This window comes from Allobosea sp. OK403 (assembly GCF_900113835.1).
Lineage (GTDB): Bacteria > Pseudomonadota > Alphaproteobacteria > Rhizobiales > Beijerinckiaceae > Allobosea.
The window spans coordinates 168,993-224,956 of record NZ_FOQV01000003.1 but is presented as its reverse complement, the minus strand read 5'-3'; the positions used below and the strand labels follow the sequence as shown (position 1 = coordinate 224,956).

The window sequence follows — 55,964 nt, the reverse complement described above, 5'->3', positions numbered from 1 at the left end:
CGCCAAGGGTGAGCTCGAGGTCGAGCGCATCATGGGGCGCATCGCGGCCAAGAGCATCGCGGCCTCCTCCGTGGCCTTCTTCGTGGGGGCCGGGGCCTATAAGCATCATGTCCCGGCGACGGTGGACCACCTGATCCAGCGCTCGGAATTCCTGACCAGCTATACGCCCTACCAGCCCGAGATCGCGCAGGGCACGCTGCAATATCTCTTCGAGTTCCAGACCCAGGTCGCGGCGCTCACCGGCATGGAGGTCGCCAACGCCTCGATGTATGACGGCTCGACCGGCACCGGCGAAGCCGTGCTGATGGCTCACCGCGTCACCAAGCGCCGCAAGGCCCTGCTGTCGGGCGGCCTGCACCCGCATTACGCCGAGGTGGTGAAGACGCTCTCCGAGATGGCGAGTGACGAGGTCGTGGCGCTGAAGCCCGATGTCGCGGCCACTGAGGACATCCTCGCCCAGATCGACGACGAGACCTCCTGCGTCGTCGTGCAATCGCCCGACGTCTTCGGAAATCTGCGCGACCTCGCCCCGATCGCCGCGAAGGCGCAGGCCCATGGCGCCTTGCTGATCGCGGTCGTGACCGAGGTGGTTTCGCTGGGCGCGATCACCTCGCCTGGCGAGATGGGGGCCGACATCGTCGTCGGCGAAGGCCAGTCGATCGGCAACGCGTTGAATTTCGGCGGCCCCTATGTCGGGCTCTTCGCCGCCAAGTCGAAATATGTCCGGCAGATGCCGGGCCGGCTCTGCGGCGAGACGGTGGACGCCGACGGCCAGCGCGGCTTCGTGCTGACGCTTTCGACCCGAGAGCAGCATATCCGCCGGGACAAGGCGACCTCGAACATCTGCACCAATTCCGGCCTCTGCGTGCTCGCCTTCACCATCCACATGACGCTGCTCGGCCAGGCCGGGCTGTCGCGGTTGGCCGAGGTCAACCACGCCAACGCGGTCAAGCTCGCCGATATGCTTGCCGGGCTGAAGGGCGTCACGGTGCTGAACGAGAGCTTCTTCAACGAGTTCACCGTGAAGCTCTCCAAGCCGGCCGCCGAGGTGGTCGAGGCGCTGGCCGAAAAGGGCGTGCTCGCCGGCGTGCCGGTCTCGCGGCTGTTGCCGGGAGCAGGGCTCGACGATCTGCTGATCGTGGCGAACACCGAAGTGAATACGGATGACGATCGTGACGCCTTCGTCGCGCGGCTGCGCGAGGTTCTCTGACGTTTAGAGGTTTTCGGACGTTTAACGGAAGGAACGGCTCTTCATGTCCCTGCACGCCATCATCGCCCGCCGCCAGCGCGCGCTCATAGCCTCGTGGGTGCGCAGCCCGCTTGTGCAGGTGCAGGTCGAGTCGCCGGGCGCCCTGCCGGGGCTGGTCTTCATCTCGGATGCCGGCGAGGCCGGCATGGCCAGCGGAGTCGGCCGGCGCGATGAACGCAATGTCGCGATGGTGACCAGGGCCGGTGATCCCGATACGCAGGCGAGCTGTTGGGTCGCGGCGCGTTATTCCGGTTATCGCTCCGCCTATCTGGCGTTCATTCGCGAAGCCTATGGCGTCAGGGCGACATCCGCCGAGCTTGCCGGCTTCGATGTCGACCATCTGCTCAACCGCGCCAGAAGCCCGCAGGATTCGACCTTCATCCGCATCGAGGCGATTCCGGCGGCCGCCAATCAGGATTGGGGCCGGCTGTTCGAGAAGGCTGCCTCGGATCCGCGCTTCTACGCCAACCAGCAGCGCGAGCGGCGCACCATGAGCTGGGTGATCTGCGCCAAGCTCGCCGGCCAGGCGCCACCAAATGGTCCCGGCGATCAGGCCGGGATCAATCGCCTCGTACAGTATTTCGTTTCGATCGGGCTCGACGCGGCGGAAGCGCGCGACGGCCTCAACTCGATGCTCTCATTCGCCTACAAGTTTCGCTGATCGGACATAAACACCATGCTCAATCGTCAGGGACGTCCCACCCAGGCCGGCGAGGCTGCCAGCGAGCAGCACGCCACCTTCACCGGCAACAAGGCTCTGCAGCAGATCGAGCCGCTGATCTTCGAGATCGGCCATCACGAGACGACGGGCGTCGATATCGATGCGCCCGCGCCGTTCAAGTCGCGCCTGGGCAAGCATGCGCGCAAGGACGGCATCGGCCTGCCCGGTCTCTCCGAGCCCGAGGCGATGCGCCATTATGTCCGCCTCAGCCAGAAGAATTACGGCATCGACACCGGGCTCTTCCCGCTCGGCTCCTGCACGATGAAGCACAATGCCCGCCTGAACGAGAAGATGGCGCGGCTGCCGGGCTTCTCCGACGTGCACCCGCTCCAGCCGGTCTCGACCGTGCCTGGCGCGCTCGACGTGATGCTGCAGCTCTCGCACTATCTGATGACGCTGACCGGCATGCCGGCGGTGGCGCTCTCACCGAAGGCCGGCGCGCATGGCGAGGCCTGCGGCATGATGGCGATCAAGGCTGCCATTGCCGCCAAGGGCGAGGGCGCGACCCGCAATGTCGTGCTCGTGCCGGAATCGGCGCATGGCACCAATCCGGCGACTGCGGCCCTGATCGGCTTCTCCGTGAAGTCGGTGCCGGCCCGTCCGGACGGCACCGTCGCAGTCGAGGACGTCAAGGCGCTGCTCGGGCCCGAGATCGCCGCGATCATGCTGACCAACCCCAACACCTGCGGCATCTTCGAGCCGCAGATCGTCGAGATCGCCGCCGCGATGCATGAGGCCGGCGCCTATTTCTACTGCGATGGCGCCAACTTCAACGCCATCGTCGGCAAGGCCAAGCCCGGCGATCTCGGCGTCGACGCCATGCACATCAACCTGCACAAGACCTTTTCAACGCCCCATGGCGGCGGCGGGCCGGGTGCGGGGCCGGTCGTGCTGTCGCAGCGGCTTGCGCCTTATGCACCGGTGCCGTTCATCCATATCGAGAGCGGCAAGCCGCGCCTGATCGAGAACAAGGACGACGCGCCTGCCGGCAACCAGCCCTTCGGCCGCATGACAGCCTTCCATGGCCAGATGGGCATGTATGTCCGCGCGCTCGCCTACATGCTCAGCCACGGTTCGGACGGCATGAAGCAGGCCTCCGAGGACGCGGTGCTGAACGCCAACTACATCCGCGCCGGCCTGTCCGACCTGATGTCGCTGCCCTTCCCTGACCACCCCTCGATGCATGAGGCTTTGTTCGACGACGAATGGCTCAAGGGCACCGGCGTCTCGACGCTCGATTTCGCCAAGGCGATGATCGACGAGGGCTATCACCCGATGACGGTGTACTTCCCGCTCGTCGTGCATGGCGCGATGCTGATCGAGCCGACAGAGTCGGAATCGAAGGCCTCGCTCGACCTCTTCATCGCGACGCTGCGCGACCTCGCCATGGCCGCGCAGGGCAACGACAAGACGCGCTTCACGGCAGCGCCCCATCACGCCCCGATCCGCCGCCTCGACGAAACCCGCGCGGCGCGCCAGCCGGTGCTGAAATGGGTCAAGCCGCAGCCGATCGCCGAAGCGGCCGAATAGCCCTTGTCATCGCGAGGATTCTGGCGACGAAGCAATCCAGGGGCCGCCGGGCGACCCTTGGGTTGCCTGGCTTGGCGCGCAAGGGCGGTCTCGCCCTGAAATGTTCCGATACGTAATTCTCTACCCGGCCTTAAGGCTTCCTTGACCATATAGGAGGGAAGCTTCCGAGGTGCGCCTTCGGCGCATTGTGGGACACTTCCATGGCCGTGCGTTTCGTCAAGATTTCCGTCGCCGCTGCTTTCGCCCTTTTCCTGGGGGCGGCAGGCGCGCGCGCCGAGCAGCCGAGCTACGGCCCCAACACCTATGACCGCACGCTCGAGGCGCTGATCGCGCATGAGGACATCGCCAATCGCGGCGGCTGGCCCAAGGTGCCGGGCTCGGCTTCGAACCTGAAGCCCGATGCGCAAGGGCCCGATGTCACGATCCTGAAGCAGCGATTGATGCTGAGCGGGGATCTGGCTCCGGAAGCGCTGCCGGGCGATGTCTATGACGCGGCCGTCGTCGCCGCGGTGAAGCGCTTCCAGCTTCGCCATGGCCTGTCGGATCTCGGCACGATCGGCCGGCTGACGCTGAAGGCGATGAACGTGCCGGTCGAGGTGCGCCTGAACCAGCTGACCGCCACGCTGGAGCGGTTGAAGAGCAACGGCTTCACCTTTGCCGGGCGCTATGTCGTGGTCAACATCCCCGGCGCCAGCGTCGAGGCGGTGGAGAATGGCGTCGTCCAGCGCCGGCATCTTGCCGTGGTCGGGCGGTCGGACCGGCCCTCGCCGGTGCTGCAGGCCAACATCACCTCGGTGAACCTCAACCCCTACTGGACGGTGCCGACCTCGATCGTGAAGGCCGACATCATCCCCCATATGCGGCAGGATCCGGGCTTCATCACCAAGTCGAACATGAAGCTGCTGGGCGCCGAGAACAAGGAAATCGACCCCGCGAGCGTGAACTGGGCAAGCCTGAAGTCGCCCTATTTCACCGTGCGACAGGAGCCGGGGCCGACGAACTCGCTGGGTCAGCTCAAGATTGATATGCCAAATTCCGAGGCGGTCTACATGCACGACACGCCGAAGAAGACGCTGTTTCGCAACGATGTACGCTTCAACTCGTCGGGCTGCGCCCGTATCGAGGGCGTTCGCGACCTCGCCGCCTGGCTGCTCGAAGGCACGGAATGGACGCAACCGGCGATCGAGGCCGAGATCGCCAAGAACGAGCGCAAGAACATTCCCCTGAAGAAATCGGTGCCGGTCGCCTGGGTCTATCTCACCGGCTGGCAGTCGGGCGATGGGCTCGTCCAGTTCCGTGAGGACATCTACGGCCTCGACACGCCGCAGGGCATCGCCACCTCGACGATCGTGGCGCGCAAGCCCAAGCCTAAGACGCCGCCTCTGGTTCCCGCCCAGAAGCTCGAAGCCAAGCCTGCTGGCGCTGTGCCGGCCAAGCCCGTCGCAGCGAAGCCGGCTCCCGCGACGACGGCGACCGCCGTCAACTGAGGGGCTTCGACATGCCGTCTTGGTTTGGAAACACGCCGTCATCCCGGGCGTAGCGAAGCGTAGACCCGGGATCCATTCCTGAGCCTCGACAAGCGGCGCTCGGGAATGGATCCCGGATCAGCGCCGCTGGCGCGGCTTGTCCGGGATGACTGCCTTCTGATTCCACTTGAGCGTAGCCGATGCTCTAAGGCGCGGCCAGGATCGCCATCACGGCGCTGATCGCCTGCTGGCGCGCCTCCGGATTCGTGCCGATCGTGACCTTGCCGTCCGGGCGCTGCGAGAAGGCGGCGTTGCGCTCGCGCAGCGGCAGGTCGGGATGGTCGAAATCGTGATAGGCACCGGCAAAGCCGGCGAACTGCGCGCCGCCGCGCTGCGCCAATTCCTGGCAGGGGGCGGCCGGGGTCCAGTCGTCGGCGAGCCCCTGCAGGATCGTGGTCGGCACCTTGGCGCTCCAGCCGCGCTGCAAGATCACGCGGCAGCCCGGATAGAAGGCGATCACCTTGCGAAACCCGCCAGCGCCGGCTGCAGCGGCGTCGCCAGCGACGCGCAGCACCGTTGAGCCGCCATTCGACCAGCCGATCAGGCTGGGGCGCCCGGCCGCGACGAAGGGCTGCTGCGCCAGCCAGTCGCTGGCACCGAAGGCATCCTTGGTGCGGCCGGCAGGGGTCAGTGCGCGGTCGCGATCATTGCAGAGCGAGGATAATCCGCGCGGGCGAAAACTGTCGGGCAGCAGCACGGCGTAGCCGGCAGCGTTGAGGCGCTGGCTCCAGTCGGTCTCGCGCGCATTCATTCTGCCGGAGCGCGTCCAGAGGCCGGCGCAGCCATGCATGGCGACGACGGTCGGGAAGGGCCCTGCGCCGGCCGGCTTGGCGAGCCAGCCCGTCAGGAGGGTGCCGTCGCGCGAGGGGAAGTTGACCTGCTCCATCGCGAATGCCGAGCCGGTGAGGCCCAGGCTGGCAGGACCAACGAGGAGAGTGCTGGCGAGAAGAGTGGTCCGAAGCAGCGGCATCATGGAACGGAAGCCTCCTGAAGGCCCAAGGCGGGCGGGCCAAAGAAAAACGCCGCGATCCCAGGGGATCGCGGCGTCGATTTGATGGCGGGCCGAGATGAACTCAGTTCAGCTTGGCCTTGACCTCTTGCAGGCCGGTCGAGAAGGCGGCCTCGCCGGCCTTTCCGGCCATCTGTCCACGCAGGATGGCCTCGGCAGCGCGGGTCGCGGCCTCGGCGGCGGCGGCGCGAACCTCGGCCTCCGCCTGGATCTCGGCCTGAGCGATCTTGTCCTCCGCCGATTTGGTGCGGCGGGTGACGAACTCGTTCAGCTTGGCCTCCGCCTCGGAAGCGAGACGCTTGGCCTCGTCATTGGCCGCGGCGATGATGCTGGCGGCCTCCGCTTCGGCGGCCTTGCGCTTGGCTTCGTACTCGGCAAGCAGCTTTTCGGCGTCCTGCCGCAAGCGGCGGGCCTCGGCCAGTTCACGGGCGACCATCTCGCCGCGCGAATCGAGCGCGGCGGTGATTTTCTTGTGCACGCCGAATTTGGCGAGCAGGCCCAGGAAGATGACGAGGGCGACGCCGACCCAGAAGGTATCCATCTGATCTCTCCTCAGCCCTGCGCCAGGGCCTGATCGACCGCGTCGGACGCCTCAGCCGTGCTGGGAGCCTGACCCGTCAACTTGGTCACGATCGCAACCGCGACTTCGCTGCCGAGGCCGCGGACATTGGACATCGCCTTCGACTTGGTGCTGGCGATGGCGGCTTCCGCCTTGTCGAGCTTGGCGGTGAGTTCGGCCTCGACCGAGCGGCGACGCTCATCCGACGCCTTGGTGCCGGCGTCGCGGGAAGCCTGCGCGATCGACTGCGCGTTCTTGCGGGCCTCGGTGAGGGCTTTCTCATAGGCCTGGGAGGTTTCCTCGGCCTTCGCCTGCATCCGTGCAGCCTGGTCGAGATCGCGCGAGATCGTGCCCGCCCGCTCTTCCAGGATGGCGCCGACGCGCGGCAGAGCGACCCTCGACATCAGCCAGTAGAGGGCTCCAAACGTGATCGCCAGCCAGAAGAGCTGTCCGGCGAAGGTCCTGGCATCGAAGGGCGGGAAGGAGGCCTTGGCGCCGTGCTCTGCCGCGGCCTGGGCCGCACCGGCCGCGAGCAGGGCAGCGGAAGCCACCAGTCCTCGTCCGAAGACAGTTGCAGAACGAAACGGCATGGCAATGCCTTTCAGCCGGAAGAGCAGTGATGCCGGCACTCCGGCGCCGCGAGACGCGCCGGAGTTCGACAAGGCGACGTAAGATGCGTGCGTCAGAGCACGAACATCAGGACGAGCGCGACGACGAAGCAGAAGATGCCGAGACCTTCCGCGAGCGCCGCGCCGATGAAGGCGCGACCGAACTGGCCGTCGGCGGCCGAAGGGTTGCGCAGCGCGCCCGAGAGGAAGTTGCCGAAAATGCTGCCGACGCCGATGGCGGCGAGGCCCATTCCGAGGCAGGCGAGGCCAGCGCCGAGATACTTGGCTGCAACAGGATCCATAGTCTTTCTCCGGTGTGAAAAGCTTGAGCGGGTGGGTGAACTCTCGCGATCTCGGCTCTGGGCTCAGTGGCCCGGATGCAGAGCATCGTTGAGATAGACGCAGGTCAGGATCGCGAAGACATAGGCCTGCAGGAAAGCGACGAGGAACTCGAGCGCGGTGAGCGCGACGGCGAGCAGCAGCGGCAGAGGCGCGATGACATAACCGAGCAAGCCCGCGCCCGTGGTCAGCGCGACGACGAAGCCGCCGAAGACCTTGAGCGCGATGTGGCCGGCCAGCATGTTGCCGAACAGACGCAAGGAGAGCGAGATCGGCCGCGAGACGAAGGAAATCGCCTCGATCAGCACCATGAAGGGCAGGAGCCAGCCGGGAACGCCCGATGGCACGAACAAGCCGAAGAAATGGCTGCCATGCTTGATGATGCCATAGACCAGCACGACGCCGATGACGAGGAAGGCGAAGGCGGCGGTGACGATGATGTGGCTGGTGACGGTGAAGGAGCTCGGGACCATGCCGAGCAGGTTCGCCGTCAGCACGAACATGAAGAGCGAGAAGACGAAGGGGAAGAAGCGCATGCCGTCCTTGCCCATCACGCCTGTGACGGTCGAGGCGACGAATTCATAGGCGATCTCGGCGAGCGACTGCAGGCGGCCGGGCACGGTGGCGCGCTGGCTCGAGCCATAGATCATGACCAGCGAGACGACGCCCACGATCAGGACCATCAGCAGCGAGGAATTGGTGAACGACAGGTCGAGCCCGAAGGGGCGCAGGCCCACGATCGGATGGATCTCGAATTGGTGGATCGGATCGATTCCGCCGCCAGCCGCCATGTCTCAAGCCCCTCGTCGCGCAGCCCGCATGGCTGCCTCTTCGGTTATTTCTTCGCCGCGTCGTCCTGAGACCCTGAGGTCGGACGCACGCCGAGCCGATAAGCGGAACGAAAACCGGCGATGGTGCCAAGCGCCAGGAAGGCGATCAGCAGGAACGGAGACGTTCCGAGCCACCGGTCTCCGAGGAACCCGAGAAGGGCGCCCGCGATGATGCCGCCTGCGAGATCGGTTGCTGCGCGAAATCCGGAAGACATCGCGCCCGCAAGCGCCTTGTCCTTCCCAGCCGGACTTGCGCCCGGCTTTTCACTCTCCTCTGCCCGCCCGATGGCGGACTTCAAAGAGTCCAGTCTTGCGCGCAACTCCGTATCTGAGGCGCTTTTGTCAGGTTCCGACATGGCGATGATCCCTCCCTGATCGCGAAATGGCCACGATCCGGTGAAAAACCACTCTATCCCTGTCCAGACCCGCGCATCGAGCCGTCGTCAGCACGGCCTCCTTTATTGCCCGGTCCCCGCCCTGTCAAGGCAGGGCAAAGTGGCTTAAGGTATTGGAATATTTATAAATTCAGGCGAGATGCGACATTCTTGCCGCATTGCCGCGTCGATTGTGGCAATTTTTCAACCGGCCTCGCGGATGCGTTCGGCGGTCGCGAGGTCGACGGAGACCATCTGGCTGACGCCGCGCTCGGCCATGGTGACGCCGAAGAGCCGGTCCATCCGGGCCATGGTGATCGGGTTGTGGGTGATCAGGATGAAGCGCGTCTGTGTATTGCGCGCCATCTCGTCGAGCAGGTCGCAATAGCGCTCGACATTGGCGTCGTCGAGCGGCGCATCGACCTCGTCGAGCACGCAGATCGGCGAGGGGTTTGTCAGGAACACGGCGAAGATCAGCGCGGTTGCGGTCAGGGCCTGCTCGCCGCCCGAGAGCAGCGTCATCACTTGCGGCTTCTTGCCGGGCGGGCGGGCGAAGATTTCCAGCCCCGCCTCCAGCGGGTCCTCGGAATCGACCAGCTTCAGCTCGGCCGTGCCGCCGCCGAACAGCACGTTGAACAGGCGCTGGAACTGCTCGTTGACGATCTCGAAGGCGGCGAGCAGGCGCTCGCGCCCCTCGCGGTTCAAGGCACCGATCGCCTGGCGCAGGCGCCGGATCGCCTCGCTCAGATCGTCGCGCTCGCCCGTCATGCCCTCACGCTTGGCCTTGATCTCGGAGAGCTCGTCCTCGGCGCGCAGATTGACGGCGCCGAGCCGCTCGCGTTCGCCCTTGAGGCCGGCGAGGCGGCTTTCGACGGCGCCCTGCGCGGGCAGGTCCTCGCCGGGCTTCAGCCCGGTCAGCCCCTGCAGTTCGGAGAGCGTCGTCTCCAGCCCGTCCTCGATCTGGCGCGCCACGTCGGAGACGCGCTGGCGGGCAGCCTCGAGCCTGGCCTCTGCCGAGGCGCGCAATTCGCGCGCGCCGGCCAGGCCTTCGAGCGCGGCCCGCGCCTGGCGGTCGGCGTCAGTCAGGGCGGTTTCCGCCTTAGCGAGGCTGTCGGCCGCCTCGCGCCGGCCGGCCTCGGCGGTTTCGATCTCGGCGACGATTCGGCGACGCTCGACCAGGAAGGTGTCGGGCGCCTCCAGCAGCGCCTTCTGCTCGGCCGAGACCGTCTCGATGCGGCGCCTGGTCTCCTCGGCCGTCTGGCTGGAGGTGGCGGCGCGCTGCTGCCAGGCCGCGACATCCTGCGCGATGGCGGCGCGCCGCTTCGTGCGCAGCTCCGCCTCGCGCGCCAGGGTCTGGACCCGCGCCCGCGCATCGGAGGCTGCGACACGCCGTTCGCCCAGCTCGACGCGCGCCCTCAGCAGCACGGTTTCGAGATCGGTCGATGGCGCGAGCGCAGCGTATGCCTCTTCATGGCCGGCCGCCTGCGCCGTCGCTTCAGTGATGGTCTGGCCGAGGCGTTCGATCGCCTCGCTCAGCGCCGAGCGCCTTGCGGCTGTCTCGCTGGCCTTGCGCTCGGCGGCGGCGAGCTGTTCACGCGCCTGGTCGAGCCCGCGCCGCGCCATGCGCACGGCTTCGAGCGCCGCGGTTTCGACCTGGGCGGCGGCCTTGGCTTCGTTCGTCGCCGCATCGAGCCCGTCCCGCGCGGTTTCCGCCGCCTCGCGCGCGGCCTGGGCTTCGCGTTCGAGATCGCCGAGGCGGTTCTTCTCGGCGAGGCGGCGCGCTGCCGGGGAGGGCGCCTCGGCGGCGCTGGTGAAGCCATCCCAGCGCCAGATATCGCCTTCACGTGAGACCAGCCGCTGGCCGGGCTTGAGCTGATCGCGCAGCTGCGCGCCGTCAGTGCGCGCCACGATGCCGATCTGCGCGAGCCGGCGCTTCAGCGCGGCGGGGCCGCGCACCTGCCGGCCCAGCGCCTCGACGCCGGCAGGCAAGGCTGGGTCGTCCCCGCCCGGGCCGGTGTCGCGCCAATGCGTCGGCGCGGAGGCCTCAGTGGCGGCGTCGAGATCATCCCCCAGCGCCGCGCCGAGCGCGGTCTCATAGCCCTTGGCGACGCTGATCGCTTCGATGATCGCCGGCCAGAGATCGCCGGTCGCTGGCGCGAGCAGCTTCTGCAAGGTCTTGATCTCGGTTTCCAGCCGCTGCGCCTTGCGGTCGGCTTCGGCCAGCGGAGCGCGCAATTGCGTCTCGCGCTCTCGGGCGGCCGCAAGCGCGCCGCGTGCGGCATTGGCCCGGGCGTCGGCCTCGCCCATCGCAGCCTCGCCGGTCGTGACCGCCTCCCGCAGCGCCGCCAGCGGCGTCGAGGCGGTTGCGGCGTCGAGCGCAGCCTGGTCGCGCAAGAGCCGGTCGCGCTCGCCCGAGGCTCTGGTGACGCGCTCGCGCGCCTCGCGCAAGGCGCGTTCGAGCGCGCCGCGCCGCGCGCCGAGATCGGAGAGACGCGCTTGCGCAGCGGCATGCTCCGTCTCGGCCGCGGCAAGGGCGGCTTCCGTCTCGGAGAGGCTGGCCGTTGCCGCCTCGGCGCTGGCGGCGGCGCCAGCGCCCTCGCGCGCCAGCTCGTCATCCTCTTCCGCCAGCCGCGACAGGCTTCCGCTCGCATCGCGCGCGACGTTCTCCTGCCGGGCGAGATCGCCCTGAAGCTCGGTCAATCGCCGGCCGAGTTCCTCGCCGCGCTGCTTGGCGCGGCGGTTGGCGGCCTCAATCTCGTCGAGGCCGCGCTTGAGCCGCACCAGCGTCGCGGCCGCCGCAGCCTCTGCTTCGCGCAAAGCCGGCAACGCATGTGCCGCGACAGCCTGCATTCGCGCCGCTTCCGCCTGGATGCCGGTCTGCTCGGCGACGCCGCGCACGGCCGCCTCCAGCGCGCGCTCGCCCTGCGCTTCGTGCAGGCGCGCCTCGTGATGGGCGATCAGCGCCAGCACGGCTTCCGCCCGGCGGATATCGGCGGCCAGGCTGCGATAGCGCCCGGCCTGCCGCGCCTGGCGCTGCAGCGCCTCGATCTGCCCGTCGATCTCGCCGAGAACGTCTTCGAGCCGCGTCAGATTCTCCTCGGCTCCGCGCAGGCGCAGTTCGGCTTCGTGGCGGCGGCTGTGCAGGCCGGCGATGCCGGCAGCGTCCTCGAGGATGCGCCGGCGCGATTGCGGCTTGGCCGAGATGATCTCGCTGATCTGCCCTTGCCGCACGAGAGCGGGCGAGCGTGCGCCGGTCGCGGCATCGGCGAACAGGAGTTGCACATCCTTGGCGCGCACCTCCTTGCCGTTGACGCGATAGGTCGAGCCTTCCTCGCGCTCGATCCGGCGAGTGACTTCGAGGACATCGGTCTCGTTGAAGGCGGCGGGCGCCCTGCGGTCGGTATTGTCGAGGGTGAGGGCGACTTCGGCCATGTTGCGGCCGGGGCGCTCATTCGAGCCGCCGAAGATGACATCGTCCATCCCCGAGCCGCGCATGTTCTTGAACGAGCTTTCGCCCATCACCCAGCGCAGGGCTTCGACGAGATTGGACTTGCCGCAGCCATTGGGGCCGACGATGCCGGTCAGCCCCGGCTCGATCAGAAACTCCGTCGGCTCGACGAAGGTCTTGAAGCCGGTGAGCTTGAGGCGCGTCAGCTGCATGAGCGCGCGCCCCGTCCCACATCTGCGGCCGTCATCCCGGACAAGCCGCGAAGCGGCGCTGATCCGGGATCCATCATAGGGCTCGTCGGCGTTCTATGATGGATCCCGGATCTCCGCTTCGCTGCGTCCGGGATGACGGGGAGGTCGTGAGAAAGTGGCCGAGCGTCCTCAGCCCGCGAGAAGCGGTTCGAGGATCTTGTCGAATTCGGCGATCGAGAGCGCACCTGAACGCTTCTGCCCGTTGATGAAGAAGGTCGGCGTCGCATCGACGCCAGCCTTGGCCCCACGATCCTTCACTTGCGTGACGGCGTCATAGATATCTTGCCTTTTCAAGCAGGCTTCGAACGAATCCTGTGTGAAACCGGCCTGTTTGACCATGCTCGACAGCGCATCGACCGGTTTGTCGGTAAAAGCCCAGGCCTTTTGCTGGCTGAACAGCATGTCGGTCATCGGGTAGTATTTGTCGTTGCCGTTGCAGCGGGCAAGCATGAAGCCGGCAGTCGCCAGCGGATCGAGCGGGAATTCGCGCAGCGTGAAGCGGATTTTGCCGGTGTCGATGTACTTCGCCTTCAGCGCCGGCCAGGTCTCCTCATGGAAGGCGGCGCAATGGCTGCAGGTCATCGAGGCGTATTCGATCACCGTCACCTTGGCGTCGGCCGGGCCGAGCCAGACATCGCCGAGCGGGCCGGCCGTGGTCAGATCGGTCTGCGCCTGGGCACTGCGCGCGCCCAGCATCGCGGCGGCTGCGAGGCCGGCGCTGCCGGTCAGAAGCTGTCGCCTGTTCGTCATAATGCAGTGTCCTTGAGAGCGAAATCGGTTGCCGGACCATAGAGGCCATCACGATTGTGGCAAGATCGGTTCGGCGCGATCTTGCCGGCGCTCACGAAGCTGTGTCGGGTCGGCCGTGACGTGATCCCGCGCCGACGGAGCGGCCAAGCCGCTCCAGCGCTGCCCGCAATTCCGGATCGGCGATGCTGGAGACCTGCTGCGCAACGCGCGCGACCGTCGCAGGATCGGGCGGTGGCGGCACCTGCCTGGTCGCCGGCGCCTCGACCGGCCCTTGCTTCAACACGAGCTTGCCGACGGCGCGCCAGCCGAGATGGGTGTTGACCCGTTCCAGCACGAGCGGCGCGAGTTGCTGCATCTCCAGCGCGAAGGCGCCCTCGACCCGCACCACCATCGTTGCGGGGTCGGAGCTCTCGCCCGGCGCGGGCCGGCGGCGCGGCCAGTCGATCTTGAGCGGCCGCGAGCGTGCCGCCAGCCGCTCGCCGACGATCTCGGGCCAGAGCGAGACGATGGCGCGGCCGGCAAAGCCCTGGGCAGCGAGCGCCGGTGCAAGGCAGTCATCGATCAGGTCGGCGAGGGGTTTGGCAGCCATGCGCCATTGATGGGCCACAGGCGAGGCGGCGGCAAGAGGCTCGCCACCTCGCCTGCAGGGTCAGAAGCGGGTCGTCAGAGTCGTCAACCAGTCGGGCGAGTGCCGGACGAGTTCGGCCTCCGCGACCTTGTCATAGCCGCTGACGATCAAGAGGCCGACGAGCATGAGAACCAGGCCCAGCACGATCTTCGCCGTCTTGCCTCCTCCCAGCATGCGGCCGCGCCAGCGGGCCATGGCCTGGCGGGACATGAGTCCGAGAAGGACGAGCGGAACGCCGGCGCCGAGGCCGAAGAAGGCCATGGTCAGCGCCACCTGCCCGAGATTTTCGCCCTGCGCCGCCAGGATCGAGGCCGCCCCCAGCGTCGGACCGACGCAAGGGGCCCAGACCGCGCCCAGCAGCAACCCAACTCCGAACTGCCCCCAGACACCTCGCGTCGAGAAGCCGGAAAGGTTGCGATCGGCCCAGTCGCTGACAGGCCCTCCGGCCGTCGCCAGTCTCACCTGCAGCGTCGGAACGGCGAGCACTGCGCCGACGAGGGTCATCAGGACGGCCGCTGCGATCCGGAACGCGTCGCCGTCGAGCCCGATGCCATAACCGATCGTCGCGACGAAAAGGCCGATCGCGACGAAGGAGAGGGCGACGCCGCCGGCAAGGGCGGCGGGAGCGAGGCGGTGTTCGCCAGTTGCGGTGCCGAGCACGATCGGCAGGAGCGGCAGCACGCAGGGAGACAGGATCGAAAGGAGCCCGGCGAGGAATGCGAGCCCGGTACTGCCCAATGCCATGACGTTGCCTCAGATCGCCTTGGCGAGCAGCGTCTCGATGCTGGCGCTGTTGGTGTCGCCGACCGAGCGCCCCGTTTCCAAACTGCCCTTGAACGTGATCAACGTGCTCTGGGTGCGGGCGCCGAACCGCTTGACCGCGTCCTTCTGTCCGTCGAAATCGACGCGCATCACCATCAGGTCCTTGAAGCGCGCCTGCTTGCGCAGATCGGAGATGATCGGGGCTTGCGCCTTGCAAGTCGGACACCAATCGGCATGGATTTCGACGAGGATCGGCTTGCCGGCCTTTTGGGCGGCGGCGAAGTCCGCGGTCGTGAAGGGACGGATGTCGTCGGCGGCGAAAGCGGCAGGGGCTGCGAGGGCGATCGTCACCAAGGCGATGGCGATGAGGCTACGGCGGAGGATCATGATCTGGACCTTGTTGAGCGCTGAATGAGCCGGGAACTGGCTTTCGGTTATTCGCAGCCCCGGATGGATCGGTTACCGACCCGATGCGCGATCACGGCGATGTGACCGGTGGAGCCTTGGGGACCGGGCCTCGGCGCGCCAACGGGGCAGAGCCCTGTGGCGGGATCGCCGCCAGCCCGCTAGATGCGGTACAATGAACCACCCCATGCCGCAGCCCGCCGCCAAAGCGGCCGATCTCCTCTCCTGGTATGACCGCCATCGCCGCAGCCTGCCCTGGCGGGCGCTGCCGGGCGAAAGGCCCGACCCCTATCGCGTCTGGGCCTCGGAGATCATGCTGCAGCAGACCACGATCGCGGCGGTGAAACCCTATTTCGAGCGCTTCATGGCGCGCTTCCCGACGGTGGAGGCGCTTGCAGTCGCATCCTCCGAGGAGGTCATGCAGGCCTGGGCCGGGCTCGGCTATTACTCGCGCGCCCGCAATCTGCACGCCTGCGCCAAGGCCGTGACGGAGAGCCATGGCGGCCGCTTTCCCGACACCGAGGAGGGCTTGCGCGCCCTGCCGGGCATCGGCGCCTATACGGCGGGCGCCGTGGCCGCGATCGCCTTCGACAGGCCCGCTGCGGCCGTCGACGGCAATGTCGAGCGCGTCATGACCCGGCTCTTCGCCATCGAGGAGGCGCTGCCCAGCGCCAAACCTGTGATTCGCGAGCATGTCCTGGCGCTGCTGCCGATGGCGCGGCCAGGCGATTTCGCGCAAGCGCTGATGGATCTCGGCGCGACGATCTGCACGCCGCGCAATCCGGCTTGCGGCATCTGCCCATGGCGCGAGCCTTGCCGGGCGCGAATTGCCGGAACCCAGGAGAGCTACCCGCGCAAGGCGGCGAAGAAAGCGGGCGTCACCCGCTATGGCGCAGCCTTCGTGCTGCTGCGCGAGGATGGCGCGCTCCTGGTTCGCACGCGCCCGAACAAGGGCCTGCTCGGCGGCATGGCGGAAGTGCCGACCAGCGACTGGCGCGCTGATTACGAACTGGATGGCGCCGCGCAAGACGCGCCATTCGCGACGCGCTGGCGCAAGCTGGGCCCGCCGGTGCGCCATGTCTTCACGCATTTCCCGCTGGAATTGACGGTGCTGGTGGCGAAGGCACCGCTGACGATGCAAGCCCCGCTGGGCATGCGCTTCACGCCGCCTGGCAAGTTGCGCGAGGAGCCGTTCCCGAGCCTGATGCTGAAGGTGGTCGAGGCCGGGCTTGCGGCGCTCAAGCCGCCGCCATTTGCGCCCTGATCTCGCCGCGCAGGACGTCGAGCAGCATCAGCCCGGCCGGCCGCTCGACATGCCAGAAGGTCCAGCCATTGCAGCTCGGCAGGCCCTGGGCCAGCGCACCTACCTTGTGGATCGAGCCGACCGCCGGACCCAGCATCAGCGTGCCGTCGGCGCGGATCGTCGCCTTGTGGCGGCGCTTTTCGTCCGTGACGCTTTCGCCGGGCTTCACCAGCCCGGCCTCGACCAGGCTGAGGAAGGGTACGCGCGGCTCGCTGCGCTTGGAGGGCGCGGTCGAATAGGCTTCCGGCGGCAGCGGCTCGATGGCGGCGATGCGCTTGCGGGCGGCTGCGGCATAGGCGGGATCACGCTCCAGCCCGATGAAGCGCCGGCCGAGCGCCTTGGCGACGGCGCCGGTCGTGCCGGTTCCGAAGAAGGGATCGAGGATCACGTCACCGGGATTGCTGGCCGAAAGCATGACGCGGGCGAGCAGGGCCTCGGGCTTCTGCGTCGGGTGGACTTTCGCCCCCGCATCATCCTTCAGGCGCTCCTCGCCGGTGCAGAGCGGCAGATACCAGTCCGAGCGCATCTGCAGGTCGTCATTGCCGCCCTTCAGCGCCTCATAGTGGAAGGTGTATTTCGATGAGGCTCCGCGCGCCGCCCAGATCAGCGTCTCATGCGCATTGGTGAAGCGCCGGCCGCGGAAATTCGGCATCGGATTGGCCTTGCGCCAGACGATGTCGTTCAGCATCCAGAAGCCGAGATCCTGCAGGATCGAGCCGACGCGGAAAATGTTGTGATAGGAGCCGATCACCCAGAGCGCGCCGTCGGGCTTCAGCACGCGGCGGCAGGCCATAAGCCAGGCGCGGGTGAAGGCGTCGTAATCGGCGAAGGACGAGAATTTGTCCCAGTCGTCGTCGACGGCGTCGACGAGGCTGTCGTCGGGCCGGCGCAGATCGCCGCCGAGCTGGAGATTATAGGGCGGGTCGGCGAAGACGAGGTCGATGCTTGCCGGGGGCAAGCGCTCGAGCGCGGCGACGCAGTCGCCGACAAGCACCTGATCGAGAGGGAGTTCGAGAGGAAGGCCGGCCGCCTCGAGCCGTGGAGCCTTGATCGGTGACTGCAGCGCGGGCCGTCCGGTACGCGGAACTTGAATCCGGACGGCGGCGCTGGTGGTCCCGGTACGCAAAATACCCATGACGCCCCAAGACCGTTACGCAACTTGAACAGTCGCGATATTGCTTGGACAGGGTAAAAGCCGGGTTTCCGCGATGAAAAAAATGCGTCTCGTTTTGGGGCTGCAGCTTTTGCCTAGTCCCTTGATCCCGCTGCCGAATTCCTAACCGAGGGTTAATGCTGCGCGCGTTTGCGCAAGGCTCCGGCCGGTTCGTCTCAGCGCTGCCAGACGCCCTTCACCGGCGCGAAGCTGTAGCGATGCTCGGGGCAGGGGCCGTGCTCCTGGATCGCCGCGCGGTGGACCGCCGTGCCGTAGCCGACATGCCCGGCGAAGCCATAGGCCGGGTAAAGCTGCGCCAGCCGCGCCATCATTCTGTCGCGCGTCACCTTGGCGATGATCGAGGCGGCCGCGATCGAGGCGACGAGCGCGTCGCCCTTGACGATCGCCTCGCAGGGGCAAGGCAGGGACGGTGGGTCGTTGCCGTCGACCAGGACCTTGAGCGGCGCGAGCGACAGGGCGGCGACGGCGCGCTTCATCGCCAGCAGCGTCGCCTGCCGAATGTTGATGGCGTCGATCTCGGCTGCGGTCACGCTGGCGATGCCGATCGCCAGCGCCGTCTCAGCGATCTTGTCGAACAGCGCCTCGCGGCGCGCGGCGCTGAGCACCTTCGAATCGGCGAGCCCGGCAGGAACCTTCCCGGGGTCGAGGATCACTGCCGCCGCGACCACCGGTCCGGCCAAGGGCCCACGCCCGACCTCGTCGATCCCGGCCAATGGCCAGAACCCGGTTGCGATGGCTTGCGTCTCACGGCTGAAATCGGCGCTCATGCCGGGCTTATGCAACATGCGGTGCGGGCCGGCCATGCTCTCTGCATGGCTGTCCACCTCATCTCGGCCGGCGCGTTCCTCGTCATGGTCGGGCTTGTCCCGGCCATCCACGTCTTCCTTCGGCGAGGGCCGTGTTCAAGACGTGGATGCTCGCCACAAGGGCGAGCATGACGATGCGGTCTTGCCGGTTCTTCAAAACAAGCTCAGCTGCGCCTTTTCCTTCTCGGGCTTCAGGAACAGGTCGTTGCGCAGCCTGAGCCTCGTCGCGTTGAAGCCGAGCCGCTCGGCCGCCATCTCGAAGCGCCGCCCGATCATCCAGGCATAAGGCCCCGAGCCGACCTGGCGCTGGCCCCAGGCCGGGTCGTAATCCTTGCCGCCGCGCGTTGAGCGGATCAGCGAGACGACATGGCGCAATTTGTCGGGGTGGTGGGTCAGCAACCAGTCCTGCACCAGATCCTTCACCTCCAGCGGCAGCCGCAGCAAGACATAGCCAGCCTCGCGCGCGCCGGCGGCCTTGGCGGCGTCGAGGATGCGCTCGATCTCATGCTCGTTGATCGCCGGAATGATCGGCGCGACCAGCACCGTGACCGGGATGCCGGCCTCCGACAAAGCCCTGATTGTCTCCAGGCGTTTGGCCGGGGAGGCGGCGCGCGGCTCCATGGTGCGGGCGATCTTGGGGTCGAGCGTGGTCAGCGAGATCGCGACCTTGGCGAGGCCTTTCGCCGCCATCGGCGCCAATATGTCGATGTCGCGCTGGACCAGCGCCGATTTCGTCACGATCCCGACCGGGTGGTTGAACTTCGCCAGCACCTCCAGGATCGAGCGCATGATCCGCAGCTTCTTCTCGATCGGCTGATAGGCGTCGGTATTGGTGCCGATCGCGATGGTGCGCGGCTGGTAGGAAGCGGCGCTGAGCTCCTTCTCCAGCAGGATCGCCGCATCGGGCTTGGCTGTCAGCTTGCTCTCGAAGTCGAGCCCCGGCGACAGGCCGAGATAGGCGTGGCTCGGCCGCGCGAAGCAATAGACGCAGCCATGCTCGCAGCCGCGATAGGGATTGATCGAGCGGTCGAACGAAATGTCAGGGGAGTCGTTCCTGGTAATGATCGTGCGCGGCTTCTCGATCGAGACCTCGGTCTTGAAGGCCGGCAATTCGCCGAGCGTGCCCCAGCCGTCATCCTCGAGGACACGTTGCTCGGCCTCGAAGCGCCCGCCCGGATTGATCGTGGCGCCGCGCCCGCGCCGGCGTTCCGGATCGATCCGATGCCCGGCATAGGCCATCGGGTCGAGCGGCGCGATACGCGCGGAAACCGAGGCCGGCTCGCTGTCATGCCGCTTGAGCGGCTGCGCCGGAATCGGCCGCGAAGAGGGTCTCGCAGAGGATGTGGCAGAGGGCGTGGCCTGGCGCATGACGCTGAACCGTCCTGGAAACCGCCGGGAATCGGCGCGTTTCTATGTTTCCAATGTGAACATATAGGGAACAGATTGCAAGTGACAGGATTGCGACATGTTGCGCTGCGTCATATGGATTTGCGCATGCTCACAGCCGTGATCCGGGCCGATGGCCCCCCAAGCCTGCTCGCCGCGACCTTCGCGGTCCTCATTCCCGCTGTCGCCGATGGATTCCTGGGCCATGCGGTCGTGGTCGATGCGGGGGGGGATCATGATGTCGAGCGATTGGCCGACGCCACCGGCGCGAGCTATCTGCGGTCGGGCGCCGCGGAGGGCTGGCATCTCGGCGCGGCGCAGGCGCGCGGCGACTGGCTGGTCCTGCTCGATGCCGGCGATGTGCCGCAGTCGCATTGGGCCCAGGTCGTCGACCGGCATCTCATGCTCGCGCCCGACAGCCCGGCCCTGATTCCCTTGCGCGGCGTTGCCGGTTCGCTGCGCGAGCGCGCGGCGATCTCCTTCGGCGCCAGGCGGTTGCGCGCCGGTCTCGTCGTGCCCAAGGGGCTCGTTCTCGCGGGCAGGCTGGGAGGCGCGCCGCGCCGCCTGACGGTGCGCCGCGAACGGGCGAGCGGCTGAGCGCGGGCGTCGCGATCTGGCCGGCTACCGCGCCTTGGCGCTGCCGGTCGCGAAATCGGTGAAGGCGCGCAACGCCGGAGCCATCTGCCGCCGGCTCGCGCGAACTGGACCATCTCGTGCGCGCCAGCAAGGTGGTCTATCTCGGCATGTCAGACATCCCGGCCTGGCAGGTCTCGCGCATGCAGGCGATCGCCGATCAGCGCGCCCGGCTCGATGTCGCAAGCGCGATCGAACTCGGCTTCCCTCACAGCTTCGCTTCCCTCACAGCTTCCTGGCGCGGCCGATGACGCAGGCGATCATCAGCGGCGGTGTCGAGATCGCGCGCAGGTAGGGGTGCGCATCGTATCGCGTGCCGGTCCGCAGGGAGCGGGTGGGCTGATGAGTGCTTGTTGCGGGGCGGGGCGAACGGCAGGTCCGCGCCGCCTCCGATTCGGATTTTGATTCACTCAGTGCATTGAATCTCAAACTTCATCCGATCGAAGGCCTCTGCCACGCAATCTGCGAGTTTTATCTCGTTACCGTCTCGAAGCCAGATGTATGTGGCAAAGCGAATTGCGCCGGACGACAATATAGATGCAAATAATAGCCGGTCGTGAGACATCTTGGAAGGCCACAAAGCCGACAAGCCTTTCATGATAGCCTTTTCAAGATTGATTTCGTTCGCGCGGTTCTTGCTCTGAAGTGCCGCGTTGTTCCTCATGATTTTTGCGATCGCGAGCGTTCTCTCCGCGTCGAAGCGCGTCAGGTTTGAAAGGATCGCCTTGCGCACGACCTCCAAGGTGGGCTCGTCAGGGGAGCCTCGGGCAATGGACTCGGCAATCATCTCATAATATTCGCGCAGATGTGAGAAAAGGATTTCGTCCTTGCTGTCGAAATAATTGAACAGATGTCTTCTGGAAATGCCGGAAGAATGAGCAATTTCGGCGAGCGTCGTGGCGTCGTATCCGTTCTCAAGAAACAGGCGGATGCTGACATTGGTTATGTGCTCGTATTTTTCGCGGCGATTGCGCTCGCGAAGGCCTTCCGGCTTGGGAGATGCTTGTCGCATTTCTGCCTCAACTTGATATTTCGACCATATCGACGTGGCCGACGCGGTGCAACAAATCGAGATGACCGAGGTCTCGGACCGATGGGTGTGAAGGGCGTCGACACAAAGACGCCTCAATTAAAATGCACTCAGTGCAACAATAGCTCAATGAGGTCTCTTCAGGGGCTGTCCGAATCCACTGTCGCGGCCTGCGGCGCAAACCATCTCGGTTGGGAAAAGCGTGACCATGCGGAGAAATCCTCTGATTGCCTTCATTGGAATGGCCGGTGCTCTGCTTGGAGGTTGTGCAACCGGCTCGTTGGAGCAGGCCGGCTCGCTTCAATCATATGACAGTTTGGAGCAGTCGGATGGTTTGTTGACGCGCTCGAAGCTGCGTGTCGACAAGACGAGCGTGACGAAGGCCCGCACAGTCAAGATCGTCCCCACCGCTTTCTCGGCTTCCTCGACGCAGCCGAGCTTGACACCCGCGCAACGGAGCCTAGTCGCGAATGCGATCGATCGCGCCATGTGTGGCGGCCTGAGCGAGCGTTTCGTCGTTGTCACCCCGTCCGAGCCTGCCGATCTCACGGTCCGCGCCCTGGTGACGCAGGTCGCGCCGACGGATGTGGTTTCGGCGGGGGTCTCTCGCGGCGCATCGGTTGCTAAATCGATTCTCCTGCCTGGAGTTCCTGTCCCGCTCCCGCGCATTCCCGTGGGAATGGGAAGCATTTCGCTCGAAGCGGAGGCTCGCGACGCCCATGGCAAGCAGCAGGCGGCGATGGTCTGGGGGCGTGGCGCAAATGCCTTCCTGACCTCGGCCCGGATGAGCGAGGAGGGCGACGCCTATACGCTGGCGAGCGATTTCGGATCCGATTTCAGCAAGATGCTCGTCACCGGCGAGACGCCCTTCGGCAAGGCGCCGACATTTCCGTCCTTCGAACAGATCGGCGCGCAGTTTGGCGGTGACGCGAAATACGCCGCTTGCCGGGCCTTCGGCCCGTCGCCAGGGCTTATCGGCCTGGTCGGCGGCAGCGTCGGTGTTCCGCCAAGCTGGACGGATAAAGGCGCCGCCGTTCCCGCCGAACGATAGGGCGAGAGCAGCTGCTAAAGCTGGTTTGTCCTGAACGTATCGCAGCTCTGCATCGAGCCTGAGCGCAGGCCGGTGGTGAACCAGCGCGTGCGTTGCGCCGAGGAGCCATGGGTGAAGGAATCGGGCACGACGACGCCCTGCGAGGCCTTCTGCAGCTTGTCGTCGCCGATCGCGGCGGCGGTCTTCATCGCCTCGTCGACGTCGCTCTGGTCGATCCGGCCCATCGCCTGGATGTTGTTGGCCCAGACGCCGGCGAAGCAGTCCGCCTGCAATTCGATGCGCACCGAGATGGCGTTGGCGTCACGCTCCGAGGAGCGCTCGCGCAACTGGTTCGCCTTGGGCAGGATGCCGATCAGGTTCTGGACGTGGTGGCCGACCTCATGGCCGATGACATAGGCATAGGCGAAATCGCCGCCACCGCCGAGCTTGCGCTGCATCTCCTGGAAGAAGGAGAGGTCGAGATAGACCTTCTTGTCCGGTGGGCAATAGAACGGCCCCATTGCCGCCTGGGCGGTGCCGCAGCCGGAGCGGTCGACGCCGGAATACAGCACCAGGCGCGGCGCCTGGTAGCGCGTATTCGCCTGCTGCGGCAAAACCTTGGTCCAGACGTCCTCGTTCTGCGCCAGCACGGCTGAGACGAAGCGGCCCATCTCGTCTGAGGGCGGGCCCGAGGATTGCCGGGTTTCCTGGGTCGGGGCGCTGCGCCCGCCAATGCCGCCGATCAGTTCCGCTCCGCCGATCAAGAGGCGCGGATCGATGCCGAGCGCCCAGCCGACCAGGCCGAGCACGACCATGGTGCCGATGCCGACGCCGCCGCGCCCGCCGGGCAGGCCGGCATAGGTGCCGCCGCCGCGCCTGTCCTCGACATTCTCGGACTGGCGATAATCTTCCCACTGCATGGCAGGCACTCCGCTCTCTCGACCGCCAATCTCTGCGAGCGGGGCCAGAAACTCAAGTCGTCTTGCTGCGGCTTGTTCCCAAGGCCGTTCCAATTTCTCGGGCCGAGATTCCGGAACAATTTCCCATTCAGCCTGACCCGTCATTGCGAGCACAGCGAAGCAATCCAGGAGGTCTTGCGAGCCCTCCTGGATTGCTTCGTCGCTCACGCTCTCGCAATGACGGGTCAGAAAGTGCGAAAATTGCCTTGGCCGGTCAATGATAGCCGCTGTCGAGCTTCACCTTGCCGCGGAAGGTCCAGTAGACGAAGGCGGTGTAGAACAGGATCATCGGCAGCAGGAAGCTCACCCCAATCAGCACGAAGATATGCGAAGCGGGCGCCGCCGCGACGTCCCAGATCGTCAGGCCGGGCGGCACGAGATAGGGATAGTTCGAGATCGCGAGGCCGAGAAAGCAGAGCACGAAGATCGCGATGGTGAAGGCAAACGGAGCGAATTCGTGCTGTCCGTGCAGCCGCTTCCAGACCATCCAGCCGCAATAGGCGGTGAGCAGCGGGAAGGGCCAGAGCAGGGCGAAGTTGGCGGGCGTGAACCAGCGCTCGGCGATGCGCGGATGGGCGTAGGGCGTCCAGAGCGAGACCAGGATCGCGAAGGCCATCAGGCCGAGCAGCAGCAGCTTCGCCTGGGCCCGGGCTCGCTCGGCGACCGCGCCTTCGGTCTTGTAGACCAGCCAGGTCGCACCGAGCAGGGCGTAGCCGACGACGACGCCCGCTCCGCACATCACGGAGAACGGCGTCAGCCAGTCGAGGGGCTTGCCGGCGAACTGCCCGTTCGCGACCGTGATGCCCTGGATCAAACCGCCCAGGATAAGCCCCTGCGCGAAGGCCGCGATGGTCGAGCCGAGCCAGAAGGCGAGGTCCCAGATGCGGTGCTTCGGCTTGGCGACCCAGCGGAACTCGAAGGCGACGCCGCGGAAGATCAGCGCCAGCAGCATCAGGATCACCGGGATGTAGAAGGCCGGCATGATGATGGCGTAGGCCTTGGGGAAGGCGACCCATAGCCCGCCGCCGCCCAGAACCAGCCAGGTCTCGTTGCCGTCCCAGAAGGGCGCGACCGAGTTCATCATCTGGTCGCGCTCGGCCTCGTCCTTCGTCGCGGGGAAGAGGATCGCGATGCCGAGGTCGAAACCGTCGAGCACGACATAGAGCATCACGGCGGTGCCGATCAGTCCGGCCCAGATCACAGGGAGATACCATTCCATTGTCGGTCTCTCCTCAGCTCTGGGGTTGGATTCTGTCGTCGCCGGGACGGCCGTCGCCGAACAGGTCCGAGGCCTGTCCCTGCGCCGCCTTGAGTGTGCGCCTGGAGGGCTGCTCCGGCGCGTCCTTGTCGCCGATCTCGTCGGGGCCCTTGTCGATCAGCCGGTTGATCAGCAGGATTCCGGCCGTGAACACCACGCAGTAGACGCAGACGAAGAGCGCCAGCGAGATCGCGACCTCCAGCGTCGTGATCGGCGAGACCGCATCCTTGGAGCGGATCACGCCCGTCGCCAGCCAGGGCTGGCGGCCGACCTCGGTGACGAACCAGCCCGACAGGATCGCGATGAAGCCTGCCGGCCAGCTATATTGCGCGAGCCAGAGCCAGCGTCGCTCCTCGAAGACCCGGCCCTTCCACCACAGAAAGGCGCCGAGCCAGCCGAAGCCGATCATCAGCACGCCGATGCCGACCATGGCGCGGAAGGCGAAGAAGGGAATCTTGACCGGCGGCCTGTCCTCGAGCGCGAAATCGTTGAGGCTGGGAAAGAGCGCATCCATGCTGCCATGGGTCAAAAAGCTCGCCAGGCCGGGAATGGAGATCTCGAAGCGGTTGAGGCCGGCCTGGTCGTCGGGCCAGGCGAAAAGCACGAGCGGCGCGGGCTTCGAGGAATCCCAATGCGCCTCGATCGCGGCGAGTTTGGCCGGCTGGTATTTGGCGGTTTGCTTGCCGTGGAAATCGCCGATCAGCGCCTGCACTGGGGCGGTGATGGCGATCATCAGGATCGCCATCCGCACCATCGTCTTGGCCGATTCGGTGCGGTGCCCGGCGATCAGATGACGCGCGCCCGTCGCCAGCACGACGAAGGCGGTGGTGAGATAGGCCGCCGTCATCATGTGCATGTAGCGCAGCGGGAAAGTCGGGTTGAAGACGATCTGCATCCAGTCGAGCGGGTAGGCGATGCCGTCACGCATCTCGTGCCCCGCCGGATACTGCATCCAGCTATTGGCCGAGAGGATCCAGAAGCCCGACAATGCCGTGCCGCCGGCGACGATGATGGCCGAGAGAAAATGCAGCCAGGGCGGTACGCGCTTCCAGCCGAACAGCATCACGCCCAGGAACGAGGCCTCCAGGAAGAAGGCGGTCAGCACCTCATAGCCGATCAAGGGGCCGATGACGTTGCCGACGACGAGCGAGAATCGGCTCCAATTGGTGCCGAACTGGTAGGACAGCACGATGCCGGAGACCACGCCCATGGCGAAGGAGACGGCGAAGATCTTGGTCCAGAACCGCGCCAGCAGATGAAATTTCTGGTCGCCGGTCTTGAGCCAGAGGCCCAGCAGCGTCGCAATATAGGCCGAGAGCCCGATCGTGAAGGCGGGAAAGACGATGTGGAAGGAAATGGTGAAGGCGAACTGGATGCGCGAGAGTAGAAAAGCGTCGATCGTCATCGCAAGGCTCCGTCCGGCTTCGCCGCGAAAAGCGGGTTGTACGACTTCGCCAAAACAGCATCGTCGCCAAAGGTGACGTTAGTCAAACCGGCGGCAGATTTCTGCGGCCGGTAGTGCCGCAGGACGTTATGTCCAAGGTGTCAGGTCCAAGGGGTCAGGTCTATGGGCGTCAGGTCTTGGCGTCGAGCGCGGCCTTCAGCGCCCGCAGGTCGCGCCAGGCCAAGCGCTTCTGCAAGGGTTGGCGCAGCAGATAGGCCGGGTGCAGCGTCGCCATGGCGCGGATGCGCCGCGTGCCGGTGTCGTATTCCAGCCATTTGCCGCGCGATGCGAGGATGCCGGTGAGGCCGAGCAGCCCCTGCGCCGAGGGCGCGCCGATGCAGACCAGGATATCGGGGTTGGCGAGCTGGATCTGGCGCTGGATGAAGGGCAGGCAGATCGCGACCTCCTGCGGCGTCGGCGTGCGGTTGCCCGGCGGCCGCCAGGGCAGGAGATTGGCGATATAGACATGCTCCTTCCGGTTGAGGCCGATCGCGGCCAGCATCCGGTCGAGCAGTTGCCCGGAGCGCCCGACGAAGGGCAGGCCGATGCGGTCCTCGTCGGCGCCCGGCGCCTCGCCGACCAGCATCAATCGGGCGGCCGGATTGCCGTCGGAAAAGACCAGGTTCTTGGCGGTCGCCTTCAGCGCGCAGCCCTCGAATTGCGCGAGCGCCTCCTTCAAGGCGTCGAGCGTCATGGCCTGCTGCGCCATCGTCCTGGCGGTGAGGGCGGCGTCATCGGGGGCCGTAGCCGTCGCGGGCAGGGCCGCCCGGGCTGCCGCTGCGGTTGCCCGAACGAGCTGCGGCGGGGCGGGGCGCACTGCCGCCGGCTGCGGCGCTTCCATGAAATGGTTATGCGGCGTCTCGTCGAGCGCCTCGGTGACGCCCATCTCGGCGTACCAGGCGAGAAGTTCAACAGGATCTGGCGCGGCGGTGGACATCATCGCTGGGGTTCTAGAGCATTGCGCGAAAAAGTGGGTACCGGTTTTTCGCAAGAGCAATGCTCTCAACTCTTAGATGAGAGACGGATTCAGATTTCAGATGGGATCACTTGGTGATCCCATCTGAAATCATCCTGCTCTCGCACGCTCATCTGCGTCTTCGCGAGCCGCCGCAGTTGCAAATTGGAACGCACGCTTCGATAGAGGGGTTCCAGACTGACGCCATGTCTGTCTCGAGCGCCATGGCTGTCTTGCGCCACGCGCCGCTTGAACGGGCGTGCGATATGGTTCACATATAAACTAATTGGCTTCAAGCCAATCGAAGGCCTCCGGAGGGCAGGATGGATCTCAAGGAAGCGCAGAGCGAACCGCGCGAGAGCATGGACTATGACGTCGTCATCGTCGGCGCCGGTCCAGCCGGCCTTGCCGCCGCCATCCGCCTGAAGCAGCTCGACGAGACGATCTCCGTCGTGGTGGTCGAGAAGGGCGCCGAAGTCGGCGCTCACATCCTGTCGGGCGCCGTGATCGATCCGGTCGGCCTCGACGCGCTCCTGCCTGATTGGCGCCAGGACGAGGGCCGCCCGCTGACGACTGAGGTCAGCGAGGACATCTTCTATTTCCTGACCGAGCCCAACGGCATCCGCCTGCCCAATTTCGGCATGCCCAAGCTGATGAACAACCACGGCAACTTCGTCGGTTCGCTCGGCCTCGTGGCAAAATATCTCGCAGGCCGCGCCGAGGCGCTCGGCGTCGAGATCTATCCGGGCTTCGCCGCCGCCGAATTGCTGTTCAACGAGGATGGTTCGGTCGCCGGCGTCGCCACTGGCGACATGGGCATCGCGAGGGATGGCACGGTGTCGGAGCGCTATACGCGCGGCATGGAACTGCGCGGCCGCTACACGCTGCTGGGCGAGGGCGCGCGCGGCTCGCTCTCCAAGATCGCCATTCGCAAGTTCGGGCTCGATGAGGGGCGTGAGCCGCAGAAATACGGCATCGGCCTGAAAGAGATCTGGCAGGTCAAGCCGGAAAAATTCGTCAAGGGCCAGGTGCAGCACTCCTTCGGCTGGCCGCTCGACAACGGCACCGGCGGCGGCTCCTTCCTCTATCATTTCGACGACAACCTGGTCACGGTCGGCTTCGTCGTGCATCTCAACTACACCAACCCGACGCTCTCGCCCTTCGACGAGTTCCAGCGCTTCAAGACTCATCCGCTGATTCGCGATCTCTTCGACGGCGCCAAGCGCCTGTCCTACGGTTCGCGCGCTATCACCGAGGGCGGCTTCCAGTCGGTGCCGAAGCTCACCTTCCCGGGCGGGGCGCTGGTCGGCTGCGCAGCCGGCTTCGTCAACGTGCCGCGCATCAAGGGCAGCCATAACGCCATCCTCTCGGGCATGCAGGCGGCGCAGCATCTGGCGCCCGCTTTGGCGGCCGGCCGTTCGCATGACGAGGTGGTCGAAATCGAGGCGGGCTGGCGCGACAGTGCCATCGGGCGCGACCTCAAGCCGGTGCGCAACGTCAAGCCGCTCTGGTCGAAATACGGCACGTTGCTGGGCATCGGGCTGGGCGGCATCGACATGTGGCTGAACCAGCTCTTCGGCTGGTCGCCCTTCGGCACGCTCAAGCACGGCAAGCCGGATTACGCGACGCTGAAGCCTCTCGCCGAGGTCAAGCCGATCGTCTACCCCAAGCCCGACGGCAAGATCTCGTTCGACAAGCTGTCATCAGTCTTCCTGTCCTCGACCAATCATGAGGAAGACCAGCCGGCGCATCTGAAGCTGACCGACCCCTCGATCCCGATCGCCAGGAATCTGCCTGTCTATGGCGAGCCGGCGCGGCTTTACTGCCCGGCCGGCGTCTATGAGGTGGTCTACAAGGATGCCGAGGCGAAGACCGAGCCGCGCTTCGTGATCAACGCGCAGAACTGCGTCCACTGCAAGACCTGCGACATCAAGGACCCGGCCCAGAACATCACCTGGACCGTGCCCGAGGGCGGCGGCGGGCCGGGTTACTCGAACATGTAAGCCCACAGCATCAGACCGAATATCGTATTCGGTCTGATGCTGTGGGACTTTGATCTTGCATCGGCTTGCCCCGAAAACCGGTTCCCACTTTTCGGGCCGATGCTCCGGGCCGGCGTAAGCTGCTGGTGTCGATAATGAAAAAGGCGCGCCGCTTTCACGGCGCGCCTTTTCTCTGTCAGGCGTCGTAGCCGACTCAGCCCTTGCGGACGATGCTCGGGGCCGGCTTGGTGGGCTCGGGCTGCGCGCAGCCGGCGGCGAAACCGGCCAGCAGGGCGACGGCGGCAATGCTCAAAACGATCTTCTTCATGTGAATGATCCCAGGTGAGTCGTCGCGGTACATGCGAACGCTTCAGTCCTAGCCTTAAATTCTTGAGGCATGGACACTGAAAACTGCAGGAACGTTGCGGCGCAGCATGCTTCTGTCGGATTGTTGCATCGCTGCTACGGATTCGGTCAGAGCAGGATGCGAAAAAGTGGGAACCGGTTTTTCGCATTGATCCTGCTCTAACTCTATGATGAGAGACGGATTCAGATTTCAGATGGGATCACTCCGTGATTCCATCTGAAATCATCCGGCTCTAGCAGCGCTGCGATGGCTTGCCCGTCCGCCCGGAAACCGCCATCTTGAACGCTTAAGCGAAGTGGTCCCGGTCGCGCTGATGTATGGCCCCGCGTGACATACAGGCTGCGGACCGAGGGAGAATGACAATCGTGACGTTTCGATTGAGGGGCCGCGGCCCGAGCACGGCGGTCGCCCTGGCGTTTTTTCTCGCATTGCAAGCCGGCGCCTCGGCTCAAGGGGCGGCTGCGACGCGTACGACGGAACAGCTGGAGCCCGCCGACAGCCTGGAAGGCAATTACCTGGCCGCGATCGTCGCGGGCGCCGGGCGCGATCTCGGCGCGGCCTCGGTCTATCTGCGCGAGGCGATCAAGGGCGATCCGCTGAACAATGATCTGCTGGAGCGCGGCTTCGTCGCCTTCCTGGCCGATGGCGCGATGAGCGACGCCTTCAGCGCCGCCGACAAGCTGATCCAGCGTGACCCCAGCAACGGCCTGGCCCAGCTCGCGGTCGGCATCCGCGCGATCAAGCAGAAGAGTTATCAGACCGCGCGCGGCCATCTCCAGCGCGGCGGCCGCGGCCGCGCCGCCGACATCACCGCGACCTTGCTCTCGGCCTGGGCCTATGCCGGCTCCGGCCAGACCAACAAGGCGCTCGAGACGCTCGACCGGCTCAAGGGCGAGGCCTCCTACAACCTCTTCCGCGATTACCATGCCGGCCTGATCCTCGATATCGCCGGGCGCAAGGTCGACGCCGAGAAGCGCCTGAAGAGCGCCTATGACGCGGAGAAGACGACGCTGCGCCTGGTCGATCTCTGGGCCCGCCTGCAGGCGCGCAACGGCAATTATGACGGAGCCGCCGCGACCTATGGCGAATTCGACCGCCTCCTGCCCAATCATCCCATCGTCCGGGACGGGCTTGCGCGGGTTGCTGCGCGCGAGCCGCTCGCCCGCCAGGTCGGCACCGCCCAGCAGGGCGCGGCCGAAGTGCTCTATGGCCTCGCCAGCGCCGGCAACCGCCAGGGCGACGAGGCCGCCGCGCTGCTCTATCTGCGTCTCGCCATCTATCTCGACCCCAGCCATGATCTGGCGATCCTGACGCTCGGGGACATCCTCGAACGTTCGAAGCAGCCCGAGGATGCTGTCGCGGTCTATGACAAGATGCCGGCGACATCGCCGTTGCGGCCCAATGCCGAGATTCAGGCGGGGCTGGCGTTGGAGACGCTCGGCAAATCCGAAGAATCGATCAAGCATCTGCAGGCGCTGATCACGGAGCGGCCCGACGATGTCGACGCGCTCTCGGCGCTCGGCAATGTCTATCGCACCCGCAAGCTCTTCACCGAGGCCGCCGAGACCTACGACAAGGCCATCGCCAAGCTCTCGGTTCCGGGGCGGGCGAACTGGGATCTGTTCTATTTCCGCGGCATCGCGCGCGAGCGCATCAAGCGCTGGCCCGAGGCCGAGGCGGATCTGCGCAAGGCGCTGGAGCTGATGCCGGAGCCGCTTGGCCGCGAACGCGCGCTGGTGCTGAACTATCTCGGCTATTCGCTGGTCGATCAGCATCTCAAGCTCGACGAGGCGCTCAACATGCTGCGCCGCGCTGTCGAGCTCAGGCCGCGCGACGGCTACATCACCGATTCGCTCGGCTGGGCCTATTACCGGCTGGGACGCTATGACGATGCGGCGCGCGAGCTTGAGCGTGCCATGGAATTGCGCCCCTCCGATCCGGTGATCAACGACCATCTCGGCGATGTCTATTGGCGCACCAACCGCAAGTTGGAGGCGACCTTCCAGTGGAATGCCGCCCGCGACCTCGGCCCGGAGCCTGAGGATCTGGTCAAGATCAAGGAAAAGATCGAGCGCGGCCTGGAGGACACGCCCTCCGCCAACGCCGCCGAACCGAAGAAGGACGGCGGCTGAGTTCTAGCCTCTGCCCTGCCAATATTTCCGCTCCGTCATTCCGGGGCTTCGCCCTCGGGTCCGACCTTTGGTCGGCCCAAGGATAAACTCCGCGAAGAGCCCGGAACCCAGAACCGCGGTCGGGGGTAGGTAACGCGCTCGGCCCTTTACGAAGACCCGCATCGGTTCTGGGTTCCGGGCTCAGGCCTGCGGCCTGCCCCGGAATGACGGTGTGCTTCCATCTGCAACGACCGGCCCTTTTGCATGCTCGCCCCGCTGACGACCCGTGCCCGCGCCAAGGTCAATCTGAGCCTGAAGGTGCTCGGCCGGCGCGCTGACGGCTATCACGAGCTCGAAAGCCTGGTCGCCTTCGCCGGCGTCGGCGATGAACTGACGCTCGCCCCCGGGCCGGAGCTCGGCCTGAGCATTGGCGGTCCGCTTGGCAGCGGGCTCGAAACCGATGAGCGCAACCTCGTCCTGCGCGCCGCCCGCGCGCTTGCCGATGAAGCAGGCCCGCTGCGCTGGGGCCGCTTCCATCTCGTCAAGCGCCTGCCCGTCGCCTCGGGCATCGGCGGCGGCTCGGCCGATGCGGCGGGCGCGCTGCGCCTGCTGGCGCGCTTGAACGGAATGTCGCGCGGCGAGCCGGCTTTGCTGCGTGCAGCAGCCAGGGTCGGGGCCGATGTGCCTGTTTGCCTCGATTCGCGGGCACGGATGATGGCCGGCATCGGCGAACGCCTGGGCGGGCCCTTGCGCCTGCCGCCGCTCTTCGCCGTGCTGGTCAATCCGGGCGTGCCGGTCGAGACGGCGGCGGTGTTTCGCGAGCTGGGGCTGCAACGGGGGCAGGACTTGTCGCCTGCCGGCGCCATGCCGGATCTCGTGCAGCCTTCCGTCGACGCGTTGGTTGCCTTGCTGGGCGCCAGCGGCAACGACCTCGAAGCGCCGGCGCGACGCGCGGCTCCGATTCTCGGGGAGGTGCTTGCCGGGCTGGCGGCCTTGCCCGGCTGCCGGCTCGCCCGCATGTCGGGCTCGGGCGCGACCTGCTTTGCCCTGTTCGATGATTGCCGGGCCAGCGCCGCCGCGGCCAAGGCGCTGCAGAGGAGCCGCCCGGGCTGGTGGGTCAAGCCGACAGTGCTGCGTTGACGGCGGTGTAGCGCAGAGCAGTTTCCGATCCGATTGGATCGTTCAATAGCTCCTTTCTTGTTTTAACGCGTTTTCTTCACGCGAACCGGTATCCACTTCGCTCGAAAACGCTCTAGCCGCCGGGCGACAATCCGGCGCGGCTCACGGCCTCAACCGTGACCTGCGGGCGCTGCCGATAAGCCAGCCAAGTCGCCACGAAGCCGCAGGCGGCGGCGAACATCAGCCAGAGCCCGGCGACGGCCCGGTTGCCGGTGACCTCGATCAGATAGGTGCTGACCGCAGGCGTGAAGCCGCCGAACAGCGCCGTCGCCAGGCTGTAGGCGACGGAGAAGCCGGTCGTGCGCAACTTTACCGGGATGATCTCGGTCAGCGCCACCACCATGGCGCCGTTATAGCTGCCATAGATGAACGACAACCAGAGCTCGACGATCAGCAGCCTGGAGAAGGAAGGCGCGGAGACCAGCCAGGACAGGGCGGGATAGGCGCTGACGAACATCAGCAGGGTAAAGGTGAAGAGCAGCGGCTTGCGGCCGATTCGGTCGGAGAGCGCGCCCATCACCGGCAGCCAGAATAGGTTGGACAGGCCGACGCAGACCGTCACCAGCAAGGCGTCGAGGCCCGTCAGCTTGAGAACCTCGCGCCCGAAGGTCGGCGTGTAGGCCGTGATGAAATAGAACGACACCGTCGTCATCGTCACCAGCAGCATGCCGATGATCACGCTCTGCCAGTTCTGGACGAGCGAGCGCAGGATCTCGCGCGGGGAGGGGTGGGAGGCGCTCTTGCGCCGCTCCTCGAACTCCTCGGTCTCCTGCATCGAGCGGCGCAGCAGGAAGATCAGCGGCACGATCAGGCAACCGACCAGGAACGGGATGCGCCAGCCCCAGGCCGTCATCTCGTCCGGCGGCAGGATGGTGCTGAGCCAGACACCGAGCAGCGCCACGAAGATCACCGCGACCTGCTGGCTGCCGGACTGCCAGCTGACATAGAAACCCTTGTTTCCAGGTGTCGCGATCTCAGACAGATAGACGGAGACGCCGCCAAGCTCGACGCCCGCCGAAAACCCCTGCACCAATCGGCCGATCACGACGATGACCGGCGCCAAGAGGCCGATCGTCGCATAGGTCGGCACCAGCGCGATGGTGAGCGTGCCGAAGGCCATCAGCCCGAGTGTGAGGAGAAGTCCGGCGCGGCGGCCATGGTGGTCGATATAGGTGCCGAGCACGATGGCGCCGAGCGGCCGCATCAGGAAGCCGGCGCCGAAGGTCATCAGCGCCGCCATCAATTGGGCGAACTCACTGCCTGACGGGAAGAAAGCCTTGCCGATCGCCGCGGCGTAATAGCCGAAGACGAAGAAATCGTACATTTCGAGGAAATTGCCACTCGATACACGAATGACAGCTCCGATCTTCGACTGGCGATCCGATGCTGTCGTCATGGCCTGCTCCACGCTTTCTTGCGCCGTAGCAGGCAGCCTAGGCCTGTCCAGGCGGCTGTGGAAGCCTCTTTCAGCCAGAGCATCGGCCCGAAAAGTGGGAACCGGTTTTCGGGACCAGCCGATGCAGGATCAAAGCGAGCATCGGCCCGAAAAGTGGGAACCGGTTTTCGGGGCGAGCCGATGCAGGATCAAAGCGAGCATCGGCCCGAAAAGTGGGAACCGGTTTTCGGGACAAGCCGATGCAGAATCAAAGCCTTACAGCGTCAGACGGTATTCGCTCTGGCGCTGTATCGCAGCAAAGGTGTTTCAGTGCGCCCGCGAAACGCAGAAATCGACGGTCTCGTTTAGCGCTTGCTTCATCGGGGAGGCGGGGAACAGCCCGAGCGCGTCCTTGGCCATCTTGGCGTAATGCTCGGCGCGCTCGATCGTGTCGTCGAGGGCGCGATGGCGACGCATGATGCTTTGGGCCTCTTCGAGATCGCCCTCGTTGACCTCGCCGTTCTGGAGCGTGCGGCGCCAGAAGGCGCGCTCGGTGTCGGTGCCGCGCCGGAAGGAGAGCACCACCGGCAAGGTGATCTTGCCCTCGCGGAAATCGTCGCCGGTGTTCTTGCCGAGCTTGGAGGCGACGCCGCCATAATCGAGCGCATCGTCGATAAGCTGGAAGGCGATACCGAGATTGAGGCCGTAGCTGCGGCAGGCGGCGGCATTGGCCTTGCCGGCCTCGGCGATGACAGGGCCGACCTCGCAGGCGGCGGCGAAGAGCTCCGCCGTCTTGCCGCGAATCACGGCGAGGTACTCGTCCTCGGTCGTCTCGGTGTTCTTGGCGACGGAAAGCTGCAGCACCTCGCCCTCGGCGATCACGGCGGCGGCGGTGGAGAGGATGTCGAGGGCGCGCAGCGAGCCGACCTCGACCATCATCTTGAAGGCTTGGCCGAGCAGGAAATCGCCGACGAGCACGCTCGCCTCATTGCCCCAGAGCATGCGGGCGGCGAGCTTGCCGCGGCGCATGTCGCTCTGGTCGACGACATCGTCATGCAGCAGCGTCGCTGTGTGCATGAACTCGACCGAGGCCGCGAGCTTGACATGGCCTTCGCCGCGATAGCCGCACAGCGCCGCCGTCGCCAGCGTCAGCATCGGGCGCAGGCGCTTGCCACCTGACGAGATCAGGTGGTTAGCGACCTCCGGGATCATGGTGACGTCGGAGCCGGTGCGCGACAGGATCATCGCATTGACGCGCTCCATATCGGTGCTGGTCAGGCCGACCAGGGTCTCGATCCGGGCCTTGCCCGCATCTTGGCCGGGTCCTTGGCCCGATTCCTTGTCCTCGAACGCAACGACGACGCCCATCTCAATCACTCCGGCCGACTTGCGCAGATCGCGGCGCGCTGATGCCTTGCCACAACCGTCGCATGGGTGACCAGCCCCCGCAATTCGGTAATGACGCCGCACCTGCGCAAGCGAGGGCTTGCGTACGGGCCTCGGCTTCGGCTCCATGCGCCCATGCATGAACTGGTCCGCACCAACGATATCGTCCTGCTCGGAGCCATCGAGGCGCTGCTGGCTTCGGCCAATCTCGATTGCCTGATCGCCGATCAGCATATCAGCGCGCTGGAAGGCATGATCGGCGCCTTCCCGCGCCGGCTCCTGGTACGCGAGGCCGACAAGATGCGGGCGCGGGCGCTGCTGGTCGAGGCCGGCTTCGGAGCGGAATTGCGCGATGACTGAATCGCAATCGGCCTTGGCGCTCGGCGAAATCGGCGAGGATCGCCTGCTCGATGGCCGCCTGATCCTGCGCCAGCCGAAAAAGGGTCATCGCGCCGGCAGCGACGCGATCCTGCTCGCGGCGGCCTTGCCTGAGCTGGGCGAGGGGCCTCTGCTCGACATGGGCGCGGGCGTCGGCACGGTCGGGCTTGCTGCCGCCCTGGCGCAGCCTCAGCTACGGGTGGTGCTGGCCGAGCGCGATCCGGAGCTTGCGGCCCTGGCGCGCGCCAACATCGCCCGCAATGGCCTCGATGACCGCGTCGCGGCGCTGGCTCTGGATATCGCCGCCCCGGCAGCCGCCGTGACCGAGGCCGGCCTGATCCCGGCGAGCTTCGCCTGCGTCGCGATGAACCCGCCCTTCTATGCGGCGCGGGAGACGAAGGCCTCGCCGGTGCCGAATCGGCGCGCCGCCCATATCGTCGAGGGCGGCTTGAGCGACTGGCTGAAGGCCGCGCGCCGTTTGCTCCGGCCTGGCGGGCGGATCGCGATCATCCATCGCGCCGAGGCGCTGGCCGAGATCCTGGCTGGGCTCGCGACGGGCTTCGGCGGGTTGGAAATCCAGCCGATTCATGCGCTGGCCGACAGGCCGGCCGTGCGTGTCCTCGTCACGGCCGTGCTGAACAGCAAAAAGCCGGCAGCGTTGCTGCCGGCTTTCATTCTCAATCGTCCCGAGGGTGGCTTCACCGAAGCGAGCGAAGCCCTGCATCGCGGATATTCGATGCTAGGCAGCCGCGATCAGTAGAAGTAGCGCGGGCCGTAAAAGACCGGCGGCGGCGGCGGCGCAAAGACCGGCGGGCCGTAGAAGCGCGGGCCGTAATAGCGCCGAGGTCCGTAATAGCGCGGCGGTCCGTAGTAGCGGCGCGGTCCGTAATAGCGGCGCGGGCCGTAATAATACTGCGCCTGCTGGATCTGGGCGCCATCGACCTCGGCGGTCCCAGCCAAAGCGGGCTGGACGGCTCCGGCCGCGATGGGGGCCGCCATGGCCGGGGCGGCTGCGAAGGACAGGCCACCGAGCGTGGCCGCCGTCGCGATACCGAATGCGAGTTTGCGAAACATGATCCGATCCTCTTCAACTCGGCGCCTGCAGCCCCTGCCGCATGGTCGGTCGCCGTCTTCGAATGAAAGGGTACTGCGTTGGAGCTGAACGGCACAAAACTGCGTCGTTCAGCCTGTTTTCATCCTGCGGCCGGAGAACGGCCACATTTCGGCGGCTCAGCGACAGACGCGCACCGGGCGGATGACCCAGCCATAACCGGTCCAGACGCGCCTGTTGGCGAAGAAGCAGCGCGGACGATATACGGGGCGGCCGTAGAAGCGGCGCGGTCCATAATAGCGGCGCGGGCCGTAATAGTACTGCGCCTGCTGGACGAGATCCCCTTGCGACGGCAGAGTTTGCGACGGCAAGGTTTGCGCCGTGCCTGCCGATACAGGAGCGGCCATCGCCGGTGCGACCGTGAAGGCTGCGACGATGAGGCCAAGCGCGCCGAACAGCGCAGCGACGATACGGGATGACGGCATGGGCTTCTCCTACCAAACGAGCCCGCCGGTTCGGCATCAAGCGCTCGCCCCGAGCGCCGCGAACCCTACGGGCGAAAAAATCCTAGCTCCTGCTGCATGAACGAAAGCTGTCTGTCGAGGTTCCCGCGCCATGCGGGGGCGGCGCAACGGATTCAACGGCCAGATCGGTTTAAACCAAACAATTTTAGCCCGCGAATCCGTCTTTCGCCAATGAGTTAGGTCAAAGCCCGCTCGAAAACCGCATTCCACTTTCCCGGATCATGGTCTATGCACGCGCCGATCCACGATCTTTCGGAAGGCCCAAGCCTTGGCTGTTTCTGCCACTCTGCCCGATGCGATGAACCCGACCCGCTCCTTCCAGGGGCTGCTGCTGACCCTGCAGCGCTTTTGGGCCGAGCGCGGCTGCGTCATCCTCCAGCCCTATGACATGGAGGTCGGCGCCGGCACCTCCCATCCCGGCACGATGCTGCGCTCGCTCGGGCCGAGGCCCTGGCGCGCGGCTTATGTTCAGCCCTCGCGCCGGCCCAAGGATGGCCGCTATGGCGAGAACCCGAACCGGCTGCAGCATTACTACCAGTTCCAGGTCATCCTGAAGCCGAACCCGCCGAACCTGCAGGAGCTCTACCTGCAGTCGCTCGAGGCGATCGGCATCGACATGAAGCTGCACGATATCCGCTTCGTCGAGGATGATTGGGAGAACCCGACGCTCGGCGCCTGGGGGCTGGGCTGGGAATGCTGGTGCGACGGCATGGAGGTGAGCCAGTTCACCTATTTCCAGCAGGTCGCCGGCATCGAATGCGCGCCCGTCTCGGGCGAGCTGACCTACGGCCTCGAGCGCCTCGCCTGCTATCTGCAGAATGTCGAGAGCATCATGGAGCTCAATTTCAACGGGCTCGAAGGGGACGAGAAGGTCACCTATCGCGAGGTCTTCCTCCAGGCCGAGCAGGAATATTCGCGCTATAATTTCGAGCATGCCGACACGGCCGCTTTGTTTCGGCGCTTCGCCGAGGCCGAGGCCGAATGCCGGGCCCTGCTCGAAAAGGGCGAGAGCGGCGAGCGCCATCTCATGGTCCAGCCGGCCTATGACCAGTGCCTCAAGGCCGGCCACAGCTTCAATCTGCTCGATGCGCGCGGCGTGATCTCGGTCACCGAGCGCCAGAGCTACATCCTGCGTGTCCGCGAACTGGCGAAAGCCTGCGGCGCCGCCTGGCTGAAGACCGCCGGCGGGAGCGCCATCGATAATGGGTACAGACCCTGATGCCTGATCTCCTGCTCGAACTCTTCTCCGAAGAGATCCCCGCCCGCATGCAGCGCAAGGCGGCCGAGGATCTCAAGAAGCTCGTCACCGATGCGCTGGTCGAGCGCGGCCTTGTCTATGAGGGCGCAAAAGCCTTCGCCACGCCGCGCCGGCTCGCGCTCCATGTTGCTGGCCTGCCGGTGCGCGGCCGCGATGTCCGCGAGGAGCGCAAGGGTCCGCGCGTCGGCGCGCCCGAGGCCGCGATCCAGGGCTTCCTCAAGGCGGCTGGGCTTTCCTCGCTCGATCAGGCGACGATCATCAGCGATCCCAAGAAGGGCGACAGCTACGTCGCCATCATCGAGAAGCCGGGCCAGGAGACGGTTGCGGCCATCGCCGAGATCGTGCCCGCTGTGATCCGCGGCTTCCCCTGGCCAAAATCGATGCGCTGGGGCGCTGCCTCCGCGGCCGGTGCGAGCCTGCGCTGGGTGCGCCCGCTGCACTCCATTCTGTGCACCTTCGGGGCCGAGACCGAGGAGCCTGAGGTGGTTCCCTTCGAGGTTGACGGCATCGTCTCCGGCAACATCACTTACGGCCACCGCTTCCATGCGCCGGGCGCCATCACGGCCAGGCGTTTCGACGATTACGTGCCGAGCCTGGAGAAGGCCAAGGTCGTGCTCGATGTCGACCGGCGCAAGGAGATCATCCTCAACGACGCCCGCACGCTCGCCTTCGCGCAAGGTCTCGAACTGATCGAGGATGAAGGGCTGCTGGAGGAGGTCGCGGGGCTCGTCGAATGGCCGGTGGTGCTGATGGGCTCCTTCGAGGAGCGCTTCCTGGAGATTCCGGGCGAGGCGATCCGCGCCACCATCCGAACGAACCAGAAATGCTTCGTGCTGAGGCAGTCGGCAATCGGCACTCGGCAGTCGGGCGATGTTGCGACTGCCGACTGCCCACTGCCCACTGCCCCACTTTCCAACCGCTTCCTGCTGACCGCGAATCTCGTCGCCAGCGATGGCGGCAAGGTCATCACCGCCGGCAATGAGCGCGTCGTGCGCGCCCGCCTCTCCGACGCCGCCTATTTCTTCGCGACCGACAAGGGGCCGCTGCCAGACCTTGAGACGTTCGCTCAGAGCGCCGAGGAGCTAGGTCTCAAAGAGTTTCGCACCAAGCCGCTCGATCAGCGCATGGCCAAGCTCGACAAGCTCGGCGTCGTCTTCCACGCAAAACTCGGCACGCAAGGCGAGCGCGTCCAGCGCATCGCGGCGCTGGCGCGCGAACTCGCGCCGATCGTCGGGGCCGATCCCGCTCTCGCTGAGCGCGCAGCCAAGCTCGCCAAGGCCGACCTGCCGACCGAAATGGTCGGCGAGTTCCCGGAATTGCAGGGTTTGATGGGCCGCAAATATGCGGAACTCCAGGGCGAGCATCCCAGCGTCTGCGCCGCTATCGAGGAGCATTACAAGCCGCTCGGCCCCTCCGACCGCGTCCCGACCGATCCGGTTTCGGTGGCGGTTGCGCTCGCCGACAAGCTCGACACGCTGGTCGGCTTCTGGGCGATCGACGAGAAGCCGACCGGGAGCAAGGACCCCTATGCGCTGCGGAGAGCGGCGCTGGGGGTGATCCGGCTGGTGGTTGAGAATGGGGCGCGGCTGCCGCTGTCTGAGGCACTCACCTCCGCCGCAGTTCCGATTCTAAGCCATAAAATGATAGGGTGGCGTCCCGATACGACGCGAGGTGACGCTAGAACCATCGTTTGGCACAAGCTTGGCTTTGATCTCCTCGCTTTCTTTCACGACCGACTCAAAGTTTCGCTGCGTGACACTGGCGCTCGGCATGATCTCGTTGATGCAGTTCTCGGCGAGCGTGTGGCGCATCCAGGAATTGAAGCGACGCTGCCCGACTGGCTGAACAGGGCCAGTGGTTCCCCTTCTCCCCTCGCGGGAGAAGGTGGCGCGGCGCGCAGCGCCGTGACGGATGAGGGGGCGCGCGACGCTTCCGATGTCGACGCTCTTCAGACGCAAGCCGGAGAGGGCGGCGCGACCCCTCACCCCAACCCTCTCCCGCAAGGGGAGAGGGGGCAGGGCGGCGGTTCCGACGACCTCCTGCTCATCACCCATCGCGTCGCGGCGCTCGCCCGCTTCCTCGAAACGCAGGACGGCAAGAGCCTGCTCGCGGGCTACAAGCGCGCCGCCAACATCCTCAAGGCCGAGGAGAAGAAGGACGGCGAGGGCGCCTTCGCTGGCGCTGCCGATCTTCAGTTGATCGCGGGCGCCGGCCTGATCGAGGAGAAGGCGCTGGCCGTCGCTCTGGCGAATGCGACGCCGGCAGCCTCCGCTGCGGTCGCGAAGGAAGATTATGAGGGCGCGATGGCGGCGCTGGCCGAATTGCGCCCGGCGGTCGACGCCTTCTTCGATCAGGTCACGGTCAACGATCCCGACCCGGCGCTGCGCATCAACCGCCTGAAGCTGCTCAACCAGCTCCGCGAAGCGACCCGCGCCGTGGCGGATTTCGGGCGTATCGCAGGATAGGGCGCGAGGAAGAGAGCTCCGCGCCTCGCGGCGAAAAGGCGCGGGGAACCCTTCTCCTGTAAGGAGAAGGGCAGGGATGAGGTGTCGGCCCCTGGAGCAATGAAGCGCAGACCTCACGGCTGTTGACGCGAGCCCAACGCGGCCAACGGCCGACACCTCACCCTGCCCTCTCCTTACAGGAGAGGGTTCCCCGCGCCTGAGAAGGATGGGGATCAGAAAACTTATCCCCGCTCCCTCAGACGCTCGTATAGTTGGGCCACCCCATCCTCGAGGGGCGCCCATCCGGACGCAAGTCTCGTTTAGTAGCGACGAGGCTGGCGCCTGCGCTCCACCATTCGCTCGGGAACCTATTCCCACACTGCGACGTTCTGTCATGGGGCTAACGTGGCGCGAATGCGTCGTGGCACGGGCCCTGGGGGGCCAGTTTCCGGCCGCGACAAGGGACTTCGCATATGTCCATTCTGATTTCGCTGCTCATCACGGTGCTCGTCATCGGCCTCGTGCTCTATCTCGTCCGCATGCTGCCGCTCGATGCGCAGATCAAGAACGTCGTCCAGATCATCGTCATCGTCATCGGCATCATCTCGCTGTTGCGCTACCTCGCCATTTTCTGAGGACCGACATCGTCATTGCGAGCACCCGGGTCTTGCCTTCGGCAAGCCCAAGTACAGGCTCCGCGAAGCAATCCAGGCTGAAGCGCTCTGCCGCTCTGGATTGCTTCGTCGCTCCGCTCCTCGCGATGACGGGAATGAGGCCCCGATTGACGCCGCGCTCGCGTTGAGCCACATTTTCATAGGTCCAGAGGGCCCCGGACGCAGTCAGCGTCCCGGGGCCCTTTCCTATTTGCAGGGCGATACCCGCGATGAACTCGCAGAACCGCACGACCCATATCCGCCTGACCTCGCATCCCGAGCCCGGCAACGCCGCGACGCGCTTTCCCATCCATTGGGGCGCTGAGAGCCCGGCCGAACGCGGCCCGGTCATCGCCTCGACCACGGCGCCGGGAGACCGCAACGTCATCGGCGCCCATGGCGGCTCCTATTCGGTCTATCGCGCGCTCGCCATTTCGGCGCGCGCCATGAACCCGTCGCAGCGCCCGGACCTGACCAACACCTATCCGACAGCCGAGATTCCGCCGCAGCCGCAATGGTTTGCGCCTGGCCGGATCGTCTCGATGGACCCGTTCGGCCATCGCGTCGCGCAGGATTTCGGCCAGTGGATCGGCGAGGGCATCGACATCCGCCCGACCATCGCCATCACCAAGGCGAGGCTTAATTTGCCCGAAATCCTCGCCGCCATGGCAGGACACAGGCTCAGCCCCGACGAGCACATCCTGCACAAATCCGGCGATATCAGCGTCACCAAGATCGCGATCGACCCGGTCTGGCATCTGCCGGGCATCGCCGAACGCTTCGGCACCAGCGAGCAGGACTTGCGCCGCACGCTCTTCGAGCAGACCGGCGGCATGTATCCGGAGCTGGTGACACGGCCTGATCTGCGCGTCTTCCTGCCGCCGATCGGCTCGATCACCTGCTACATCATCGGCGAAGTCTCAGCGATCACCGATCCCAAGCGCAGCGTCGCCTGCCGCGTCCATGACGAGTGCAACGGCTCGGACGTCTTCGGCTCGGACATCTGCACCTGCCGGCCCTACCTCGTGCATGGCATCGAGGAGGCGGTGAAGGAGGCGCAAGGCGGCGGCGTCGGCCTGATCGTCTATAACCGCAAGGAGGGCCGGGCGCTGGGCGAGGTCACGAAATTCCTCGTCTACAATGCTCGCAAGCGCCAGGAGGGCGGCGATTCCGCCGCGACCTATTTCGAGCGCACCGAATGCGTCGCCGGCGTCCAGGACGCCCGCTTCCAGCAATTGATGCCCGACGTGCTGCACTGGCTCGGCGTCACCAGGATCGACCGGCTGATGTCGATGTCGAACATGAAATACGACGCCATGGTCGAGAGCGGCATCGAGATCGGCGAGCGCGTCGCGATCCCGCCCGAGCTTGTGCCGCCCGACGCCTCCGTCGAGATCGAGGCCAAGAAGGCGGCGGGCTATTACTCGCCCGACGGCGCGCCCGGTGACAACGCCCTGAAGGCGACCGTCGGCCGCGATCTCGACAAGTTCTGAGCCGCTCCATGTCTAACCAGAACGCCATGTCTAACCAGAACGCGATGTCTGAGCAGAATACCGACGCCGTCCGCGCCTTGCTCAAGCCTGCTGCCGTCCGCGCCCGCGCGCAGGAGATGCTGGCGCTCGGCCTGGCCGGCAAGCTGCTGCATTTCAGCGTCGATGCGACGCGGCTCGACGGCTGCGCCGACTATGTCCTCGACACGATCAAGGCGAACTACCCGACGCTCGACATCCCGTTCCACGCCCGCTGGCGGCATTTCAACCTGGCCGGCGTCAATCGCTGGAGCGTGCTCGACCTGACCGCGCATTTTCCCGATGCCAGGGCGCGCGGTCGCGCGGCCTATGATCTTGCCGTGGTCAGTGTGCTGCTGGATGCGGGGGCGGGGCCGGATTGGCGATATCGCGACGCGGTCTCGGGGCAGTCTATCGGCCGATCCGAGGGGCTGGCGCTGGCCTCGCTCGAGATGTTCGCGGCCGGCCTGTTCTCCAGTGATCCGGCTGAGTCGCTGCGTGTCGACGCGACCGCGCTGAAGCGGCTCGATGGCGCGGCGTTGGCGCAGGGCTTCCAGGCCGGCCCCGGCAATCCGCTGCTCGCGGTCGAGGGCCGCGCGGCCTTGATGAATCGTCTCGGCGAGGAGCTGGAGCGTCAGGGCCTGGAGCGCCCCGGCGATCTGTTCGACCGGCTTGTCAGCGCTGCCGAGACCGGGACATTGCGCGCCGGGCATATCCTGACGGAGGTTCTCTCCACCTTCGGCGGCATCTGGCCCTCGCGCCTGACGGTCGCCGGCGTCGCGCTGGGCGATACCTGGCGGCATCCGCTGATCGCGCAAGCTGAACCGACGGCGGGGCTCGTGCCCTTCCACAAGCTCTCGCAATGGCTGTCCTATTCGCTGATCGAGCCCTTGCAATGGGCCGGGATCGCGGTGATCGACATTGATGACCTCACCGGCCTGCCCGAATATCGCAATGGCGGGCTGTTCCTCGATTGCGGCGTGATCGCGCTGAAGGACGAGAGCGATGCGACGCGCGCCCATGAGGTCGGCTCGGCGCTGGTCGTGGAATGGCGCGCGCTGACCGTGGCGCTGCTCGACGAGATCGGAATGCTGATCCGCAAGCGCTTGGGGCGCACGGCCGAGGAGCTGCCGTTGGCGAAGGTGCTGGAGGGCGGCACCTGGGCGGCCGGCCGGCGCATCGCCCGTGAGAAGCGCGGGGATGGCGGCCCGCCCTTGACGATCATCAGCGACGGCACCGTATTTTGAACCAGGGAGCCGTCATTGCGAGCGTAGCGAAGCAATCCAGGAGTCGTAGCGCGCGGCCGCTCTGGATTGCTTCGCTACGCTCGCAATGACGGCTTGAGACGAGGCAATAGGGGCACACGGAATGACCAAAAGCCAGGACGGCGTCACCGTCGTCGACCACCCGCTGGTGCAGCACAAGCTGACGCTGATGCGCGAGAAGGACCGCTCGACCAAGAGCTTCCGCCAGCTCCTCAACGAGATCGGCATGCTGCTCTGCTACGAGGTCACGCGCGATCTGCCGATGGAGATGACCGAGATCGAGACGCCGCTGACGAAATCGATGCAGCCGATCATCGCGGGCAAGAAGATGGTTTTCGCGCCGATCCTGCGCGCCGGCGTCGGCTTCCTCGACGGCATGCTGGAACTGGTGCCCGCTGCTCGCGTCGCCCATATCGGGCTCTATCGCGATCCCAACACGCTCCAGGCGGTCGAGTATTATTTCAAGGCCCCCTCCGACATCGCCGAGCGCATGGTGGTGGTGATGGACCCGATGCTGGCGACGGCCAATTCGGCGGTCGCGGCGATCGACCGGTTGAAGGAGCGCGGCGCCAAGGATCTGCGCTTCGTCTGCCTGCTGGCGGCGCCCGAAGGCATCGAACGGTTTCGCGGCGCCCATCCCGATGTCCGCATCTGGACGGCGGCGATCGACGAGAAGCTGAACGAGCACGGCTATATCGTGCCGGGCCTGGGCGATGCCGGCGACCGGATGTTCGGCACGCGATAAGGCGAAACGGCTCTGCGACATGAAAATGGCCCGCCCCGTTTCCGGGGCGGGCCGACGATCCGGCATGACGATCAGGCTGGTAATGGCGCGAGCATCCGGCGGATCGCACTATCATGCGTTATTCGATGACCTGCACGATGCGGCGGGTGCGCGGGTCGACCAGAACAGGGCGCTGGTTCACGACCGTGTAGCGATAGTCGGTCGCACCATATTCGCGCGGCACCTCGCGGTAGACCACGCCATCCGACGGCAGGACTGTGCCGACGACGACCGGTTCCTCATAGGTGTAGGACGGCACGTGCTGCTCGACGACATATTGACGGAAGCGAGGCGTCTGGTCGCCGATGATCGCGCCGACCACCGCGCCGCCGACGCCGCCGACAACCGCGCCGACCGGGCCGCCGACGATCGCTCCGCCGACCGCGCCGGTGGCGCCGCCGCTGACAGCGCCGCCCTGGGCGCCTTGCGGATTCTGCTGTGCGAAAGCGACTGCGGGAGTGACGGCGATCGCGGCGATAAGAACAAGTTTCTTGAACATGGCTTTTCTCCTTCCAAGAGAACGTTCGGGAAGGAAACGGGCTGGCGCTGGCGCGAGTTCCGAAAATCGCGGTAACAAGATATGAATATCCGCAACCGGAATGGCGAAAGCGCCATGATATCAAGGCGTCGCGGCGCTCACGAAATCGCGTGGTCGATCCGCGAACACAAACGAAAAACGGCGGATCCGGGGATCCGCCGCTCCATATCCTGCCTATTCGAGGCCGTTACTTCGGCGCGGCTGACAAGGCTGGGCTGAGCCTGTCGGCGTCGCGCTTGATCAAGGCGGCGAAACCAGCCGGGGTGCGTTCCTCGGCGGTCGGCATCACGGTGCCCAGTTCGAGCAGGCGCTTCTTGGTGCCTTCGTCGTTCAGCGCCTTGTCGAGCGCGGCGACCAGACGATCGACGACGTCCTTGGGCAAGCCCTTGGGACCGGCGATGCCGTTCCAGGCCTCGATCTGGTACTCCGGCAGCCCGGCTTCCGCGGTGGTGGGAACGTCGGGCAGGGCCGGCGAGCGCTGCTTCGAGGCGATCGCATAGGCCTTGATGTTGCCGGCCTTCACCTGTTCGGCGACGCTGACGATCTGGTCGCACATGAAGTCGACCTGGCCTGAGACGAGATCGTTCAGCGCCGGCCCGGTGCCGCGATAGGCGACGGCGTTGATCTTCGGCACGCCGAGCTGGGCCTTAAGCAGGGTGCAGGTCGTCCAGGAGACGGAGCCGAGGCCGGCATGGGCCTCGTTCACCTTCTCTGAGTTCGCCTTCACATAGGTGACGAACTCCTTCAGGTCCTTCGGCTCGAAAGTCTTGCGGGCGACGATCAGGATCGGCGTGCCGCCAGCGAGGCCGATGGCCTGCATGCCGTTGATCGGGTCGTATTTCAGGCCGGGATAGGTCGCCGGCGCAGCCGAGAACGTGCCCAGATGCCCCATCGCGATGGTGTAGCCGTCGGGCGCAGCCGTGATCGCGCGGGCGATGCCGGTGGTGCCGCCGGCGCCGGCGACGTTTTCGATCACCAACTGCTGGCCGAGCGTCTTCGACATATGGTCGGCGACGATGCGCGCGATGATGTCGGTCGGCCCGCCGGCGGCGAACGGCACGATCATGGTGACCGGGCGCGTCGGATAGGTTTGCGCCTGGACGCCGCCAGCGAACGCGATGGTGATCGCGGCCGCCAAGCCAAGTGTCAGTTTCCTCATGGATGATCTCTCCCTTGAGATGTTTTGATGGACGCTGGATTGAACGAGCCGCTCTAGCAACCCCGTCATTCGACGAAGACCTCGTCGCGCTTCTTCGAGATCGAAGGCAGCAGCGCGATCGCCAGGACCACCACGGCGACGATCAGCAGGCCCGCCGAGATAGGCCGCTCGATGAAGGTCATGAACGAGCCGCGCGAGATGATCAGCGCCTGGCGCATCTTCTCCTCGAGCAGCTTGCCCAGAACGAAGCCGAGCAGCATCGGCGCAGGCTCGAAGCCGAGCTTGATCAAGAGGTAGCCGAACAGGCCGAACATCGCGGTGAAGGCGACGTCCACCGGCTGGTTGTTCACCGAGTAGATGCCGATGCAGCAGAAGATCAGGATCGCCGGGAACATCAGGCGATAGGGCACCTGCAGCAGCTTCACCCAGACGCCGACCAGCGGCAGGTTGATGATGACCAGCATCAGATTGCCGATCCACATCGAAGCGATCATGCCCCAGAACAGCTCCGGGTTCTTGGTCATGACCTGCGGGCCGGGAATGATGCCGTGGATCGTCATCGCGCCGACCATCAGCGCCATCACGGCGTTGGGCGGAATGCCGAGCGTGAGCAGCGGGATGAAGGCGGTCTGCGCGCCGGCGTTGTTGGCCGATTCGGGACCTGCGACGCCTTCGATCGCACCACGCCCGAAGCGCGAGGGATCCTTGGCGATCTTCTTCTCGATCGTGTAGCTCGCGAAGGGGCCAAGCACCGCGCCATTGCCCGGCAGGATGCCGAGGATGCCGCCGATGAAGGTGCCGCGCAGCACCGGGTTGATCGACTGCTTGATCTCGCTCCAGTTCGGCAGCAGCCGACCGATCTTGGCCTTCACCACGTCGCGCGCCTCGGGGTTCTCCAGGTTGCGCAGCACCTCGGCGAAGCCGAAGACGCCCATGGCGAGCACGGCGAAGTCGATGCCATCAGACAAGGGTGGGAAGCCGAAGGTCAGGCGTTCCTGGCCGGTTTCGAGATCGGTGCCGACCGTCGAGAGCAGCAGGCCCAGCATGATCATGCAGAAGGCCTTGAGGATCGAGCCGCGCGCCAGCACGACGGCAAAGCACAGGCCCATCACCATCAGCGAGAAATATTCCGCCGGACCGAAGAGCAAAGCGAGCTTGGTCAGGGGCGCGCCGAGTGCGGCGATGAAGACGGTCGCGACGCAGCCGGCGAAGAAGGAGCCGAGCGCTGCGACGCCGAGTGCGACGCCGGCGCGGCCCTGCTTGGCCATCTGGTGGCCGTCGAGCGTGGTGACGACGGAGGTCGCCTCGCCCGGGATGTTGACCAGGATCGCAGTGGTCGAGCCGCCATATTGCGCGCCGTAATAGATGCCGGCCAGCATGATCAGCGCGCCGACGGGATCGACACCGAAGGTGATCGGCAGCAGGATCGCGATGGTGGCGATCGGCCCGACGCCGGGCAGCACGCCGATCAGCGTGCCGATGAAGCAACCGGCGAAGCACAGGGCCAGATTCTGCAGGGACAGCGCGACGCCGAAGCCGAGCGTGAGATTGGCGATCATGTCCATCGTGTCAGATCCCCAGGAGCCAGGGCGCCAGCGGAATCGGCAGGCTGAGCGCGTATTTGAAGAGCAGGGCGCAGGCGGTCGTCATCGCGATGGCGAAGATGATCAGCTCCTTCCATTTCATGTCGTCGGCGGCCAGGCCGGAGATGAGGATGACCAGCGGCCCTGCGACGAGCAGCCCGAGCTGCGGGATATGGATGGGGCCGATGTCGAAGCCACGGATGGCGAGCCCGAACAGGCAGGCTCCGCCGAGCACGAGGAAGACGCCACGCCAGGCCCAGCCCGTCAGCTTCTCACCGTTGAAGCGCAGCGAGGCGAGCGAAAGCATGACGCCAAGCCCGGCGCAGATCACTGCGAAGGATTTCGGCAGCATGCCCGGCCCGATCTGGCGGAGGCTGCCGAGCGGCAGGTCGCTGGAAAGGAGGAAGGCGAAGACTCCAAGCACGACCATGAACAGGCCGGCAGCCATGTCCTGCTGCGAGCGAATGCGCAGGCCTTGCGCCTGTTCAATAGGGTTCAAACTCATCAGGCTCCTCCGGTGGGCGGCCCGCCGGCGCGGGCGGTGCGTTTCGTTTTGGGTGGCGATATGACGAACGGAAAAACATGCCGTTCGTCGATCAGGGTGACGCTTTCGCGCAGGATCGCGAGGAAGTCGTCGCGCGGGCTGAGCTTCTGCTGCGGCCGCCAGGCGACGCCGACCAGCGCGCCGGGCGGCGGCGGGTCGAGCAACGCACCGCGCAGGCGGCGCATCGTGACGCCGGGAAAGCTCAGGCGCGAGACCCAGTCGGGCGCCAGCGCCATGCCGAGTCCAGCCGCCACGGCCGACATCATCGCCGGCTTTTCGGTGGCCTCGATCGAGACGTTGGGCACGGCCCCGACGCTCTCGAAATAGGCCATCACCAGATCATAGGCGAAGGGCCGGCTGCGCTTGGAGGGAACGATGAAGGGTTCGCCGACGAGGTCGAGCATCGTCAGGTGTTCGCGCGCCGCCAGCGGGTGCTGCTCGTTCAGGACGACGAGCGGCCGCTCGACGCGCAGGATCTCGAAGGCGCAGTCGGTCGGCTTGCGCGGCGGGCGTGTCAGCGCGAGATCGAGCTTGCCGGCCTCCAGCATCTGGATCAGCGGGGCCGTCATCGCTTCCACGAACTTGATCTCGATGCCGGGATGCTGCTCGCGGAAATAGGCCAGCGCCTCGGGCACGAAGCTCGACGAGGCGGCGTCGATCGCGCCGATGCGCAGGACCTTGCCCGAGGCGAGCGAGGCGCCGCGCACGGCGCGCGAGGCGTGCTCCATCTTGACGAGGATGCCCTTGGCCTCCTCGAGCATGATCAGCCCGGCGCGCGTCATCGCGACCTGGCGCGTGGTGCGTGTGAACAGGGCGACCCCGAGACCATCTTCCAATGCGCTGATCTGGCGGGAAAGGGCGGGTGGCGCGAGTCCTAGCCGTTCGGCTGCGCGACCGAAGTGCAACTCCTCTGCCACCGCGATGAAACATCGCAGTTGCCTGACGTCCATGCTGTTCGTCCGCTCCCCTTCTGGCGTATCGTTTTTCGATATCTTCCAGCCGCTATCCTCATGCCTCTAGCGGCTCTGGTCGCGAAAGCGACTCTAGAGGAATTCATAATCTTTCAGCAATAATGCCTGGGCGGCACTCAGCGCGCCGCACCGAATTGCGGCCTGCGCCGGAAAATCCGGCCGTCAATCAAAGCGAGACCGGCGAAGATCGCGGCCATGCCGGCGAGATGCCGCGGCAGCAGCGTCTCCCCGAGCAGGCCGACGCCCAGCATGATGGCGCTGACCGGCACCAGGAAGGTGACGAGCATGGCGTTGTTTCCGCCCGCCCGCCGCATGATCTGGAAGAAGATCACATAGGCGAGCGCGGTCGAGATCAAGGCGAGCCCGACCAGCGCGGCCGCGGCTGTCCAGGACGGCGTGGGCAGATTCCAGGGCGGGGTGAAGATCAGGACGAGCGGGAGTGACATCACGGTCGTGGCGGTGAGCTGGCCCGCCGCCGTCACCAGCGGCGGCGTGTCGCGAAAGCGCCGGCCATAAAGTCCGGCGAAACCATAGGACAAGGCAGCGCCCAGGCAGGCGAGCTGCGGCAGGAGCGCGCCGCCCAGGCCGCTGAGTGCATCGGGGCCCATCAGGATGCCGACACCAACGAGTCCAGCCAGCACACCGGCGAGCTTGAGCGGGGTCGCCTTCTCCTGGCTGCCGAACAGATGCGCGACGATGACGCCGAAGACCGGCGTGGTGGCGTTCAGGATCGCGGAGACGCCGCTCTGGAGCTGGGTCTGGCCCCAGAAGATCAGGCAGAACGGAATGAGATTGTTGAGCAACCCCATGACGAAGAAGGCAAGCCACATCCGGCGGCCGACCGCCATGTCGAGCCCGCGCAGCCGCAAGACAAGATAGAGCACCGCCGCTGCCAGGCTGACGCGGGACAGGACGACGGCAAGAGGCGGCCACTCCGCGACCGCGATCTTGCCGAAGAAGAAGGAGCCGCCCCAGAGCAAGGAGAGCACCAGGAGCAGGAGCCATTCACGCGCGCCCATCACGGGGCCGGAGGAGGCGGGGGCGGTGGTCATCTGGAAAACCCTGTCCGCAGGAGCGCACTGGCGCTCCCTTGTCGCGTCCTGGCAAGAGCATTGCGCGAAAAAGTGGGTACCGGTTTTTCGCCGGAGCAATGCTCTCAACTCTAGGAATCGATCACGTCGCATTCGGACGGAACCGTCCGAATGCGACGTGATCTAGGCGCGTCGGCAGGGGACCGCCACCCGTTTTCCGATCATGCGGCTTCGGCGTCGCGCGCCTGCCACATCGCGGTGAAGGCCGGACGCGCCTGGCAGGCCTCGAGCCAGGCCTTGACGTGCGGGGCGGCCTCGAAGAGCTGTGTCGCTGGCTTGGCGTAGCGGATGACCTCGGCGAGGTTGATGTCGGCGACCGTGAAGCGCCTGCCCATGACGAAGCCGCCGCCCTGCGCCAGCGTCTGATCGAGCACGGCGAACGGGGCTGCGAGCGCGGCCAGCGCCGCGGCGGCGACCTCGGGCTTGCGCTTCTCCGGCGGGAAGGCGGCGAGATGCTGCTGCAGAGTCAGTGCATGGGTCTCGCATTCCGTCGCGGCCCAGAGCGCCCACATCACGGCGAGCCCTTCCTCCTGCGCATCCTTGGGCGCGAGTGGGCCGCCATGCTTGCGCGCCAGATAGAGGTTGATCGCGAGCGATTCATGCAACTTGAAGCCGTCATCGTCGATGCTCGGGACATGGCCGTTGGGATTGACCTTGAGGAAGTCGGCGCTGCGCGTGTGCAGCGGCGCGTCCGGCGCCTGCGGATCGGGCACGCGATAGGCCTGGATCACCGGCACATGGGTGAAGGCGAGACCAAGCTCGTTGGCGAGCCAGATATTGCGCGAGGCGCGCGAGCGGTAGCAGCCATAGATCGTCAGGGACATGCGCGGAGGCTTTCGGCAGAGGGGCTGAGGGCAGCGCGCGCACCTTAGGGCGAGCCGCGCGGGCCAACAATCGCTGCTGCGCAATGGGGGGTATTCGCCCCAGGGCGAAGCGCCATCGACACCACGATCCTTATGCAGATTTTATTTGACGCGCGTCGCCGCAGGGTGCACTTCGCCCACGCCGCCGGACCTTCGGGGAAGGCCGCAATCAGGAACCCCAATCGCAATGCCAACCGACAGTCCCAGCCGACAGTCGATGCCGTCTGCCGCCGCCTCGCGCGCCTGACCGGGTAACCGGCTCGCTTGCGACCGGCCCATGACGGCCGATCGCAAGGAACAGAGCCGTGAATGATATCGTCGCGCAGGACAGGGGCGCAGCAGCGCCGGATCTGCTGGCCAAGACGCTGGCCTGCACATTGGCGCAGGAACACATCGCCGACATCGTCGAGACGCTGAACGATCAGGATACGGCGACCATCGCCGAGGTCCTCGTCTCCCTGCCTTTCGAGCGCGCCGTCGAGGTCCTGGACCAGCCCGAGCTGTTCGACGCGCCCGCCGCGCTCACCCTCCTCACCGATGAGCGTGCAGCGGCTTTCCTCTCCGCCATGTCGGCCGATCGCGTCGCCGACATCGTCCGCGTGCTCGACGCGCCCGTGCGCGAGCGCCTCACCGCGCGGGTCGACCAGGAGACGCGCTCGGCCCTGACGCGGCTGCTTTCCTATCCCGAGCACAGCGCGGGCTCGATCATGACGACCGAGTTCGTCAGCGTGCCGGCGAACTGGACCGTGGCGCAGACGCTCGACCATATCCGCCATGTCGAGCGCTCGCGCGAGACCGTCTACGCGACCTATGTGCTCGATTCGGTGACGGGCGCGCTCATCTGCGCGGTGCCGCTGCGCCGGCTGATCAGCGGCGATTCCGATGCCGTGGTCACCTCTGTCGTGCCGACGCGTAAGCCGATCAGCGTCACGCCGGCGACGGATCGCGAGGACGTCGCCCGGCTGATCTCGAAATACAATCTGCTCGCCGTGCCCGTTGTCGATCCCGCCAATCGCGTCATCGGCATCGTCACCGTCGACGACGTCATTGACGCGATGATCGAGGAGACGACGGAGGACGTGCAGAAGCTCGGCGGCATGGAGGCGCTGGACGAGCCCTATAACGAGATCGGTTTCGCACGGATGATCCGCAAGCGCGCCGGCTGGCTTTCGATCCTGCTGCTCGGCGAGATGCTGACGGCTTCGGCCATGCAGTATTTCCAGGGCGAGCTCGAAAAGGCGATCGTGCTGACGCTGTTCATTCCGCTGATCATGAGCTCGGGCGGCAATTCTGGTTCGCAGGCGACCTCGCTGATCATCCGGGCGCTCGCTTTGCGCGAGATCAGCCTGAAGGATTGGTGGCGGGTCGCACTGCGCGAATTGCCGACCGGGTTGACGCTGGGCGCCATCCTCGGCGCCATCGGCGTCGCGCGCATCGTGCTCTGGCAGAAGCTCGGCATCTACAATTACGGCGAGCACTGGGCCCTGATCGCGGCAACCGTCGGCGGCGCGTTGATCGGCATCGTCACTTTCGGCTCGCTAATGGGCTCGATGCTGCCCTTCGTCCTGAAGCGGCTGGGCTTCGACCCGGCCAGCGCCTCGGCGCCTTTTGTGGCGACGCTCGTCGATGTCACCGGCCTGGTGATCTATTTCGGCGTGGCGGCGGTGATCCTGAGCGGGACCTTGCTCTGACGCATCGATGGCAGGCGCAAGGGCGAGGCTCCGTGATCAGGTCGGATGCCCGCCCGGTGCCACCGCCACGGTCGCGTCGACATGGTGGCGCAGATCGTCGACCTGCTTCTTGTGCTCCTTGAACTCGGCCAGCGCCGCGCCCTGAAGGGCGCGGCTGCTGGGCAGCTTCACCTTCATGGGGTCGACGAAGTGCCCGTTCGTGGTGACCTCGTAATGGACATGCGGGCCGGTCGAGAGGCCCGTCGTCCCGACATAACCGATGATCTCGCCCATATGGACGGAGGCGCCAGGCTTGATCCGGCGGGCGATGCTGGCCATGTGGTTGTAGGCGCTGGTATAGCCATTGGCGTGCTCGAGTTCGACACGGTTGCCGTAGCCGGAGTGAACCCCGGCAGCTGTCACCGTGCCGTCGCCTGCGGCCATGATCGGCGTGCCGCGCGGGGCGGCCCAGTCGACGCCGTTATGCAGCCGGGAATAGTGCAGGATCGGGTGGTAGCGCATGCCGAAGGGCGAGCTGATCCGCCCCTCCTGCACCGGCTTTCGCATCAAGAGTTTCTTGAGCGAGACGCCGTCATCGTCGAGATAGTCGAGCTCGCCCGTTTCCGATGAGACATAGCGGTAGATCTGCTGCGTTTCACCGCCGGTGGACAGCGCCGCATAGAGCAGTTCGCGATGGTTTGCCGGTGTGGGCTGGTCGTCGGTGAAGACCAGCTCCAGCCGGTCTCCGCTGCCGGCATGCTGCTTGAGGTCGAGGCCGGCGGCGAAGGCGCGGATGACATCGTCGATCACCTCGCGCGGCACATCGCTCTTCAAGGCGCTGGCATAGGCGCTCTGGTAGAGCGTGGCGTTGTTGCCGTCGTCCTCCTCGTCATCCGCGTCCGTCTTGCCCTCGGTGCCATCATGGCCGCGCGCGGGCAGGGCGACGGTGACGAAGCGGCCCTGATCGTCCAGGGCCACGACCTGCTGCGGGCCGCTCTCGTCGAACAGGGTGACGCGCTGGATCGTGCGCTCGCCGGCCTCGGGGCCGATCGTGACGCGCAGATGCTGGCCATCGGGCAGATCGCCCCTGGCCCGTTTGCCGAGCGCAGCAAGGATCGCGGCAACGCGTTCGCTGGAGGCACCGTTCGAGGCGAGCGCCGCGGCGAGCGTCTGCCCGCGCTCGAGTGCGATATCGACATCGCCGAAGCGCTCGCGGTTATCGGCGCCGGCTGAAACATCTGTGACATTCTCGGGGATGATCCGGACATCGAGCGAACCGAAGCGGCCGGCATCTTCCGCATCGGCCTCGGCGCTGGCCGATTCGCCGACCATGCGCAGCGTGCGCGACAGGATGCGCTGATTCGAATAATCGGGCGGCAATTGCGGCGAGCCGGCCGAGAGCCGGGCCATCTCGGCGATCTGCTCGTCGATCGCGGCGTCGGACAGGCCCGGCGCGTCGGGGGCGATGACGAGCGCTGCGAGATCCCGGCGCGTGACCGAGACATCCGCGTCGGCGGGGTCGGTCGCATCCTGAGGCGGCGCCTCACGCGTCGAGCCGGCGAGCAGCCGGGCGGGATCGAAATCCGGAATCTCGAGATTGGCGACGGGGAGCGGCGACAGGGCGACGGAGACATGCGCGAAGGCATGCACCTTGGTGATCTCGCGCCCGGCCGAGGTTTCCGTCAATGGCGCGCGGAAATGCTGCGTCGTGCTGATCGCGAAGCTGTGCTGGACCAGGCTGTCGCCCTTATGGGCCGCTTTGCCCACCGCGGTCTCGTCATTATGCGCGGGCGTGGCCTTTTCCGGCCGCTGCGCCGTGACGTGGTCGCCCTCGGAGACATAAAGCGATGAGCCCATCAGGGCGGCGCCGAGCAGGCCGATTAAGGCGCAGGCGCAGAGCCAGCGCCAATTGACCGAGCGGTGCTCGGAAACCGGCAACCCAGCCGGGGTGGCGAATGGATCGGCAAGAGGCTCGGCGCTGTCGTCGTAGAGGAAGTTCAACTCGGCTCCGCCCATCCCGCTCTCATCTAAGAGTTAGAGCAGGGTCGATGCGAAAAACCGGTTCCCACTTTTTCGCACCCTGCTCTGGGCTGCCGGGCCTTGGGGGTAAGCGCCGGCGCGCGCCCCGTCTATGCGCCGCCCGAGACGGCGAAACTATGGCCGCGCAAGAGCCTTACCCAGCAAGAACTTCGCCCAGCGAGAACCTTACCCGGCCAGGACCCGCTGCGGCGGGAAGGTGATCTCGACCAGCGTGCCTTCCTTCTTGACGCTGGTGATGCTCATCGCCGCGCGGTTGGCCTCGACCAGCGCCTT

General features: G+C 66.1%; 52 protein-coding genes (2 of these 52 cut by a window edge). 20 read left to right on the top strand and 32 right to left on the bottom strand.

Annotated elements, in window-relative coordinates; genetic code table 11:
- The 4 genes from gcvPA to BMZ97_RS12380 form a co-directional block, all read left to right on the top strand.
- Positions 1 to 1,210: the 3' portion of an aminomethyl-transferring glycine dehydrogenase subunit GcvPA gene (gene gcvPA, locus BMZ97_RS12395; RefSeq protein ID WP_092169555.1), read on the top strand. 131 nt of this gene lie to the left of the window's left edge; the window shows 1,210 of its 1,341 coding nt (coding positions 132-1,341); its start codon lies beyond the left edge, outside the window; the stop codon is at positions 1,208 to 1,210.
- A 43-nt stretch (positions 1,211 to 1,253) separates the two neighbouring features.
- Positions 1,254 to 1,910: a hypothetical protein gene (locus tag BMZ97_RS12390; protein ID WP_092169553.1), complete on the top strand. Its 657-nt coding sequence runs from the start codon at positions 1,254 to 1,256 to the stop codon at positions 1,908 to 1,910.
- 15 nt (positions 1,911 to 1,925) lie between these two features.
- Complete coding sequence (gene gcvPB, locus BMZ97_RS12385; protein WP_092169550.1) at positions 1,926 to 3,500, top strand: aminomethyl-transferring glycine dehydrogenase subunit GcvPB; 1,575 nt, start codon at positions 1,926 to 1,928, stop codon at positions 3,498 to 3,500.
- A gap of 200 nt (positions 3,501 to 3,700) precedes the next feature.
- Positions 3,701 to 4,987, top strand: a complete 1,287-nt coding sequence (locus BMZ97_RS12380) for a L,D-transpeptidase family protein (RefSeq protein WP_092169547.1) — start codon at positions 3,701 to 3,703, stop codon at positions 4,985 to 4,987.
- Positions 4,988 to 5,171: 184 nt separating this feature from the next.
- Here the strand turns inward: BMZ97_RS12380 and BMZ97_RS12375 are convergent, their stop codons facing one another.
- The 11 genes from BMZ97_RS12375 to BMZ97_RS12325 form a co-directional block, all read right to left on the bottom strand.
- The gene (locus BMZ97_RS12375; protein WP_092169545.1) at positions 5,172 to 5,999 is read right to left on the bottom strand and encodes a dienelactone hydrolase family protein; all 828 of its coding nucleotides are present in this window, start codon (positions 5,997 to 5,999) and stop codon (positions 5,172 to 5,174) included.
- 100 nt (positions 6,000 to 6,099) lie between these two features.
- Positions 6,100 to 6,576, bottom strand: a complete 477-nt coding sequence (locus tag BMZ97_RS12370; protein WP_092169542.1) for a F0F1 ATP synthase subunit B family protein — start codon at positions 6,574 to 6,576, stop codon at positions 6,100 to 6,102.
- Between the two features lie 11 nt (positions 6,577 to 6,587).
- Positions 6,588 to 7,145 (bottom strand): F0F1 ATP synthase subunit B family protein, encoded by a 558-nt coding sequence (locus BMZ97_RS12365; protein ID WP_244546378.1) that lies wholly within the window; start codon positions 7,143 to 7,145, stop codon positions 6,588 to 6,590.
- Positions 7,146 to 7,276: 131 nt separating this feature from the next.
- Positions 7,277 to 7,504 (bottom strand): F0F1 ATP synthase subunit C, encoded by a 228-nt coding sequence (locus BMZ97_RS12360; RefSeq protein WP_056707584.1) that lies wholly within the window; start codon positions 7,502 to 7,504, stop codon positions 7,277 to 7,279.
- A 63-nt stretch (positions 7,505 to 7,567) separates the two neighbouring features.
- Entirely contained in the window at positions 7,568 to 8,332 is a 765-nt protein-coding gene (locus BMZ97_RS12355; RefSeq protein WP_092169537.1) for a F0F1 ATP synthase subunit A, read from the bottom strand.
- A gap of 44 nt (positions 8,333 to 8,376) precedes the next feature.
- Positions 8,377 to 8,727 (bottom strand): AtpZ/AtpI family protein, encoded by a 351-nt coding sequence (locus BMZ97_RS12350; RefSeq protein ID WP_092169535.1) that lies wholly within the window; start codon positions 8,725 to 8,727, stop codon positions 8,377 to 8,379.
- Between the two features lie 222 nt (positions 8,728 to 8,949).
- The gene (locus BMZ97_RS12345) at positions 8,950 to 12,405 is read right to left on the bottom strand and encodes a chromosome segregation SMC family protein (protein WP_092169532.1); all 3,456 of its coding nucleotides are present in this window, start codon (positions 12,403 to 12,405) and stop codon (positions 8,950 to 8,952) included.
- A gap of 168 nt (positions 12,406 to 12,573) precedes the next feature.
- Positions 12,574 to 13,197, bottom strand: coding sequence for a DsbA family protein (locus tag BMZ97_RS12340; protein ID WP_092169529.1), 624 nt, complete (start codon positions 13,195 to 13,197; stop codon positions 12,574 to 12,576).
- An 88-nt stretch (positions 13,198 to 13,285) separates the two neighbouring features.
- The gene (locus tag BMZ97_RS12335) at positions 13,286 to 13,783 is read right to left on the bottom strand and encodes a DUF721 domain-containing protein (protein WP_092171314.1); all 498 of its coding nucleotides are present in this window, start codon (positions 13,781 to 13,783) and stop codon (positions 13,286 to 13,288) included.
- A 60-nt stretch (positions 13,784 to 13,843) separates the two neighbouring features.
- Positions 13,844 to 14,566 carry a cytochrome c biogenesis CcdA family protein gene (locus BMZ97_RS12330; protein ID WP_092169526.1) on the bottom strand — a complete coding sequence of 241 codons (723 nt, stop codon included), beginning with the start codon at positions 14,564 to 14,566 and terminating at the stop codon, positions 13,844 to 13,846.
- 9 nt (positions 14,567 to 14,575) lie between these two features.
- Positions 14,576 to 14,971, bottom strand: coding sequence for a thioredoxin family protein (locus tag BMZ97_RS12325; protein WP_092169523.1), 396 nt, complete (start codon positions 14,969 to 14,971; stop codon positions 14,576 to 14,578).
- 193 nt (positions 14,972 to 15,164) lie between these two features.
- Between BMZ97_RS12325 and mutY the strand changes: the two genes are divergently transcribed.
- Positions 15,165 to 16,253, top strand: a complete 1,089-nt coding sequence (gene mutY, locus BMZ97_RS12320) for an A/G-specific adenine glycosylase (protein WP_092169520.1) — start codon at positions 15,165 to 15,167, stop codon at positions 16,251 to 16,253.
- On the opposite strand, the gene BMZ97_RS12315 is transcribed toward mutY, so the two are convergent.
- From BMZ97_RS12315 to BMZ97_RS12305, 3 genes are all read right to left on the bottom strand, one after another.
- Positions 16,228 to 17,427: a site-specific DNA-methyltransferase gene (locus tag BMZ97_RS12315; protein WP_092169518.1), complete on the bottom strand. Its 1,200-nt coding sequence runs from the start codon at positions 17,425 to 17,427 to the stop codon at positions 16,228 to 16,230. The genes mutY and BMZ97_RS12315 overlap by 26 nt on opposite strands.
- Positions 17,428 to 17,621: 194 nt before the next feature.
- Entirely contained in the window at positions 17,622 to 18,233 is a 612-nt protein-coding gene (rnhB, locus tag BMZ97_RS12310) for a ribonuclease HII (protein ID WP_092171311.1), read from the bottom strand.
- A gap of 192 nt (positions 18,234 to 18,425) precedes the next feature.
- Entirely contained in the window at positions 18,426 to 19,511 is a 1,086-nt protein-coding gene (locus BMZ97_RS12305) for a PA0069 family radical SAM protein (protein ID WP_092171308.1), read from the bottom strand.
- Between the two features lie 255 nt (positions 19,512 to 19,766).
- On the opposite strand from BMZ97_RS12305, the gene BMZ97_RS12300 reads away from it, so the two are divergent.
- Entirely contained in the window at positions 19,767 to 20,255 is a 489-nt protein-coding gene (locus BMZ97_RS12300) for a glycosyltransferase family A protein (protein WP_139221206.1), read from the top strand.
- A 116-nt stretch (positions 20,256 to 20,371) separates the two neighbouring features.
- Positions 20,372 to 20,542, top strand: a complete 171-nt coding sequence (locus BMZ97_RS31445; RefSeq protein WP_210188248.1) for a hypothetical protein — start codon at positions 20,372 to 20,374, stop codon at positions 20,540 to 20,542.
- Positions 20,543 to 20,697: 155 nt separating this feature from the next.
- Here the strand turns inward: BMZ97_RS31445 and BMZ97_RS12295 are convergent, their stop codons facing one another.
- Entirely contained in the window at positions 20,698 to 21,303 is a 606-nt protein-coding gene (locus BMZ97_RS12295) for a TetR/AcrR family transcriptional regulator (RefSeq protein ID WP_092169513.1), read from the bottom strand.
- A 298-nt stretch (positions 21,304 to 21,601) separates the two neighbouring features.
- Between BMZ97_RS12295 and BMZ97_RS12290 the strand changes: the two genes are divergently transcribed.
- Positions 21,602 to 22,372 carry a DUF3313 domain-containing protein gene (locus tag BMZ97_RS12290; RefSeq protein WP_244546377.1) on the top strand — a complete coding sequence of 257 codons (771 nt, stop codon included), beginning with the start codon at positions 21,602 to 21,604 and terminating at the stop codon, positions 22,370 to 22,372.
- A gap of 14 nt (positions 22,373 to 22,386) precedes the next feature.
- Here the strand turns inward: BMZ97_RS12290 and BMZ97_RS12285 are convergent, their stop codons facing one another.
- From BMZ97_RS12285 to BMZ97_RS12270, 4 genes are all read right to left on the bottom strand, one after another.
- Positions 22,387 to 23,271: a KPN_02809 family neutral zinc metallopeptidase gene (locus tag BMZ97_RS12285; RefSeq protein WP_092169508.1), complete on the bottom strand. Its 885-nt coding sequence runs from the start codon at positions 23,269 to 23,271 to the stop codon at positions 22,387 to 22,389.
- 253 nt (positions 23,272 to 23,524) lie between these two features.
- Positions 23,525 to 24,529 carry a cytochrome d ubiquinol oxidase subunit II gene (cydB, locus tag BMZ97_RS12280; protein WP_092169505.1) on the bottom strand — a complete coding sequence of 335 codons (1,005 nt, stop codon included), beginning with the start codon at positions 24,527 to 24,529 and terminating at the stop codon, positions 23,525 to 23,527.
- Positions 24,530 to 24,542: 13 nt separating this feature from the next.
- On the bottom strand, positions 24,543 to 25,973 hold the full coding sequence (locus BMZ97_RS12275; RefSeq protein ID WP_092169503.1) for a cytochrome ubiquinol oxidase subunit I: 1,431 nt from the start codon (positions 25,971 to 25,973) through the stop codon (positions 24,543 to 24,545).
- A gap of 169 nt (positions 25,974 to 26,142) precedes the next feature.
- On the bottom strand, positions 26,143 to 26,952 hold the full coding sequence (locus tag BMZ97_RS12270; RefSeq protein WP_092169500.1) for a uracil-DNA glycosylase: 810 nt from the start codon (positions 26,950 to 26,952) through the stop codon (positions 26,143 to 26,145).
- 338 nt (positions 26,953 to 27,290) lie between these two features.
- Between BMZ97_RS12270 and BMZ97_RS12260 the strand changes: the two genes are divergently transcribed.
- From BMZ97_RS12260 to BMZ97_RS12250, 3 genes are all read left to right on the top strand, one after another.
- Positions 27,291 to 28,970, top strand: coding sequence for an electron transfer flavoprotein-ubiquinone oxidoreductase (locus BMZ97_RS12260; RefSeq protein WP_244546376.1), 1,680 nt, complete (start codon positions 27,291 to 27,293; stop codon positions 28,968 to 28,970).
- Positions 28,971 to 29,672: 702 nt separating this feature from the next.
- On the top strand, positions 29,673 to 31,448 hold the full coding sequence (locus tag BMZ97_RS12255; protein WP_092169495.1) for a tetratricopeptide repeat protein: 1,776 nt from the start codon (positions 29,673 to 29,675) through the stop codon (positions 31,446 to 31,448).
- Between the two features lie 243 nt (positions 31,449 to 31,691).
- On the top strand, positions 31,692 to 32,567 hold the full coding sequence (locus BMZ97_RS12250; protein ID WP_092169492.1) for a 4-(cytidine 5'-diphospho)-2-C-methyl-D-erythritol kinase: 876 nt from the start codon (positions 31,692 to 31,694) through the stop codon (positions 32,565 to 32,567).
- A 112-nt stretch (positions 32,568 to 32,679) separates the two neighbouring features.
- On the opposite strand, the gene BMZ97_RS12245 is transcribed toward BMZ97_RS12250, so the two are convergent.
- Together BMZ97_RS12245 and BMZ97_RS12240 are read right to left on the bottom strand one after the other, a co-directional pair.
- The gene (locus BMZ97_RS12245) at positions 32,680 to 34,002 is read right to left on the bottom strand and encodes an MFS transporter (protein ID WP_092169490.1); all 1,323 of its coding nucleotides are present in this window, start codon (positions 34,000 to 34,002) and stop codon (positions 32,680 to 32,682) included.
- A gap of 306 nt (positions 34,003 to 34,308) precedes the next feature.
- Entirely contained in the window at positions 34,309 to 35,349 is a 1,041-nt protein-coding gene (locus tag BMZ97_RS12240; RefSeq protein WP_092169487.1) for a polyprenyl synthetase family protein, read from the bottom strand.
- Positions 35,350 to 35,502: 153 nt separating this feature from the next.
- Between BMZ97_RS12240 and BMZ97_RS12235 the strand changes: the two genes are divergently transcribed.
- Both BMZ97_RS12235 and BMZ97_RS12230 read left to right on the top strand, forming a co-directional pair.
- On the top strand, positions 35,503 to 35,727 hold the full coding sequence (locus BMZ97_RS12235; protein WP_092169484.1) for a putative signal transducing protein: 225 nt from the start codon (positions 35,503 to 35,505) through the stop codon (positions 35,725 to 35,727).
- Positions 35,720 to 36,505: a tRNA1(Val) (adenine(37)-N6)-methyltransferase gene (locus tag BMZ97_RS12230; RefSeq protein WP_092169483.1), complete on the top strand. Its 786-nt coding sequence runs from the start codon at positions 35,720 to 35,722 to the stop codon at positions 36,503 to 36,505. Before BMZ97_RS12235 ends, BMZ97_RS12230 begins: the two co-directional genes overlap by 8 nt.
- Here the strand turns inward: BMZ97_RS12230 and BMZ97_RS12225 are convergent.
- Both BMZ97_RS12225 and BMZ97_RS12220 read right to left on the bottom strand, forming a co-directional pair.
- Positions 36,499 to 36,819: a hypothetical protein gene (locus tag BMZ97_RS12225; RefSeq protein ID WP_092169480.1), complete on the bottom strand. Its 321-nt coding sequence runs from the start codon at positions 36,817 to 36,819 to the stop codon at positions 36,499 to 36,501. The genes BMZ97_RS12230 and BMZ97_RS12225 overlap by 7 nt on opposite strands.
- A gap of 156 nt (positions 36,820 to 36,975) precedes the next feature.
- On the bottom strand, positions 36,976 to 37,281 hold the full coding sequence (locus tag BMZ97_RS12220) for a hypothetical protein (RefSeq protein ID WP_092169477.1): 306 nt from the start codon (positions 37,279 to 37,281) through the stop codon (positions 36,976 to 36,978).
- 325 nt (positions 37,282 to 37,606) lie between these two features.
- On the opposite strand from BMZ97_RS12220, the gene BMZ97_RS12215 reads away from it, so the two are divergent.
- The 6 genes from BMZ97_RS12215 (at position 37,607) to upp (ending at position 45,193) form a co-directional block, all read left to right on the top strand.
- Positions 37,607 to 38,539: a glycine--tRNA ligase subunit alpha gene (locus BMZ97_RS12215; protein ID WP_092171303.1), complete on the top strand. Its 933-nt coding sequence runs from the start codon at positions 37,607 to 37,609 to the stop codon at positions 38,537 to 38,539.
- The gene (gene glyS / locus BMZ97_RS12210; protein ID WP_092169475.1) at positions 38,539 to 41,043 is read left to right on the top strand and encodes a glycine--tRNA ligase subunit beta; all 2,505 of its coding nucleotides are present in this window, start codon (positions 38,539 to 38,541) and stop codon (positions 41,041 to 41,043) included. Before BMZ97_RS12215 ends, glyS begins: the two co-directional genes overlap by 1 nt.
- A gap of 452 nt (positions 41,044 to 41,495) precedes the next feature.
- Positions 41,496 to 41,657 (top strand): Thivi_2564 family membrane protein, encoded by a 162-nt coding sequence (locus BMZ97_RS31230; protein WP_092169472.1) that lies wholly within the window; start codon positions 41,496 to 41,498, stop codon positions 41,655 to 41,657.
- A gap of 248 nt (positions 41,658 to 41,905) precedes the next feature.
- Positions 41,906 to 43,168 (top strand): GTP cyclohydrolase II, encoded by a 1,263-nt coding sequence (locus tag BMZ97_RS12200; protein ID WP_092169470.1) that lies wholly within the window; start codon positions 41,906 to 41,908, stop codon positions 43,166 to 43,168.
- Between the two features lie 44 nt (positions 43,169 to 43,212).
- Positions 43,213 to 44,430, top strand: coding sequence for a URC4/urg3 family protein (locus BMZ97_RS12195; protein WP_244546375.1), 1,218 nt, complete (start codon positions 43,213 to 43,215; stop codon positions 44,428 to 44,430).
- Positions 44,431 to 44,551: 121 nt separating this feature from the next.
- Positions 44,552 to 45,193, top strand: coding sequence for a uracil phosphoribosyltransferase (gene upp / locus BMZ97_RS12190; RefSeq protein ID WP_092169464.1), 642 nt, complete (start codon positions 44,552 to 44,554; stop codon positions 45,191 to 45,193).
- Between the two features lie 118 nt (positions 45,194 to 45,311).
- Here upp and BMZ97_RS12185 read toward each other — a convergent pair whose 3' ends face one another.
- From BMZ97_RS12185 to BMZ97_RS12155, 7 genes are all read right to left on the bottom strand, one after another.
- On the bottom strand, positions 45,312 to 45,731 hold the full coding sequence (locus BMZ97_RS12185; RefSeq protein ID WP_092169461.1) for a DUF1236 domain-containing protein: 420 nt from the start codon (positions 45,729 to 45,731) through the stop codon (positions 45,312 to 45,314).
- Positions 45,732 to 45,957: 226 nt separating this feature from the next.
- The gene (locus BMZ97_RS12180) at positions 45,958 to 46,929 is read right to left on the bottom strand and encodes a tripartite tricarboxylate transporter substrate-binding protein (RefSeq protein WP_092169458.1); all 972 of its coding nucleotides are present in this window, start codon (positions 46,927 to 46,929) and stop codon (positions 45,958 to 45,960) included.
- Between the two features lie 65 nt (positions 46,930 to 46,994).
- Positions 46,995 to 48,494 carry a tripartite tricarboxylate transporter permease gene (locus BMZ97_RS12175; RefSeq protein ID WP_092169456.1) on the bottom strand — a complete coding sequence of 500 codons (1,500 nt, stop codon included), beginning with the start codon at positions 48,492 to 48,494 and terminating at the stop codon, positions 46,995 to 46,997.
- A 4-nt stretch (positions 48,495 to 48,498) separates the two neighbouring features.
- Positions 48,499 to 49,017, bottom strand: coding sequence for a tripartite tricarboxylate transporter TctB family protein (locus BMZ97_RS12170; protein WP_092169454.1), 519 nt, complete (start codon positions 49,015 to 49,017; stop codon positions 48,499 to 48,501).
- Positions 49,017 to 50,006: a LysR family transcriptional regulator gene (locus BMZ97_RS12165; RefSeq protein ID WP_092169452.1), complete on the bottom strand. Its 990-nt coding sequence runs from the start codon at positions 50,004 to 50,006 to the stop codon at positions 49,017 to 49,019. Before BMZ97_RS12165 ends, BMZ97_RS12170 begins: the two co-directional genes overlap by 1 nt.
- A gap of 137 nt (positions 50,007 to 50,143) precedes the next feature.
- Complete coding sequence (locus BMZ97_RS12160; protein ID WP_244546374.1) at positions 50,144 to 51,079, bottom strand: DMT family transporter; 936 nt, start codon at positions 51,077 to 51,079, stop codon at positions 50,144 to 50,146.
- Positions 51,080 to 51,279: 200 nt separating this feature from the next.
- Positions 51,280 to 51,942: a glutathione S-transferase family protein gene (locus BMZ97_RS12155; protein ID WP_092169449.1), complete on the bottom strand. Its 663-nt coding sequence runs from the start codon at positions 51,940 to 51,942 to the stop codon at positions 51,280 to 51,282.
- A gap of 389 nt (positions 51,943 to 52,331) precedes the next feature.
- Between BMZ97_RS12155 and mgtE the strand changes: the two genes are divergently transcribed.
- Positions 52,332 to 53,672, top strand: a complete 1,341-nt coding sequence (mgtE, locus tag BMZ97_RS12150; protein WP_244546431.1) for a magnesium transporter — start codon at positions 52,332 to 52,334, stop codon at positions 53,670 to 53,672.
- Between the two features lie 36 nt (positions 53,673 to 53,708).
- Here the strand turns inward: mgtE and BMZ97_RS12145 are convergent, their stop codons facing one another.
- Positions 53,709 to 55,667 carry a M23 family metallopeptidase gene (locus BMZ97_RS12145; RefSeq protein ID WP_092169444.1) on the bottom strand — a complete coding sequence of 653 codons (1,959 nt, stop codon included), beginning with the start codon at positions 55,665 to 55,667 and terminating at the stop codon, positions 53,709 to 53,711.
- A 189-nt stretch (positions 55,668 to 55,856) separates the two neighbouring features.
- Positions 55,857 to 55,964 carry the end of an ATP-binding protein gene (locus BMZ97_RS12140; protein ID WP_092169440.1) on the bottom strand. The gene runs 3,030 nt beyond the window's last position, so 108 of the gene's 3,138 nt are visible here — the last part of the coding sequence; its start codon lies beyond the right edge, outside the window — the gene reads right to left on this strand; it ends in the stop codon at positions 55,857 to 55,859.

Bases quoted from the DNA above. Each gene is read 5' to 3' on its own strand.
- BMZ97_RS12315 (WP_092169518.1), bottom strand. From the start codon at position 17,427: ATGGGTATTTTGCGTACCGGGACCACCAGCGCCGCCGTCCGGATTCAA.
- BMZ97_RS12360 (WP_056707584.1), bottom strand. From the start codon at position 7,504: ATGGATCCTGTTGCAGCCAAGTATCTCGGCGCTGGCCTCGCCTGCCTC.
- BMZ97_RS12170 (WP_092169454.1), bottom strand. From the start codon at position 49,017: ATGAGTTTGAACCCTATTGAACAGGCGCAAGGCCTGCGCATTCGCTCG.
- BMZ97_RS12220 (WP_092169477.1), bottom strand. From the start codon at position 37,281: ATGCCGTCATCCCGTATCGTCGCTGCGCTGTTCGGCGCGCTTGGCCTC.
- BMZ97_RS12350 (WP_092169535.1), bottom strand. From the start codon at position 8,727: ATGTCGGAACCTGACAAAAGCGCCTCAGATACGGAGTTGCGCGCAAGA.
- BMZ97_RS12390 (WP_092169553.1), top strand. From the start codon at position 1,254: ATGTCCCTGCACGCCATCATCGCCCGCCGCCAGCGCGCGCTCATAGCC.
- rnhB (WP_092171311.1), bottom strand. From the start codon at position 18,233: ATGAGCGCCGATTTCAGCCGTGAGACGCAAGCCATCGCAACCGGGTTC.
- BMZ97_RS12305 (WP_092171308.1), bottom strand. From the start codon at position 19,511: ATGGCCTATGCCGGGCATCGGATCGATCCGGAACGCCGGCGCGGGCGC.
- BMZ97_RS12355 (WP_092169537.1), bottom strand. From the start codon at position 8,332: ATGGCGGCTGGCGGCGGAATCGATCCGATCCACCAATTCGAGATCCAT.
- BMZ97_RS12345 (WP_092169532.1), bottom strand. From the start codon at position 12,405: ATGCAGCTGACGCGCCTCAAGCTCACCGGCTTCAAGACCTTCGTCGAG.
- BMZ97_RS12285 (WP_092169508.1), bottom strand. From the start codon at position 23,271: ATGCAGTGGGAAGATTATCGCCAGTCCGAGAATGTCGAGGACAGGCGC.
- gcvPB (WP_092169550.1), top strand. From the start codon at position 1,926: ATGCTCAATCGTCAGGGACGTCCCACCCAGGCCGGCGAGGCTGCCAGC.
- BMZ97_RS12275 (WP_092169503.1), bottom strand. From the start codon at position 25,973: ATGACGATCGACGCTTTTCTACTCTCGCGCATCCAGTTCGCCTTCACC.
- BMZ97_RS12375 (WP_092169545.1), bottom strand. From the start codon at position 5,999: ATGATGCCGCTGCTTCGGACCACTCTTCTCGCCAGCACTCTCCTCGTT.
- BMZ97_RS12200 (WP_092169470.1), top strand. From the start codon at position 41,906: ATGAACTCGCAGAACCGCACGACCCATATCCGCCTGACCTCGCATCCC.
- BMZ97_RS12195 (WP_244546375.1), top strand. From the start codon at position 43,213: ATGTCTGAGCAGAATACCGACGCCGTCCGCGCCTTGCTCAAGCCTGCT.
- BMZ97_RS12175 (WP_092169456.1), bottom strand. From the start codon at position 48,494: ATGGACATGATCGCCAATCTCACGCTCGGCTTCGGCGTCGCGCTGTCC.
- cydB (WP_092169505.1), bottom strand. From the start codon at position 24,529: ATGGAATGGTATCTCCCTGTGATCTGGGCCGGACTGATCGGCACCGCC.
- BMZ97_RS12225 (WP_092169480.1), bottom strand. From the start codon at position 36,819: ATGTTTCGCAAACTCGCATTCGGTATCGCGACGGCGGCCACGCTCGGT.
- BMZ97_RS12240 (WP_092169487.1), bottom strand. From the start codon at position 35,349: ATGGGCGTCGTCGTTGCGTTCGAGGACAAGGAATCGGGCCAAGGACCC.
- BMZ97_RS12300 (WP_139221206.1), top strand. From the start codon at position 19,767: ATGCTCACAGCCGTGATCCGGGCCGATGGCCCCCCAAGCCTGCTCGCC.
- BMZ97_RS12250 (WP_092169492.1), top strand. From the start codon at position 31,692: ATGCTCGCCCCGCTGACGACCCGTGCCCGCGCCAAGGTCAATCTGAGC.
- BMZ97_RS12230 (WP_092169483.1), top strand. From the start codon at position 35,720: ATGACTGAATCGCAATCGGCCTTGGCGCTCGGCGAAATCGGCGAGGAT.
- BMZ97_RS12165 (WP_092169452.1), bottom strand. From the start codon at position 50,006: ATGGACGTCAGGCAACTGCGATGTTTCATCGCGGTGGCAGAGGAGTTG.
- BMZ97_RS12330 (WP_092169526.1), bottom strand. From the start codon at position 14,566: ATGGCATTGGGCAGTACCGGGCTCGCATTCCTCGCCGGGCTCCTTTCG.
- glyS (WP_092169475.1), top strand. From the start codon at position 38,539: ATGCCTGATCTCCTGCTCGAACTCTTCTCCGAAGAGATCCCCGCCCGC.
- upp (WP_092169464.1), top strand. From the start codon at position 44,552: ATGACCAAAAGCCAGGACGGCGTCACCGTCGTCGACCACCCGCTGGTG.
- BMZ97_RS12260 (WP_244546376.1), top strand. From the start codon at position 27,291: ATGGATCTCAAGGAAGCGCAGAGCGAACCGCGCGAGAGCATGGACTAT.
- BMZ97_RS12370 (WP_092169542.1), bottom strand. From the start codon at position 6,576: ATGGATACCTTCTGGGTCGGCGTCGCCCTCGTCATCTTCCTGGGCCTG.
- BMZ97_RS12180 (WP_092169458.1), bottom strand. From the start codon at position 46,929: ATGAGGAAACTGACACTTGGCTTGGCGGCCGCGATCACCATCGCGTTC.
- BMZ97_RS12145 (WP_092169444.1), bottom strand. From the start codon at position 55,667: ATGGGCGGAGCCGAGTTGAACTTCCTCTACGACGACAGCGCCGAGCCT.
- BMZ97_RS12380 (WP_092169547.1), top strand. From the start codon at position 3,701: ATGGCCGTGCGTTTCGTCAAGATTTCCGTCGCCGCTGCTTTCGCCCTT.
- BMZ97_RS12160 (WP_244546374.1), bottom strand. From the start codon at position 51,079: ATGACCACCGCCCCCGCCTCCTCCGGCCCCGTGATGGGCGCGCGTGAA.
- BMZ97_RS12155 (WP_092169449.1), bottom strand. From the start codon at position 51,942: ATGTCCCTGACGATCTATGGCTGCTACCGCTCGCGCGCCTCGCGCAAT.
- BMZ97_RS12270 (WP_092169500.1), bottom strand. From the start codon at position 26,952: ATGATGTCCACCGCCGCGCCAGATCCTGTTGAACTTCTCGCCTGGTAC.
- BMZ97_RS12245 (WP_092169490.1), bottom strand. From the start codon at position 34,002: ATGACGACAGCATCGGATCGCCAGTCGAAGATCGGAGCTGTCATTCGT.
- BMZ97_RS12295 (WP_092169513.1), bottom strand. From the start codon at position 21,303: ATGCGACAAGCATCTCCCAAGCCGGAAGGCCTTCGCGAGCGCAATCGC.
- BMZ97_RS12185 (WP_092169461.1), bottom strand. From the start codon at position 45,731: ATGTTCAAGAAACTTGTTCTTATCGCCGCGATCGCCGTCACTCCCGCA.
- BMZ97_RS12335 (WP_092171314.1), bottom strand. From the start codon at position 13,783: ATGGCTGCCAAACCCCTCGCCGACCTGATCGATGACTGCCTTGCACCG.
- mutY (WP_092169520.1), top strand. From the start codon at position 15,165: ATGAACCACCCCATGCCGCAGCCCGCCGCCAAAGCGGCCGATCTCCTC.
- BMZ97_RS12235 (WP_092169484.1), top strand. From the start codon at position 35,503: ATGCATGAACTGGTCCGCACCAACGATATCGTCCTGCTCGGAGCCATC.
- BMZ97_RS12255 (WP_092169495.1), top strand. From the start codon at position 29,673: ATGACAATCGTGACGTTTCGATTGAGGGGCCGCGGCCCGAGCACGGCG.
- BMZ97_RS12325 (WP_092169523.1), bottom strand. From the start codon at position 14,971: ATGATCCTCCGCCGTAGCCTCATCGCCATCGCCTTGGTGACGATCGCC.
- BMZ97_RS31230 (WP_092169472.1), top strand. From the start codon at position 41,496: ATGTCCATTCTGATTTCGCTGCTCATCACGGTGCTCGTCATCGGCCTC.